Raw genomic sequence first — 55,546 nt, forward strand, 5'->3', positions numbered from 1 at the left:
GCGGCGGGGCTGGCGGCGGCGCTGGGCGCGACCAACGCGCAGATCGAGAATGCGGCAGAGATCGGCATGGAACACAACCTTGGCCTCACCTGCGATCCGATCGGCGGGCTGGTGCAAATTCCCTGCATCGAGCGCAATACGATGGGCGCGATCAAGGCGATCAACGCAGCTTACCTCGCCATGCACGGCGACGGCAGCCATATCGTGAGCCTTGATGCGGTGATCGAGACGATGCGCCAGACGGGCGAGGATATGCGGTCGAAGTACAAGGAGACGGCGCAGGGCGGGCTGGCGGTGAACGTCGTCGCGTGTTGACCGGATGATATACGAACCGTAGATGGTTCGTATATGGGTATTGTGAAGATCGACGAGGGCCTGCACGAGGAAGCGCGGCGGGCGAGCACCGTGATGTGCCGCTCGACCAACGCGCAGGCCGAGTTCTGGATGACCATCGGCATGCTCGCCGAAGCTAATCCGACGCTGACGTTCAACGAGATCGTGCGCGATCAGCTGGTGCGGGCGCGAGCGGGGCTGGCCGAGCGAAGCGCGGCCTGACATGCTCAAGACGCCGGACGAGATCGCGCTGATGCGCGTTTCGGGAGAGCTGCTGGCGCGGGTCTTCGAGATGCTGGACGCGCAGAACCTGGCCGGCATGTCGACGATGGCGGTCAACGATCTGGTCGACCGCTACATCACCCACGACCTTTCCGCACGGCCGGCGAGCAAGGGGCAGTATGGCTTCAAATATGTGCTGAACTGCTCGATCAACGAAGTGGTGTGCCATGGCGTGCCGAGCGTGTCGGACGTGATCGCTGACGGCGACATCGTCAACCTCGACATCACGCTGGAGAAAAACGGCTTCATCGCGGATTCGAGCAAGACCTATATGGTCGGGAATGTCACCCCGGCGGCGAAACGGCTGGTGCAGGTGGCGCAACAGGCGATGTGGAAGGGGATCGCGGCGGTGCGGCCCGGTGCGTATCTTGGCGATATCGGCGCTGCGATCGAGCGGCATGCCAAGAAGCATGGCTATTCGGTGGTGCGCGAATTCTGCGGCCACGGCATCGGGCGCGAGATGCACGAGGAGCCTTCGGTGCTGAACTTCGGGCGGCCGGGCACGGGCATGAAGCTGCGCGAGGGCATGACCTTTACGATCGAGCCGATGATCAACCAGGGCACGCGTAAGGTCACGACGCTGGACGATGGATGGACCGTGGTGACCAACGATCGCAAGTTGTCGGCGCAATGGGAGCATACGGTGGCGGTTACCGCGACGGGGGTCGAGGTGCTGACGCTGCGTCCCAGCGAAAAGCTGATGCTCGCCGCCTAGATCGGCACGGCGGTGGGGTAGAGATAGGCCGGGTCGAACTCGCCGACTTCCTCCAGCGCCGCCAAATCCTGGATCTCGACCCGCCCGGTGCGGAACGTCGCGATGCCGTCCTCACGCAGTTTGCGCAGCGAGCGATTGACGTGGACGGCGGTGAGACCGAGGCATTCCGACAGGTCGATCTGACTGATCGGCAGGTCGTAGCTGCGCTTGTCGGCCATGCCCACGATCTCGAGCCGGAAACGAAGCTCGGCCAGGATGTGCGCGCAGCGGGAGATGGCGGTGCGGCGGCCCAGCGATACCTCCCATTCGCGGTGGATCGCAGCGTCGAGATTGGTGGAGAACCAGTATACGCGCGTGAGGTGGGGGAAGCGTTCGGTGATCTCGGTCAGCTTGGCATGCGGCACCAGCGCCACCTTGCACGGGGTCAGCGTCATAATGCTGTGATCGAGCCGCTTCAGCGTGAAACTGTGCAGGTCGGCAAAGTCGCCAGGAACATGGACCTGCGTGACCTGACGCTGGCCCTCGCTCAAATCCTTGTATCGGCTGATAAGTCCCTTGAGCACCAGCGTGCTGAAGGACAGTTCCTCGCCCGGCTCGACCAGTATCCGCCGGGCGGGATAGTCGCGGATTTCACCTATTGACGCACGAATTGCGGCCACTTCGTCCGCGCCGATCGCATGGCGGGCCTTGAGCCGCATGAGGTGCGCTTCGATCATGGGTTCTCCGGTAAGCGGGGCAATTGAACGGTACTTAGCTCCAAAAACGCGTAAGCCAAAGTTTCGATGCGCCGCCGTAATCAATCGCGATATTCGATTCCCATCACCTCGAATTCCTTCTCGCCCGCCGGCAGCATGACTCGACGCAGATCGCCGACTGCGGCGCCGCGGAGCGCGCGGGCGAGGGGCGCGTTCCAGCCGATCCGGCCCTGGCTCGCGTCCGCTTCGTCGTCGCCGACCAACGTCAGCGCGCGGTGGTTGTCGTCCTCGTCCGCGATGGTGACGCTCGCGCCGAACCAGACGCGGGTCCGGTCGGTCTGCGCCGCGGGATCGACGACCTTGGCCGCCTTCATCCGTCGCGCCAGGAAGCCTAGCCGGCGATCGATTTCGCGAAGCCGCTTGCGGCCATAGATATAGTCGCCGTTTTCGGAGCGGTCGCCATTGCCGGCGGCCCAGGCGATGGTGTCGACCAGCGCCGGCCGCTCGGTGCCGAACAGCCTGTCATATTCGGCCTTGAGCGCCGAATAGCCGGCCGGCGTGATGTAGTTGGGGCGAGGGTCGCTCACAGCCGCTTTCCCATGCTGACAATCGGTTCGACCTCATAGCCGAGCGCGCGCCAGAAACCGGCAACCGCCTCGTTGGAGAGGCGCACCTGCAAGTTGATCTTGACGCAGCCAAGATCGGCAAGCCGCGCTTCGGTGGTGCGAACCAGGTGCGTGCCTATGCCACAGCGACGGGCATTGTGATCCACCGCCAGCTTGTAGAGCCAGCCGCGATGCCCGTCATAGCCGGCCAGGATGGTGCCGGCGACGCGCTCGCCCTCAAGCGCGACGAGGAACAGGTCGCGCTGCATCGCGATCTTTGCCGGGATCGCGATCTCTGGCTGGCTGTGCGGCGCGTCTTCAGGGAAGACGCGCCGCCACAGCGCAGCGACCTGCGCGAAATGGGCATCGTCATAGGAGCGGATGCGGGACATACGCCCGTCTATTAGCCCGGGCGGTTTTTGCCCAGATACCAGCTGAGATGCGCCGGCCCACGCGAACGCGCCCGCTGCGGGTGGAGCAGATCATAGACCACCGCATTCTCGAGCACGCGTTGGACGTAGTTCTTGGTCTCGAAGATCGGGATCGCCTCCACCCACTCAAGCACGTCGACACCCGGCGTGCGTGGATCGCCATTTGCGCGGAGCCATTTGTTCACATTGCCCGGCCCTGCATTGTAGGCGGCGACGGCGAGCGGGTAGCTGCCGCCATAATAGGACAGCATGCGCTGAAAGTAGCTGGAGCCGAGGCGGATATTGTAGTTCGTGTCGCTGTTCAGCGCGGCCATGTTGTAGCTGAGGCCAAGCTTGCCCGACTGTTCGCGTGCGGTGCCGGGCATCAGCTGCATCAGCCCGCGCGCACCGGCGCGGCTGACGGCGTTGCGATCGAACTGGCTTTCCTGCCGCGCGATCGCGTGGATGATGGTGAAGTAGCTTTCCTCGCCCGCCGGCACCGAGACCGACGGATAGCCTGCCACGGTATAGTCGGTGAGGCCGTTGAGCAGCGCACTGCGACCGACCATGACGCCAAGGTCGGGCCGCCCGATGCTGCGCGACAGTTCGGCCGCGAGCAGGTGATCGTCTGGGCTGGTGGCATCGGCAGCGATCTGGCGCAGGAACAGGCCCTGATCCTGCGTCTGGCCGGTGCTGCCGAGATATTGCGCCGCGCGCACGGTTTCGAGGTTGTAGAAAGCAGCACGCGCCGACTGGCTGGCGCTGCGCGGATCCACGGCCGGCGGCGCCTTCAGCGCGCGGCTAGTGCGTTCGGCGGCGAGCTGGCCATAGTAAAGGTCCGAGAAGGCGGCTGCGCGAGCATAATAGCCCTGCGCCGATGCCTGTTGCCCGGCGGCCTCGGCGGCGCGACCCGCCCAATACAGCCCCTTGGACTGCGTGGTCGGCGTGCGGCTGCCGCGCGAATAGCGGTCGAACATCGCGACCGCATCGGCCGGGCGCCGCAGCTTCTGCATTGCCACCGTGCCGGCGAGCCAGACGAGGCTGGTATAGTCGTCGCGGATGCCGAGGCCGAGTTCGGAGACATCGGTGCCGGGCGCAAGCGCATCGTCCACCTGCCGCGCGATATCATAGGCCAGGCTGAACTGCCCGTCCGATTCGGCTGCACGCGCGTTGGTCAGCAGCACCTCGTACCATTTCTCGACATTGCCGGGCAGGGCGGCGAGGGTTCGCGGACGGGCGAGCAGCGAGCGCGCCGAGCCGCTGGCGCCATTGTTGCGGTACCAGACCGCGCGGTCGGCGATGAAGCCCGCGTCACGGCTGCCGATTGCCTCGACCGACGCCGCCTTGGCCGCCGCGTCCACCGCGTTGCTGCGCAGTGCGAGCCGGGCGTCAAACACCGCCCGGTTCTGCGGCGAGGTCAGGTTGAGCTGACGCGCGGCGGTGAGGCGCGAATCCTGCCATAGCAGTGCGTCCATCCGCGCGTCGTGATCGGCCGGGCCGATCACGGCGGCGAAGCGAGTCATCAGCGAGCTTTCGTCGGACGCCCGCAGCGACCCCATGCGCCAGGCGCGGCGCGCCTGTTCCTCAGCTTCCGCGTGGCGTCCGGATGCGGCGAGCGCTTCGGCAAAACGCACGCGGCCTGCTGCGGTGAGCGGCGGAAAGCGGTCGAAATATCGCGTGACGAGTGCTGGCGCTTCGTTGCCCGAGGCCAGCACCGTCTCGGCCGCGGCGCGGCGGCTGGTCTCACCCGGCCAACCTGGATGCGCGAGCATGAAATTGGCATAGTCGGTGAACGGGTAGCGGTCCGACTGTTGCAGCCGCTTCCATTCGGACAGCGCATATTGCAGCGAACTGCTCGCGCTCGCCGCCGGTGGCGCGCGATAGCCATCAAATCCATTCTGCGCGACCTGCGTGGAGACCGCGACACCCGATACGCCGGCGAGCAGAAGCCCGCTTCGAAACACTGAGGCAAGCATGCTGGACATGATACCCATGCGAGTCCTATTGGCCACCCCGAAATTCCGACTTTTTGGGGCAATTCGACACTTATGTTCTCCGGCTCCATCCCCGCGCTCATCACGCCGTTCCGTAACGGTATGTTCGACGAGCAGGCATATCGCGACTTTGTTGAATGGCAGATTGCCGAAGGGTCGTCAGCGCTGGTCCCGGTCGGCACGACGGGCGAAGCCGCGACGCTGACCAAGGACGAGCATTTCGAAGTGGTTCGCGTATGCGCCGATCAAGTGCGTGGGCGCGTGCCGGTGATCGCCGGGACGGGGTCGAACGACACGCAGGTCGCGATCGGCAATGTGCGCGCCGCCCGCGAGGCTGGCGCCGATGCGGTGCTGATGGTGCCGCCTTATTACAACCGCCCCAGCCAGGACGGCATCTTCCGTCATTTCGAAGCGGTTGCTGCGCAGTGCGAACTGCCGATCGTGCTCTATAACGTGCCCGGCCGCACGGTGACCGACATGCAGCCGGAAACGGTGATCCGGATCGCCCAGGCGTTCCCCGGCAAGGTCGTCGCGATCAAGGATGCCACCGGCGACCTGGCGCGTGTGTCGCGGCATCGCGCGGCGCTGCGTTCGGGGTTCGACATGCTTTCGGGCAATGACGACACCGCACTCGCTTTCAATTCGCTGGGCGGGGTAGGGTGCATTTCGGTGACGGCCAATGTCGCGCCGAAACTGTGTGCCATGTTCCAGCGGGCGTGGGCCGAGGGCGACCATGTGCTGGCGCTGGCGCTGCACGACCGGTTGTTCCCGCTGCACAACGCGATGTTCGCCGATGCCTCGCCCGGGCCGGTCAAATATGCGGTGAGCAAGCTGCGGCCGGACATTTCCCCCGAACTGCGCCTGCCGATGACCGAACCGAACGAGATGGCGAAGCGGGCGGTGGATCGGGCGATGGCGAGCGCCGGGATTATCTGACGACGTCCGCTTTCCTTTGCGCGCGGTCGCGCCTACATCGCGGCACCTATGGCCCGCCCGCGTCCCACCGAATTCGACAAGAAGAAAACCGTCGCGGAGAACCGCAAGGCGCGGTTCGAATATTTCATCGAGGATACCTATGAAGCCGGGATCGCGCTTCAGGGGACCGAGGTAAAGGCGCTGCGGTTCGGCGAAGGGTCGATCGCGGAAAGCTATGCCGAGATCCGCGGCGAGCAGGCGTGGCTGGTCAATGCCAACATTCCCGAATTCAGCCACGGCAATCGCTTCAACCACGAACCCAAGCGGCCGCGTAAATTGCTCCTTCATCAACGGCAGATAGAGAAGCTTCATGGCGCCGTAGCGCGCGAGGGGATGACCCTGGTGCCGCTGTCGATCTATTTCAACTCGCGCGGGCGGGCAAAGGTCGAGTTGGCATTGGCGAAGGGCAAGAAGACTCACGACAAACGCGAGTCGATCAAGGAGCGGGACTGGAAGCGTGAACAAGGAAGGCTCCTGCGCGACCGTGGCTGATCGCACCTTCTGGGACCGCATGCGGGCCTGGGCGGACCGCAACATGCCGACGCGCGAGAGCCTGGAGGCAAACCGCTTCCTGCGCCCCGTGGCGCATCGCGTGCTGGCCCCGGAACTGTGGCGCTTTACCCGCCGGTCGGTGCCGCGCGGCGTGGCGCTGGGCATGGTGACCGGGATCATGATCCCCGTGGCGCAAATCTTCTTTTCCGCACTGTTCGCGCTGCCGTTCCGGGCAAATATCCCGACCGCGTCACTGACGACGTTCCTCACCAATCCGCTGACCACGCCGCCGCTCTGGGCCTTTGCCTATTGGATCGGGCGCAAGATCCTGCATTTCGACGCGACGGTGCCGGGTCAGCCGATCACGACGCACGTTGCCAACGACAGCTGGTTAAACTGGATCTGGTCGGAGGCGGGGCCGGCGCTGATCACTGGTCTGGTCACGATTACCATCGTCGCGTCGATCCTGGGCTACATCGTCAGTGCGGTGGGCTGGCGCATGTGGATCGCGCGCAAGTGGAAGAAGCGGGCACACGCGCGGGCGATCAGACCGTAACGCGCGATACCGTCTTGATCGGGCGTATGACAGGCGTAAGACAGCGGCCGTTCAGAGTCGTTGTCCCAGAGGTCCTGCCATGCGTTTATTCATTGCCTCCGTCCTGCTGACGGGTACCGCGATCGCCGGTGCCGCCAGCGCGCTTTCCGCCAAGGAGGCCGCGCCCGCAGCCCCCGCCGACACCGGGTCGAAGCCGCAGCTGGGCGCATTTGGGTTTGACGACAAGGGCATGGACAAGTCGGTCGCGCCCGGCGACGACTTCTATGGCTATGCCAATGGCGCCTGGGCGAAGAACACGCCGATCCCCGCCGACAAGTCGAACTATGGCATGTTCACCGCGCTCGACGATCTGTCCAAGGAGCGGGTGAAGGGCATTCTCGACGCGGTGAAGGGCGATCCTGCCAGCATCGTCGGCCGCGCCTATTCGAGCTATCTCGACACCGCGACGGTCGAGGCGCGCGGGCTGGCGCCGATCCAGCCATGGCTGGGCAAGATCAAGGCGCTGAACGACAAGGCCGGCTATACCGCGCTTATCGTCGAGGGCGTGAAGATGGGCGTTTCGGGGCCCCTTCGCGGCTATGTCGGCCAGGACGACAAGCTGCCGGAAAACTACATCTTCACGATGTCGCAGGGTGGTACCGGCTTGCCCGATCGCGACATGTACCTGGTCGACAACCCCAAGATGATGGCGATCCGCACGGCATATGTCGCGCACCTGGCCAAGCTGCTGCAGCTGGCCGGCGAGCAGAATGCCGGCGCGCGGGCGGCGGCGGTGATGGCGCTGGAGACCGAGATCGCCAAGGTGCAGTGGACGCGCGAGGACAGTTCAGACGCGGCCAAGACCTATAACAAGTACACGCTGGCGCAGACCGCGCAATTCTCGACCCCGACGTTCGACGTTCAGGCGGGCCTGAAGGCACTGAGCCCGAAGATCGACCAGGTGCTGATCAGCCAGCCGACCGCGATCAAGGCGATCGCCGGCATCCTGGACAAGGCGCCGATCGCGGTCCTGAAGGACCAGATGATGCTGCGGAGCCTGGACAGCCTGTCCAGCTATCTGCCCGATGCGATCTCGAACGAGAACTTCGCCTTTTACGGCACGGTGCTTCAGGGCACGCCGCAGCGCGAGGCGCGCTGGAAACAGGCGGTGAGCTTTACCGAAGGCGCGCTTGGCGATGCGGTCGGCAAGGAATATGCCGCCAAGTATTTCCCGCCGGAATACAAGGCGGAAATGAACAAGCTCGTCGCCAACGTGCTCGACGCGATGGGCCGGCGGATCGACGGCTTGCCGTGGATGCAGCCGCAGACCAAGGCGCGCGCCAAGGCGAAGCTCAAGAACTTCACCGTCAAGGTCGGCTATCCCGATCAGTGGCGCGAATATGTGGGCCTGGAGGTCAAGAGCGACGACCTGTTCGGCAACGCCATCCGTTCGAACCAGTTCGACTACCAGTACATGCTGGACAAGCTGGGCGAGCCGGTGCGCAAGTGGGAATGGGGCATGCTGCCCCAGACCGTGAACGCCTATGCCAATTTCGGCATGATGGAAGTGGTGTTCCCGGCCGCGATCCTGCAGCCGCCCTTCTTCGATCCGAAGGCCGACCCTGCAGTGAATTACGGCGGCATCGGCGCGGTGATCGGCCATGAGATCAGCCATCACTTCGACGATCAGGGCGCAAAATATGACGAGAAGGGCGCGCTCGCCGATTGGTGGACCCCCGCCGACGTCGCGGCGTTCGAAGCGGCGAGCAAGAAGCTGGTCGCGCAGTACGATGCCTATGAGGCGCTGCCGGGCGAGCATGTGAAGGGCGAGTTCACGCTGGGTGAGAATATCGGCGACCTGGCGGGTCTCACTATTGCGTATGACGCCTACAAGCACTCGCTGGGCGGCAAGCAGGCGCCGGTGATCGGCGGCTATACCGGCGACCAGCGCTTCTATCTCGGCTGGGCGCAGATCTGGCGGCGGAACTATCGCGAAGCGAACCTCCGCCAGCGGCTGCTGACCGACCCGCATGCGCCCTCGATCCAGCGCGCCTGGGTCGTGCGCAACCTCGATCCGTGGTATGCCGCGTACAAGCCCAAGCCGGGCCAGAAGCTGTATCTCGCTCCGGCGCAGCGCGTGAAGATCTGGTGATCCCAATCCCTCTCCTGTCCGGGGGGGGGCGGAACGCTGCAGGCACAAGAGGGTGAGGGCAGGCGCGTATTCCCGCCGTCCTCGCCCCCAAACCGGTGTTGCCGGAGCGGACCCATCCGCTCCCGGCGTACCAAGCAAATTTCGCCGCTTGACCGCATCCACGCAGCCTCGGAAAGAGGTTCATGGCTTCGCGTCCGGCTCCTGACATCGAGCGCCTTCCGGCGACCGCTCCACTGATCGTGGCCGCGGGCGCGGCGCTGGTTGCGGCTGTGGTCATCCTGTTCGTCGTCGGCTCGATTCCGCTGGCGGCGGGGTTCGGTGCGGCGGCACTGGCGATCGGCGTGGGCAGCTATGCCGCGGCGCGGGCACTGCCGGTCCGCGATGGCGCGGAGCCGGCGATCGACTGGTCGGTCGCGCATGCGCTTGCCTCGATGAGCAGCGACGCGCTCGCGGTGACGGACCGCGCCGGGCGTCTGGTTTGCGCCAATGAGCGGTTCGGCGCGCTGTTTCCAGGCTATCCCGCGCCGCCCAATCTGGTCATTGCCGACTGGGCGGCGGGGCAGCTCGGCACGGCAGGCCGCGCGGCGTGGCGCGACGGCAGCGCGTCGAGCGGCGCGTTCGAGGCGGCGGGAACGAAGCTGACTGCGCACATCATTCGGGTCGGCGACGCGATGCTGGTCTGGCGCTTTGCCGGCGTCGATGCGGTCGACATCGCCAAGCAGGCGCAGTCGCTGGTCGCCGGGCCCTCTGGCGACCGGCTCGGCACGGCGGGGATCATGGTCGCGCTGTTGGGCGCAGACGGCCGTGTGCGTGCCGCCAATCGCGTGCTTCGCCTGCGCGCGATGGGCGACGAGCGGGCGATGATCGAAGGGCGCGATTTCACGCGATTCCTGACGACCGACAATTTCGGGATCGTCCGGTTCGAGCGAGAGGGCAGTTCGGGCACGCCGCTGCGGGTGTTGGAAATCCCGTTCATCGATGGCGAGAGTGCGCCGATGCTGGTCGCCTTGCTCGACGAGGAGCTGACCATCCCCCATCCGGCGATCGGCGACAGCGCGACGGCGCACGTCCGCTCGTTGATCTCGCTGCTGCCGGCCGGCATCGCACTGGTCGGTGGGGACGGCCGCTTCGTCCACATGAACGATGCCTTTGTCCGCGCGGCGCACGTCAATCCTGCCAACCCGCCGCTTTATCCGAGCGACCTGGTGGTACGCGAAGACAAGGGGGCGCTGGCCGACACCATCCGCCGCTTCGCGCAGGGCGCCGCGCATTCGATGGACATGACGGTCCGCTTTGCCGAGGTGCCGGACGAAGGCGTGTCGGTTTCGATCGCCGCCGCGCGCGGGCTGGGCGAGGCGGCGGTGATGCTGTCGCTGCGTGACGCGGGTGAGGAAGGGCGGCTGAAGCGACAGGTAGCGCAGGCGACCAAGATGCAGGCGGTGGGCCAGCTTGCCGGCGGCGTCGCGCATGATTTCAACAACATCCTGACCGCCGTGATCGGGCATTGCGACCTGATGCTGATGCGACATGCGCCAGGCGACAGCGACTATGACGATATCCAGCAGATCCTGCTCAATTCGAACCGGGCGGCTGCGCTGACCCGGCAACTGCTCGCCTTCTCGCGCCAGCAGACGCTGCGGCCGCAGGTGCTTCAGCTGCCCGACGTCGTTTCGGAGGTGTCGAACCTGTTGAAGCGGCTGCTGGGCGAGACGGTGCAGCTGGAAGTCAACCACGGCCGCAATCTGGGTCCGGTGCGCGCCGATCCGGGGCAGCTGGAGCAAGTGGTCGTCAACCTGGCGGTCAATGCCCGCGACGCGATGCTGGCTAAGAATCCCAATGGCGGCGGCACGCTGACGATCGAGACGCTGAGCGTTCCCACGCACGAGGTCCGCGCGATGGACGAGGACGTGCTGCCGGTCGGCGACTATACCGCGCTGCGCGTCAGCGACACCGGAACCGGCATTCCGGCCGAGGTGCTGGCGCATATTTGGGAGCCGTTCTTCACGACCAAGGAGGTAGGGAAGGGCACAGGCCTTGGTCTTTCCACCGTCTATGGCATCATCAAGCAGTCGGGCGGGTATATCTTCGCGGAAAGCCCGAAGGGGCGCGGGGCGGTGTTCACCATCTATCTGCCCGTGCATGCCGCCGCCGAGCCGGCCAAGTTGCCGGCGGCGTCGGCCAAACCGGTGCAGGGGGATCTGTGGGGCAGCGGCACTGTCCTGCTGGTCGAGGACGAAGCCATGGTCCGCGCCGTCGCGGAGCGCGCGCTGGCGCGGCAAGGCTATACCGTGTTGAGCGCCGAGAACGGGGAAGCGGCGCTGGAATTGCTGGCGAAGGCGGACAAACCGGACCTGCTGATTTCCGACGTGGTCATGCCCAGCATGGACGGCCCGACCATGGTCAAGCATGTGCGCAAGCTCTATCCCGACCTGCCGATCCTGTTCATGTCGGGCTATGCCGAGGAGCAGTTGCGCAAATCGATCGACATCGACAACGTCGCCTTTCTACCCAAGCCGTTTTCGGTCCAGCAGCTGGCCGAGGCCGCGCGCGCCATTCTGACCGCGAAATAAGCGCTTGGCGCGTCACGCTTTGTCCGGCACAGAGCGGGCGATGACTTCTCCCCAGCGTATCCTCATTGTCGAGGATGAACCCCTGATCTCGATGATGATCGAGGATTTCCTGGACATCCTGGGCAAGGACGTCGCCGGCACCGCCGACAGCGTGGCGAGCGCGATGCCGATCGTGCAGGCCGGCGGCATCGATGCCGCGATCCTGGACGTCAATCTGTCCGGTGGCGAGAAAAGCTGGCCGATCGCCGATGCGCTGGCGGAGGCAGGCATACCGTTCGTGCTGGCGACCGGCGGCAGCGGCGACATGATTGTCGATGCGCATCAGGGTCGCCCGGTGCTTTCCAAACCGTTTACGATGGACGCGGTCGAGCAGGCGCTGGAAGCGCTCTAGGCGATCCGGTCGGGCACTTCGGCCGCATCCGCTTCGATCGAGGCGGACGGCGCGACCGCCTCCCACGGAAAGATGAACCAGTCTTTGGTCACCGTGCGATCGATTGTGCGCGCGCGATAATCGACGCGCTGGTTCGAGACGATGTTGTCGAGCAGCGTGGCGAAGCGGACCGTGCCAACCGCAGCATCGGCCTGAGCAAGCTTGGCGCGCAACTTGGCGATCGTCGCGCCGCTGTCGTTGATATCGTCGAGAAACAGCAGCCGCTCGCCCGCTCGGGTCCGTGCCGCGAGCGTGCCGAGCGGCGCGTCGGCGAAGTCGTGGACCTGGCTGCTGTGATCGACCGACAGCATCGGAATGCCGGTCGCATGGCTGAGATACACCGCCGGGGCGAGACCCCCGCGCCCGATGCCGATGATGAAGTCAGGCCGCCATGCCGTGTCGTTGCCAAGCGCGGCGGCGATCGTGAGCACGTCAGCGACGAACTGCTCGTGCGGGATGGCGGCGAATTCCGGCATCAGTGCGCCGCCACATAGGCGTCGAGCCGGGCGATGTGCCGGGCTTTTTCGGCATCGTCGAGGAACGAGCCGGTGAAGCTGTTGCGTGCGAGCGTCGCCAGGTCGGCCTTGCCGAGCCCGCGCGCGGTTGCCACCGCGCGGTAGTTGTCGGCGACATAGCCGCCGAAATAGGCCGGGTCATCGGAGTTGATCGTCGCGCGTAGCCCGCTTTCCAGCATGCGGTCGATCGGGTGAGAGGCAAGGTCTGGCACCACGCACAATTTGTGGTTGGAGAGCGGACAGACAGTCAAGGTCATGCCGTCGTCCGCCAGCCGCCGGACCAGCGCGGGATCCTCGAGGCTGCGATTACCATGGTCGAGGCGATCGACGTTCAGCAGATCGAGTGCCTGCCAGACATAGTCAGGCGGTCCTTCCTCACCGGCATGCGCGACCCGCTTGAGCCCCATGCCGCCTGCCGCAGCGAACACGCGTGCGAACTTTTCTGGCGGATGGCCGACTTCGGAACTGTCGAGCCCGACGCCGGCAATACGGTCCAGCCAGGGTTCGGCAGCCTTGAGGGTAGCGAAGGCTGCCGCTTCATCCAGATGGCGCAGGAAGCACAGGATCAGCTTCGAAGTGACGCCGTGCCGCTGCGCCGCGTCATCCATCGCGGCGAGCAAGCCGTCGGCGGCCACCTGAAACGGGATGCCGCGATCGGTATGAGTCTGGGGGTCGAAGAAGATTTCGGCATGGACCACACCATCTGCCGCAGCGCGCGCGAAATAGGCGTCGGCGAGGTCATAGAAATCCTGTTCGACCCGCAGCACGTCGGCCCCGGCGTAATAGATGTTGAGAAAATCCTGAAGGTTTGAAAAGCTGTAGGCGGCGCGCACCGCCTCGACACTGTCGAATGGAATGGCCACGCGGTTGCGCCGCGCCAGTGCGAACATCAATTCCGGCTCGAGGCTGCCTTCGATATGCAGGTGAAGTTCGGCCTTGGGCAGACCGGCGATGAAGGGGGCGAGATCGTTCATCGCGCTAGCATCCCGATTATGCACGATCGGGGCAAGGCTTGCGTGGCCGGGCAAGGCCGATAGGTTGTACATATCGATCGAGGAGCCGTGATGCGTAACCCCTTTCCCTTCCTGCTGCCGCTCGCTGCTGCCGCCTGCGCCGCACAGTCTGCCGGGCCGGCAGCGCAAACGGCCGAAATGGCGCCGTTGCACACGCGCCTGATGACGATGGACACGCATCTCGACACGCCGGTGTGGTTCAGTAATCCGCACTGGAAGTTCGGCGATCGCCACGACTGGCGAACCGATCTGGCGCAAGTCGATCTGGGGCGGATGGAGACCGGCGCGCTGGATGGCGGCATGTTCGTGATCTACACGCGGCAGGGGCCAGTGACGCCGCAGGGATTTGCCGAGGCCAAGGGGTTCGCGTTCAAGCGCTTGGGGGAAATCGAACGCACGATCGGCGCCTATCCCGCTCGGATCAAGCTGGTGACCACCGCTGAGCAGGCGATCGGCGCCGAACGCGCGGGGCAGCGCTTTGCCTTTATCAGCATCGAGAACAGCTATCCGCTGGGCGAGGACCTGTCGCTGCTGCGCGCATTTTACGATCGCGGCGTGCGGATGGCGGGGCCGGTGCACTCCAAGGACAACCAGTTCGCCGACAGCGCGACCGGAGCGGGGACGTGGAAAGGGCTCTCACCGCTGGGCAAGCGCTGGGTCGCCGAGATGAACCGCCTGGGCATGGTGATCGATGGCAGCCATTCGTCCGATGCGGCGTTCGACCAGATGCTGGAACTGAGCACCGCGCCGATCATCCTGTCGCATTCGGGTCCGAAGGCCAAATGGGCGCACAATCGCAACATCGACGACGGCCGCATCCGCCGCCTGGCAGCGAAGGGTGGGGCCGTGTGCATGAACAGCGTGTTCCTGACCAAGATGACCTATACCGACGAGCGCAACCGGTTGGAGGCACTGGTCGAGAAGTTCCCCTCCATGAGCGCGGCGGAACAGGCTGCCGTTACTGCACAGGTTCGCGCGCTCGACCGGCAGGCGCCGGTGCAGGACACGGACTTCGAGAATTTCATGGAGAACCTGCTGTACCTGCTCAAGGTCGCGGGTCCGGATCATGTCTGCATGGGCGCCGACTGGGACGGGGGCGGCGGCGTTCGAGGCTTTGAGGATATCACCGCGCTGCCGCGGGTGACCGAACGGCTGGAGGCTGCGGGCTATTCCGAAGCAGACATCGCGAAGATCTGGTCGGGCAATGTGTTGCGTATTCTGCAATCGGCGCAGGCAGCGCGCAAACTGCGGTGACAGGTTTGCTAACTATGGTTAATGGAACCTGACGAACGGAACGGCGTTCGTCTGGCAGGAGAGAGTATGCCAAAAACAACGACATGGCGGCAGCCGGCGCGAGCCAATGATAAGTTGCCACCCTTTGCAACGTTGCTGATCATCGCCGGCTTTTCCATGATGGCATGGGGCCTCATCATCATGATGCTGTTCAGTTGATCATGGAATTCGTCTTACACTGAGGATTTTCACCTTGGGCTCGAGCATCGAGCCCCTCATTACGCCCTGTCCTTTGGTGGGCGAGGTCGGTTGATCGAGGATTTTCCACACGACCTCCATGCCCTCGATGACTCGGCCGAACGCCGCATAGCCGAGATTGTCGCCCGGCTTTGACGGGTCGGCGTCGAGCGAGGGCTGATCGCCGACGCTGATGGTGAACTCGCCGCGGCCGGTGCCGGGTGCCAGCCGCGCGGTCGAGATCGCGCCGTCGACGTGCTTCACCCCGGTCTTCGTGGTGGGTTCATGCGCGATCGGCGGCAGGATGCGTTTGGGGTCGTTGTCGACGCCGAACTGCACGAAGCCGAATTTGTCCTGCACCTTCACCGAGCGATAGAAGAACGCGCCGTCCAGCCGCTTCTGATCGGCATAGCGCAGGAAGTTGCGCGTGGTGATCGGCGCGCGCTCCGTTTCCAGTTCCAGCACAATGCGGCCGAGCGAGGTCTCGATCGCGACCTTTGCCGTCGCTGTCTTGACGGCCGGTGTCGGCGTGGGGGCCGGTGCGGTCTGCGCGAGCGCGGCGGCGGGGAGGAGCAAGGCGGCGGCGAGCCCGGAATAGCTAAGCAGGGTACGGCGGATCATCATGCCGCCAGTCTGCCCGGCCCGCGCCGCTTTCGTCCACAACAGAATCGCTTGTCTGGCAGTCGCGCGACCCACAACCCATGTTGCCAGCGGCGGCTCCGTCCCCTTAGATGCGGGGCCGCCAACAAGGATTAGAGATGACTGCCACGCACTCCACCCGCATGCTGATCCTCGGTTCCGGTCCGGCTGGCCTCTCCGCCGCCATCTATGGCGCGCGTGCCGGCCTCGCGCCGATCGTGGTGCAGGGCATCCAGCCCGGCGGGCAGCTGATGACGACGACGGACGTCGAGAATTATCCCGGCTTTCGCGAGGTGATCCAGGGGCCGTGGCTGATGGGCGAGATGCAGGCGCAGGCCGAGCATGTCGGGGCGCAGATGCTGTACGACACGATCGTCGAGGTCGATCTGACCAGCCGTCCGTTCCGCATGGTCGGCGATGGCGGCACCGTTTACCTCGGCGACACGCTGGTCATCGCAACCGGGGCGCAGGCCAAGTGGTTGGGCCTCGACAGCGAAGAGGCGATGAAGGGCAAGGGCGCATCGGCCTGTGCCACGTGCGACGGCTTCTTCTATCGCGGCAAGAAGGTGGCGGTGATCGGCGGCGGCAACACCGCGGTCGAGGAAGCGCTGTACCTCACCAACCACAGCCACGACGTGACCCTGATCCACCGCCGCGACACGCTTCGCGCCGAGAAGATCTTGCAGGAGCGGCTGTTCGCCAATCCCAAGATCAAGACGCTGTGGAACAAGGAAGTGGTCGAATTCGTCGGCGGCGGCGATCCCGAGGGGCTGGTCGCGCTGAAGCTGAAGGACACGGTCACGGGCGAGCTTTCGCAGATCGATGTCGAGGGCGGGTTCGTGGCGATCGGGCATCATCCGGCGACCGAACTGTTCCGCGGGCACCTGAAGCTGGACGCCGATGGCTATATCGAGGTCGAGCCGGGCACCCCCAAGACCAACATCCCCGGCGTGTTCGCGTGCGGCGACGTGATGGACAAGACGTACCGCCAGGCGATCACCGCGGCGGGCACGGGCTGCATGGCCGCGCTCGACGCCGAACGCTTCCTGGCCGAGATGGATTTCGAAGCGGTCGCCGAAGCGGCGGAATAGCTACAGCTTCTCCCCCGGCAGTTTCGCCGCCTGTTCGAACCAGGCGGTGAGCTGTGCCGTGGGAAATTCGTCGCCCTCGTGGATATGGAAGTAGCGCGTGTCGCCGCTTTTCGAGGCGACGGGCGGGACGGGGGCGAGCGACTGGCCGCGAAAGAAGGTCAGCTTCACATAGCGGTCGAAGCAGTGGAAGGCGGTGAACCAGCGGCCCGGTTCGACGCCGTAGAAGGGCGTGTTCCACTTCACCGCTTTCTGCACCCCCGGCACGGTCGCGACGATCAGCGCGTCGAGCTGCTGCCCCACGGCCAGCTTCCAGCCCGGCATCGCGGCAACATAGGCCTGAACCGGCGCGTCGCCATCGCCCTTGGCGATTTGCGGGTTGCCGCCCGAAAGCAGGGTTGGCTTGTCGGTCATGGCTGCGGAACGTTGCAAAGGTTGCCCAGCGCGGGCGCGGCGTGAAACGTCGCGAAGGTTGCGACGGGTGTCACCTTTGCGGCGTACTGTGGGACGGTCGTGGGCATGGCGCGCGGTTCCGGCATGAGGCGCGGCAGGCTAGGCCGGATCGGCGGCTGTAGGAAAGTTGTTTTGGTTCGCGCGGAGGCGCAGAGCACGCAGAGCGCGGGTCGTGCCGAGCGGATCGGCTTTCGGCGGCCCGGCGGGCGGCATTGGAGCAGGCGATGACGGTGAAGCGAAAGGTGCTGCGCGGGGTGATCGCGCTCTATGCGCTGGCGGCGGTTGTCGCCTGGGCGATGGCGCTGTGCGGCGCGATGGGCTGGTTCGGCGCGGACGGGCTGGCGGGCATTTGGGCGATCCTGCTGGCGATGCCGTGGAGCTGGGCGATGAGCTGGGTCAGCGGGCCACCGGTCGTGGGGCTGACGATCGTGGCGGCGGGGATGGCGGTGAATGTTGCGGTGCTGGTGCGGGTGGCGCGGTAGTCAGGGCGGTGGTGGTGACGAGAGATAATGGGTTTGCCGTAGCAGCGCGCCACTTCTAGAACCCACGCTTCACGCTAAGGCCGACACCCCGCAGATTTTGGAGTGCCTTCGCTCCAGTAAATACGCCGAACTCGTACGTGCTAATCACTCTGTCAGTGGGTCGGATAGCCCTATGCCGATCCAGCGATATTGCACCGGCGATCGTCGATTGCGATCCTAACATAGCAATTAAATTACGCTTTGCTCCGAGTTGGTCACCCAAAACGAACAGTTCGTCGTCCGGTATGAGTTCACCGCGTCCAATTGCTTCCAAGCCCTCAACCAGCGATACCAGCTCTGCATAGGAAGGGAGGCGGTAGCCCTTTGGCTGAGAATGTATCTTGAGAACCTGAGATACGTTTCTCCTATACTGGTCAGTGATACCTTCAGCAGCGAAAACTGCTCGGTTTTGAACTCTCCATTCTAGAAAAGCGTCACTGTCCTTTATGGTGACGATTCCAGATTCTTCGATAATTTCTAAGCTGTCCGTCCGCCAGTTGGCTGGCGCCGTGCGCTTAGCGCCAGCCCCACTGCCACGACGCTGGGCGGCATTGGCAAAATCAGGGCGAGAGATTGTAGACGGTTCGGCGGGCGCATCTGAAAGCGGTAGCAGCCCCATAGTACGAAGATCGCCCCGTAAGATTGGTTCTGCCTGCGCAGTGCTCGCTGAACCCGACTCAGTATAACCCCAGCTGATGAAGACTTCCTTCATGAAGTCAGTCCATTTTACGGCTAGGCAGCGGGGGTCACCTGCAAGTGCAGCCTTTACAAAGAGAAATTCCATAATTGAGCGATGAGCAAATTTGAAAAGCCCAGTTCCATCTCTGTTCAACAAAGATCTAGTCGTTAGATGATCCCACATAGACTGATCTTCAGAAATTGAAGAAGCAATCGACTGCAGCGTGCGCAAATCTACCCTGTCACGGCCTCCTGCCATTTGTTGAAGGTGGATTAGAACGGCCAATTCAACCGAAACTGCATAAAGAAGTTCCCGGTTGATCCAGTCACTTTCGCGGTCAAGCCACTTGTTGACCATATATTCATACAGGTCGTAGACCTCAGTGTAAGGATGGTTCTCCTTCACTAAGAGGGGCAGCAACTCAAGCAACATTGGCCTTGATGATAGCTCTGAGATGTCCTTTGCTAGTTGATCGGCTCTCGCACGCTGGAAATATGCGAGAGGATTCCACCATGGGAAATGCGATCGAATGAACTTCCGTATCTGGTTTTGGTTGAATGGAGCAATATATAACCGAAATAACTTGTATGATGTGTTTTGACCTGCCATCCGGGGCGTTAGTATTGAAACGCCAGTCTCGTTCGGAATGGCAGCATCGTTAGCGAAAAACTGTGATCTGCAAGTAACAATCACTGATTTGAAACCAGCACATTTTTGCATGATCTCATATAATCTGGCGTTGCCATCCGCCATTGCGGAGGGATCTTCATCAAGGGCATCTATAATTGCGACGGTGGACCCCTTGTTTTTCACCAATTCTAAACGTTTTAGTGCGTCCGGTTGCCCTAAGCTGACAAGAGCAACGTTCACGTCGGGGCGTTTAATTTGCATGTGATGAAAGAAGTTAAGACAAAAACTCGTCTTCCCCATACCGGAGTCTGCTAGGATCAGCTGGTGACGTCTTTTTTCAGAATGGGTGATAAATCTATCGGCAGTGTCAAAGATGCTTTCTCTAACATCGACAACGATCGACGGGTCAATTTCACCTGCTGGATCTACTTGAGAGCAATCCGGGATGACGTATGCTTCAATCGCGGCAGCGATTTCGCTACGGGTAAATTGCGGTGCGCATTCCGCCTGATGCAATTGCTTCTCAAGCTGTTTTGCTGCGCGACTATTCCGCCATTTGTGAAGCGTAAAGCCGATACCAATTATCCCGGCTGGCACTGCTATCAATGCTGCAACAGCGCGTAAAATCCAGGTCGTTTGCACCCAGTCCATCAGTCCCCCCAATTGGTCCGGTGCTAGCCAATACTCACAAAACTATCCATCACCCGCTTTCGACCCGCCGTCTCGAACTTGATCTCCAGCTTATTGCCTTCGATCTCGACAATTTCGCCATAGCCGAACTTCTGGTGGAAGACGCGCATCCCCAAGCTTAGGTCGTCCCGGCCCTTGTTGCCGAGGCTGACGGCGCTGCCTCGGCTTTCGACGACGCGTTTGGGGGCGGTGGTGAAGGACGAGGATGGCGCGGCGGCGCGTTGCCAGCCGGGGCCGCGGCCGGTGCCTCGGCCGACATTGGCGAAGGGGTCGGCATTCTCGCTCCAGTTGGCGCGCCACAGCGATGCGCCGCCGGTCATGGTCGTCTCGGCCTCGATATGCGCGTCGGGCAGCTCGCCGACGAAGCGGCTGGGGATGCTGCTGGTCCACTGGCCATAGATGCGTCGGTTGGCGGCGTGCAGGATGGTGGCGAGGCGGCGGGCGCGGGTAATCGCGACATAGGCGAGGCGGCGTTCCTCCTCGAGCGACGCGAGGCCGCCTTCGTCGAGCGCGCGCTGGCTGGGGAACAGCCCTTCCTCCCAACCGGCGAGGAAGACGGTGTCGAACTCCAGCCCCTTGGCCGCGTGGATGGTCATGATGGTGACCTTGGGCTCGTCGGCGCTGGCGTCATTGTCCATGACGAGGCTGACATGTTCGAGGAACGCGCCGAGGCTGTCATATTCCTCCATCGCGCGGACGAGTTCGCCCAGGTTCTCGAGCCGCCCGGCGGCTTCGGCGGTGCGGTCGGCCTGCCACATCGCGGTATAGCCGCTTTCGTCTAGCAGCTGGCGGGCGAGTTCGGCATGGGGCAGCTGGCTCGCCATGTCGCGCCAGCGGGCGATGTCGCCGACGAAATTGCCGAGCGCGCGGCGGGCCTGGGGCGTCAGCTCGTCGGTGTCGAGGATGCGCGCGCCGGCGGTGAGCAGGGGGATGCCTTCGGCGCGGGCAAGCTGATGGATCTTGGCAATCGCCTTGTCGCCCAGGCCCCGCTTGGGCACGTTGACGATGCGTTCGAAGGCGAGGTCGTCATTGGGCTGGTGGACGAGGCGCAGATAGGCGAGCGCATCGCGGATTTCGGCGCGCTCGTAGAAGCGGAAGCCGCCGACGATGCGATAGGGCAGGCCGATCGCGATGAAGCGATCTTCGAACTCGCGCGTCTGATGCTGCGCGCGGACGAGGATGGCGAAGGCTTCGAGCGATTTACCTTCGCGGATTTGGGCGCTCTCGATCTCTTCGCCGACGCGGCGCGCTTCCTCCGGGCCGTCCCACACGCCGATGACGCGGACCTTTTCGCCCGTGTCGATCTCGGTCCACAATTCCTTGCCGAGGCGGCCGCTATTGTTGGCGATCACCGCGCTGGCGGCGGCGAGGATGTGGGGGGTGGAGCGGTAATTCTGTTCGAGGCGGATGACCTTTGCGCCCGGGAAATCCTTTTCGAACTTCAGGATGTTTTCGACCTGCGCGCCGCGCCAGGAATAGATCGACTGATCGTCGTCGCCGACGCAGCAGATGTTCTTGCGCTCCTGAGCGAGCAGGCGGAGCCAGAGATACTGGACGCTGTTGGTGTCCTGATATTCGTCCACCATGATGTAGCGGAAGCGTTGCTGATACTGTTCCAGCACGTCGCGATGGGTGCGCAGGATGGTGAGCATGTGGAGCAAGAGGTCGCCGAAGTCGCAGGCGTTGAGCGCGCGCAGGCGATCCTGATATTGCTGATAGAGCGACTGGCCCTTGCCATTGGCGAAATGCTCGGCCTCGCCCGCGTCGAGCTGATCGGGGGTGAGCCCCTTGTTCTTCCAACCGTCGATCAGGCCGCCGAGCTGGCGGGCGGGCCAGCGCTTCTCGTCAAGGTCGTTGGCCTGGATGAGCTGCTTCAGGAGGCGCAGCTGATCGTCGGTGTCGAGGATGGTGAAGTTCGACTGGAGGCCGACCAGCTCGGCATGGCGGCGCAGCATCTTGGCGCCGATCGCGTGGAAGGTGCCGAGCCACGGCATCCCCTCGACCGCGTCGCCCACGAGGCCCCGCACACGCTCGCGCATCTCGCGCGCCGCCTTGTTGGTGAAGGTGACGCTCAGGATCTCGGACGGATAGGCGCGGCGGGTCCAGAGGAGGTGAGCGAGGCGCGCGGTGAGCGCGGCGGTCTTGCCCGTGCCCGCGCCGGCGAGAACCAGGACCGGGCCGTCGGTGGTCAGCACAGCCTCGCGCTGCGGCTCGTTCAGGCCGCGGATATAGGGGGGATCGTCGGGCGAGGGGGCAGGCAGGGACATGGCGAACAACTAGGGAACGCGCGTCGCCGGGGCAAGGTTGCGTTGCGCGCGGGATGCGAGTGGGGCAGGAGGGTGGCATGTGGGACAGACTGAAGGGCCGCTTCGACGCGCGGCGGATCGCGCTGCTGATCGCGCTGGCGGGCGTGGCGCTCTATGTCGGGTGGCGCAGCGGCGGGTTCGAGCAGGAACCGCAAGCCAAGCCGTGCGAGCCGGGGCGGCAGGAGATCAAGGACAATGCGGGGAAGGTCATCCAGGTGATCCGCACGACCTGCGGCCCCGACAAGGATTGACGCCGCAAGCCTCTCAACGGAAAAGCGGCCATGTTCCCCTGCGAAAGCAGGGGGCCAGAGCCAAAAGCGTTGCCGCTCGCGACCCTAGGCCCCTGCTTTCGCAGGGGAACATTGCCGCACCACTCGCGTGACGGTGAGATCGAGAGGGGCTTGGATGAGCGAAGACCGGGCACGGCAGCGGCGCGCGCTGTGGGCGAGCTTTGTGGGGACGGGAATCGAGTTCTACGATTTCTATATCTACGCGACCGCCGCAAGCCTGGTGTTCGGGCAGATTTTCTTTCCCAAGACGGATCCGGGTGTCGCGCAGATGGCGGCATTCGCGACGCTGGCGGTGGCGTTCTTTGCCCGGCCGGTGGGTGCGGCGGTGTTCGGCCATTATGGCGACCGTATCGGGCGCAAGGCGACACTGGTCGCATCGCTGCTGACGATGGGCTTGTCGACGACGCTGGTCGCGTTCCTGCCAACCTATGAGACCGCAGGGTGGATCGCGCCGTTCGCGCTGTGCGTATTGCGCTTCGGCCAGGGCTTTGGGCTGGGTGGCGAATGGGGTGGGGCGGCGCTGCTGGCGGTCGAGAATGCGCCGCCGGGGTGGCGCGCGCGGTTCGGCAGCGCGCCGCAGATGGGCGCGCCTGCAGGGTTCATCGCGGCGAACGGCCTGTTCCTGCTGCTGGGCGTGCTGATGACGCCGGAACAGTTCGCGGACTGGGGCTGGCGCGTGCCGTTCATCCTGTCCGCAGCGCTCGTCGCCGTCGGCTTGTGGGTGCGGCTGAAACTGGGCGAGACGCCCGAGTTCAAGGCCAGCCTGGCCGAAGCGCCGCCGCCCAAGGTGCCGCTGGGCGACGTGCTGCGCCATCACAGCGGCGCGCTGCTGGGCGGGACGATCGGGGCGGTGTGCTGCTTTGCGGTCTATTATATCGCCACCGCGTTCCTGCTGGGGTGGGGGACCAAGTCGCTCGGCTATTCGATGCGCGACTTCCTTGGCGTGCAGTTGATCGCGATCCTGTTCATGGCGGCGGGCATCTATCTGGCGGCCTGGCTGGCGGATGCGAAGTTCGATCCGCGCCGAGTGCTGGCGGGCGGCTGCGTGCTGGTCGCGGCGAGCGGCTTTGCGATCGCGCCGCTGATGGGTGCGGGACTGGCGGGCGTGTTCGCGTTCCTGGCGCTGCTCCTGTTCGCGATGGGGTTCGTCTACGGCCCGCTGGGCGCATGGCTGCCGGGCCTGTTCCCACCGCGCGTGCGCTATACCGGCGCGTCGATGACCTTCAACATTGCGGGCGTGATCGGCGGCGGGCTGACACCGCTGATAGCACAGGCACTGGCGCTGCAAGGTGGTCTTGCGCCGGTCGGCTGGTATTTGAGCGCGGCCGGGCTGCTGAGCTTGGTCGCATTGCTGGCGCTGCGCGAAAAGGATTGAGTTGCGTGCGGCAACAACTGTCGCAATACAGGCCGCATAATTCGTTTGACTTGAGTTTACGCCTTCTTCAGTTCGTTTGCTAAGGGGCTGAATCAGGGGCGTAAATGGGTGCGCGAGTATCCATCGACTGGGACGACGTGTTCATGGCGGCGGCGCTTGAGCCGGCGTTGTGGATGGAGTCGTTGGACCGGATGGCGCGCGAAACCGGGGCCTCGCACGGTCAGCTGATCGGCATCGGCGGCGCGCGCGACTTGCCGTTCAACCTCATCACCAACTCCGACGGATGGCGCTTTCAGGAGTTGATCGACGCCGGCGGCTATCTGGCCGACGTCAATTATCGTGTCGCCGCGAATGAGGATCAGCTCGCGCGCGGCTATTATGATCCGATCATCTGCGAGGCTCACTATGACCGCGCGATCGAAAGACTGAAGTCGCCCGTCTACATGGAGTTTTGCGCGGAGATCGACATCCCGCATGGCTGCCAGACGAACCTGGTGCTGGACGGGATGGGACTGATCGGGCTCGCCACGCTGCGCAAGGCGGGCGAAGGGCGCACAACGCCCGAGCAGTTGCGGGTATTCGCCGCAGCGGCCGCCGCCGCCCGGCGTGCGGTGCGGCTGCAGGAGCGGCTGGAGGGACAGCAGGGCAAGCTGCTCGCCGGCGCGTTCGACGCACTCGCCATGACCGCTTTCGTGATCGATTCGCGCGGCCGCCTGCTGGCGCATAGCCAGGGCGCCGAAGCATTGTTGACGGCGGGCGACGTGCATCTGCGCGATGGCATGATCGAGGCGCGCGGCACGCCCTATCCGCTCAGCCGGGCAGTGGCCGCGCTGGTGGCCGATGGCGGCACGTCGCACGTTCAGCTGCGGCTGGATTTGTGCGGCGGGCGTCCATCGGTATTCCTGGAGGGTTTCAGATTGCCGGTGCGGTCGTGGTCGTTCGGCCGCGTGCCACATGCGATCCTGGTCGCCAAGCAGACGCACCGCGACCGGGCCGGCGTGATGGCGTTCCTGAGCGCAATCTATGGCCTGACCAGCGCCGAAGCGGACATCGCGATCCGGCTGTACGAGGGAAGGCCGCGGGGCGACATCGCCGCCGAACGCGCCGTTACCGCCGAAACGCTGCGTGGCCAGATCAAGTCGCTCTATTCGAAGATCGGCGCAGACGGCGAAGCAGCGCTGATCCGCACGCTGGCCGCGATCATGGCATAGCGGTTCCGGCCGCGAGGACGGCGGATCGCGCTTTCGACATATCTGGATGTGGTCGGGGAGAGAGGATTCGAACCTCCGGCCCCTGCCTCCCGAAGGCAGTGCTCTACCAGGCTGAGCTACTCCCCGACGGAGTGCCGATCCCTGTGACGCCCCGGGTTGGGCGGATCGGCTTTCGCTTGGAGGCGCGCCTATAGCCAGCCGTTTCGCGGCGCGCAAGCGGGGCTGTGAAAGCTTTTTTCAGTGCGGCCGCGCGTCGAGCATCGCCTCGACCGACGTGAACTTTTCACGCGGCGCGCCGTCGCGGGCAGCGGCGATCTCGGCCGCTTCGATCTGTTGCCAGTCGCGGAACGTAACCACGTCCACGCTCCGCGATTGGAGCAGCGCGTCCAACCCCGCGCGGCCCGCCTTGCCGCTGCCCGGCGACATGTCCTCCGCGATCTTATCGACGATCGCGAACCCGTCGGGCCGGTTGGTGCCGATCGTTCCGGTCGGGCCGCGTCGCGCCCAGCCGACAGCATACAGCCCGGGTAGCACCCGTCCGTCGGCATTGGCGAAACGGCCCGCACGGTCATCATAGGGGACGCCTTCGATCGGCGGCGTGCGATAGCCGATGCAGGATACGACCAGGCTGGCCGGTATCGCGTACGTTTCGCCCGTGCCGACTGCCGCGCCGTGATCGTCGAGTGCCGTCCGCTCGACGATCACGCGTTCGACCCGGCCATCGCCCTCGATCGCGACCGGCATCGCGAAGAAATCGAAGACGATCTGCACTGGCCGTTCGACGTGCGCGGCGGCGAAGTTGCGCAGATGGGCGATAGCCTTGCGCAGCCCGGGTTCGAGCATCGCGTCATCGGCCGCAGGGGGCAGGTCCGCCGGATCGACCATCGGGGCTGCGCGCTGCAGCTGCCCGAGCTCGCCCAGTTCCTTGGGCGTCATGTGGATCTGATGCGGCCCGCGCCGGCCGAGCAGCGTGATCGTGTTCACGCGGCTTGTTTCCAGCGCTGCGAGCGCATGGGCGACAATGTCGCTGCTTGCGAATTCGGCCTGGCTCTTGGCCAGCACGCGCGCGACATCGAGCGCGACATTGCCATTGCCGATAACGACCGCGCCGGGGCCATCGAGCGGCGGGTTGAGGGCGGCATGATCGGGGTGCCCGTTATACCAGCCGACGAACGCCGCGCTGCCGGTGACACCCGGCAGATCGGCACCAGGAATTTCCAGCGGCTGATCGCGCGGCGCGCCGGTCGCGAGGACCACGGCATCGTAGAGGTCGAGCAATTCGGCGACCGAAATGTGCTGGCCGATCGTCACATTGCCGACGAAGCGGACATTCTCAGTCAGCGCGGTCGCTTCATAGCGGCGCGAAACGTGCTTGATCGCCTGATGATCCGGCGCGACCCCGCTGCGGATCAAGCCGAACGGGACGGGCAGGCGGTCGATGATATCGACCCGCACGTCGTCGCCGAACTGCTTCTGGGCTGCTTCGGCCGTATAATAGCCTGCCGGCCCCGACCCGATCACCGCGATATGCCGCATTGAGGATCCTCTCGCGCTTGGCCGATCATATTCGGCCTTCTCGTTTTCGGACAGCCTAGCGCGGTTGTGCCGCGGGGCAAGCACTCGACGCGCGGTTGCGGCTGCGGCAAGGGGCCCGGCGTGAACTTGCTCGAGATCCTGGCCGCCACGCTGGTCCTCATCAACATCGCGTTGGTCGCGCGGCGCAGCGTATGGAACTATCCATTCGGTATCGTCGCGGTGACGCTCTATGGCTTCGTGTTCCTGGAGGCGCGACTGTACAGCGACATGCTGTTGCAAGGCTTCTTCCTGGTGCTCAACCTGTATGGCTGGGCGAACTGGCGCGCGTCACGCGCGCAGGCCGGGGAGGTGGTCGTGCTGCGGCTGAATTGGCGCGCGCGGGTGGCGTCGCTGGCCGCGATCTGCATCGCCACGGCTGCGTGGGGATGGTTGATGCATCGCCTGACCGACGCTGCGGCGCCCTGGTGGGATGCGAGCGTAGCGATCGCCAGCGTCGCGGCGCAGTTGCTGCTGGCACGTCGGTATGTCGAGAATTGGGCGCTGTGGATAATCGTCGATCTTATCGCCGTGCCGCTATATGCGACGCGCGGACTCTGGCTGACGTCGGGTATCTATGTCGTGCTGCTCGGCCTGTCGATCTGGGGAGCGATCGACTGGCAGCGCGCAAGGCCGCGATAGGGGGCGTCTCTGAATGAAGGTTCGCACGATCTGTCTTCACGGCCCCGAAAGCACGGGAAAGTCGACCATCGCGCATCGACTTGCCGCGCATCTGGATTGCGAGTTGGTCGAGGAATATGGCCGCGAATATGCCGAAGCGCGCGGCACCGACTTTACCATGCGCGATTTGCTGGAGATCGCGAAAACGCATGATGCGGGGGTGCGCACGATGCTGGCGGCGGGGCTGGAGCCGCTCGTCCTCGACACCGATCCGCTGATGACGGCGGTGTGGGCCGACATGCTGTTCGGCGAGCGCGACCCGTGGTTCGACGAGTGGCAGGGCATGGCCGACCTGTATCTGTTGTTCGACATCGACTTGCCGTGGGTGGCCGACGGTACGCGACTGTTCGGTTCGCCGGACGCACGGCAACGCTTTTTCGACCTGTCCAAAGCCGTGCTGGAGCAGCGCGGCGTACGATGGGCGCTGGTCAGCGGGACCGGTGAGGCGCGTTGGGAAAGCGTGCTACGGGCGATCGAAGGCTGACACGAAAAGGGCCCGCACCGCGTCGCGGCACGAGCCCTGTCCGATCAGCGATCGAGCCGCCTTATTGCGACGGCGCGAGGCCGGTGTTGAGCACCCAGCCGACGTTGTCGTTCTCGTCCGCGACTTCCCACCACAGGCCATTTTTGTTGCCGGTGGGATAGACGATGCCGCCAGCGGGCACCGTGCGGATGACCTTTGCGGCGGCCGCGGCGGCGACACGCATGGCGACCGGCCGCTGCGCCGTGAAGGTCTTGGTGGGCGCGGCTTGCGCCGTGCCGGCGTCGCCCGGGCGGACCAGGCCCAGTTCCTCGACCAGCTTGGTATAAGCCTGAATGAAGGACAGGGTGACGATGCGACCGATCTCGGTATTGTCGTAGCCGCCACCGACCGCGCCCAGGCCGCCGCCGAAGATCCCGACTGCGCCGCCGCCGCCGAACGACAGGTTGCTCTTGGCGGCATAGCCTTCGGTCGTCGCGATCGTCTCGGTCGTGCGAACATTGGTGATCGAGAGGACGGTGTTCGCCTCCATCTTCTTGCTGCGGATGCCGCCGACCAGCCCGCCTAAGCGACCCCCGACCAAGCCGCCGATCGCCGCACCCGCGCCGCCGCCGCTGACATTGCTGTTCGCGCCCTGAAGCTCGGCGACGAGTACGTAGTCGGCGGCCTTGATCTGGCCCTGACCCACGTTCGAGCCGCGCTGAAGCCCCAGATTGCCGCCGATTGCGCGCTCCCGCTCGGCCGCCTGCAGGCCGCTGCCGCGATCGACCAGGTTGAAGCAGCCCGAACGCTGGACCAGCACCTTCAGCAGCTTTTGCGGAGCCGCCAGCGAATATTGCGTCCAGGGGCGGGGATCGTCACCATCGACAACGGACAGCGTGCCCAGCTTGCGCGTGCAGCGCGGCACGTCGGTCATCGTCGCTTCCTGCAGTCTTTGGCCGCTGCTCGGTTTGGCAAGGCGCTGGGCCTGAACCGGAGCTGCAAGACATGCCGACATTGCGGCCGCGGCAACCAGATTTCGTACGATGCGCATGGTGACTGATCCTCCCTTGTCGGGGTGCGAACCCCTGCTCCCGACCGCTCATCCGCGCAACGCAGACGTCGCGGTCATCCGACACACACTGACAATGAAAGGCCTGCGCCTTCCCCCTGGCTAGCCCATATCAGAGGCGCAGGGCGCGCGTCATGCAAAAAACATGGATCAGGGGGCGACCTTGACCCGGCCGGTCTTGCCGCCGCGCAGCGTCCAGAGATCGCCGAAATCCTCATGCGCCAGCTCAGCCGGACGCGTGCCGCCGAGCTGCTCCACGATGTCGGGCACGGTGTTGCTATGGCCGACGATCAGGACTGGACGCGTCGCCGCCTTTGCCCGAGCGACGATGCCGGACGTGTCGCGCGGATCGTAGGTTTCGACTGGAATGCCGCGCCGGGTGGCGAGGGGCGCGGCGGTCTGCCGCGTTCGCCGGTAGTCGGTGACATAGATCGTCGCGATGCGTTTGCCCGCGAGCAGCTTGCCCAGCCGCTCCGCGCGCGCCTTGCCCGCCGGCAGCAGATCGGGATCGCGCTCACCCGCCGGTGTATCATAGTGCCGGGTGACGTAGATCGGCTGGTCCTTCGCCAGCGCGGGGAGGGCGGTGAGACTGGCGAGCAGCAGGAGCAGGATGCGCATCGCCGGATCAGGACGCAACACGGCCCGAAGATCAAGCGGTTTCGGCGGTATCGGCGAGCGCGGCCAGCCGCAGCGCGTTCGCCGTCGCTGCGCCGCTGGTAGTGTTGTCGAAGATGACCCAGCGTTCCAACGCGGCCTTGGGGATCCGTTCGAGCCAGTCCGTCAGCGTCGCATCGTCATAGGAAGAGCGGTAGATCCGGGGCGAGCCGTGCAGGCGGAGATAGGCGAGATCCGGGCGGCCGCCGGGATGGGCGGCCGCCGGTATGGATGACGGGTCGGCAGCCACGCGCGCGGCGCTGTGTTCGGCAAGCATGGCATCGACGGACGGGCCGAACCAGCTGGCATGGCGCGGCTCCCACACGCTGGGCGCGCCGACGACTTCGGCAAACCTGCGCAGGAAGTCGGTGGCGACTCGCCGGTCGAACTCGAACTTCGGCGGCAGCTGGACCAGGATCGGCCCGCGCTTGTCGCCAAGCCCAGCGGTTTCCTCGGCAAAGCGAGCAAGCTGCGCTTCGCAATCGACCAGGCGCGCTTCATGCGTGATCGCCCTTGGCAGCTTGACCGAGAAGCGGAAGTCGGCCGGAACGCTCGCCGCCCAGCGTTCATAGGTGGCGCGGCGATGCGGGCGATAGAAGCTGGAATTGATCTCGGCACAGGCAAGGCGTCCGGCATAACGCGCGAGGTTGCTCGCGCCCGGCGGGAAGCTGTCGCGAACGTCACGCGGAAGTGCCCAGGCGGCGGTGCCGATGCGGAGCGTCATCACCGAACAACGGGAGGACTGGCAGGGGGTTCCTGCGCCTGCTAAGCGCGCGCGATCATGGCAACCGACCTTTCCCGCATCCGCAATTTTTCGATCATCGCGCATATCGATCATGGCAAGTCGACGCTGGCCGATCGCCTCATCCAGCGCACCGGCGGCCTGACCGCACGCGAGATGTCCGAGCAGGTGCTCGACAATATGGACATCGAGAAGGAGCGCGGCATCACCATCAAGGCGCAAACCGTACGCCTCGATTGGAAGGGGCCGGACGGCAACGATTATGTCCTGAACCTGATGGACACGCCAGGCCATGTCGATTTCGCCTATGAAGTGAGCCGGAGCCTCGCGGCGTGCGAGGGCGCGCTGCTGGTCGTCGATGCGGCGCAGGGGGTCGAGGCGCAGACGCTGGCGAACGTCTATCAATCGATCGAGCATGATCACGAGATCGTGCCGGTCATCAACAAGATCGATCTTCCGAGCGCCGAGCCGGAGAAGGTGCGTCACGAGATCGAGGAAGTGATCGGCATCGACGCATCGGGCGCGGTGCTGGCTTCGGCCAAGTCGGGCATCGGCATCGACGAAATCCTGAACGCGGTGGTCGAGCGGATCCCGGCGCCCAAGGGCGACGCAACCGCGCCATTGAAGGCGATGCTGGTCGACAGCTGGTATGACCCGTATCTCGGCGTCGTGATTCTGGTCCGCGTGATCGACGGCACGCTGAAAAAAGGCCAGCAGATCAAGTTCATGGCTGCGGGTACGACGCATCTGGTCGATCGCGTCGGCGCGTTCCGACCCAAGATCGAGCAGCTGCCCGACCTTGGGCCGGGTGAGATCGGCTTCATTACCGCGCAGATCAAGGAAGTGGCGCAGGCCCGCGTCGGCGACACGCTGACCGACGCCAAGCGACCGGCCGCCGAAGCGCTGCCGGGGTTCAAGGAAGTTCAGTCGGTCGTGTTCTGCGGCCTGTTCCCGGTCGATGCCAACGACTTCGAGAAGCTGCGGGAGAGCATTTCGAAGCTGCGGCTCAATGACGCCAGCTTCTCGTTCGAGATGGAAACCTCCGCCGCGCTCGGCTTCGGCTTCCGCTGCGGGTTCCTCGGCCTGCTGCATCTGGAGATCATCCAGGAGCGGCTGATGCGCGAATATGACCTCGACCTCATCACCACCGCGCCGTCGGTCGTCTATCAGATCGAGCTGACGCATGGCGGCGGGCATATCGAGCTGCACAATCCCGCCGACATGCCCGAACCGAACAAGATCGAGAGCATTGCCGAGCCGTGGATCCAGGCGGTGATCTATGTGCCCGACGAGTATCTCGGCTCGATCCTGAAGCTTTGTCAGGACCGGCGCGGCATCCAGAAGAACCTGACCTATGTCGGCGGCCGCGCGCAGGCGACCTATGAACTGCCGCTCAACGAAGTGGTGTTCGACTTCTATGATCGGCTGAAGTCGCTGTCGAAGGGCTATGCCAGCTTCGATTATGAGCAGATCGGCTATCGCGAAGGCGACCTGGTGAAGATGGGCATCCTGGTCAACGAAGAGCCGGTCGATGCGCTCAGCATGATCGTCCACCGCGCATCGGCCGAAACACGCGGGCGCGGCATGGTCGAGCGGCTGAAGGAGCTGATCCCCCGCCATCTGTTCAAGATCCCGATTCAGGCGGCGATCGGCGGCAAGGTGATCGCGCGCGAGACGATCAGCGCGATGCGCAAGGACGTGACCGCCAAATGCTATGGCGGCGATGCGACCCGCAAGCGCAAGCTGCTGGAAAAGCAAAAGAAGGGTAAGGCCAAGATGCGTGAATACGGATCGGTCAGCATTCCGCAGGAAGCCTTTATCGCCGCGCTCCGCATGGGCGACGCCGACTAAGACGGGTCGGGTTCGTCGCCTGCGTAAGGCGCACGAGCCAGTCGCAACTAGGCGCGTCGTCCACTGCCTGCCTCCAGGAGCGCCCGGCTACACCACGGCGCTCCAATCGCCGTGCCCGACAAAATGTTGGGCCTTTACCGCCCCTTAATCCTGATCGCTCTACCCTGTCGGCAAAGGGGAGACCGCCTTGCGCATTCTGATCGTGGATGACGAGCCGGGAATGCAGCAGTCCTATCGCCATTGCTTCGAGCGTGGGCGGGACGGGGCGGCGCTCGATGCGATGGCGGCAGAGCTGTTTGGCGGCGACTTCCAGCCGGACGTGGACGCCGATCCCGCATTCAGGCCGACCTATTGCGCCCAGGGCGCAGAGGCGGTGGCTGCAGTAAGGGCCTCGCTTCACCACGGCGATCGCTATGCCGTCGCGTTCATCGATGTCCGTATGCCGCCGGGCATCGATGGGCGAGAGACGGCGAAACAAATCCGCGAACTGGACCCGGAGATCAACCTGGTCATCGTGACCGGCTATTCCGATTTCTCGCCGATCGAGATCAGCCGCGTTGCTGGGCCGGCGGACAAGATCTTCTATATCGCCAAGCCGTTTCAGGCCGAGGAGGTGGTCCAGACCGCAACGGCGCTGACCAGGCGGTGGGCGATGGACCGCGAACTGGCCGCAACGATGGCGTTGCTTGAGGCGCAGAAGGCAGAACTCGCCGCCAATGAGAGCAAGGCCACCTACCTTGCCATGCATGACAGCCTGACCGATGCGCCCAACCGGCTGGCCTTCATGCGAGCGCTGACCGAGCATGTGCGCGGGGCCGACTGCTTTGCCATGGCGATGATGGATCTCGACCGGTTCAAGCTCGTCAACGACAGTTTCGGCCATGTCGCAGGGGACGAACTGATCCGCATGGTATGCCGCATCGTCCAGCAATGCATGAGCGACGGCTTCGTCGCTCGATTGGGCGGCGATGAGTTCGCAATGCTGATCAAGGTGAGTGGGGCGGGGGAGGCGGTCGCGGCGCTGGAAAAGCTGCTGCACTGCTGTGCCACCACCTTCACTGTGTTCGGCCATAGCGTGCAGGGGTCGGCATCGGCGGGCCTTGTCGTCTGCGAACCGGGCCTGCGGCACGATCCGATCGATGTGATGCGCCGCGCCGATCTGGCGCTGAACGAGGCCAAGCGGGCAGGGCGCGGCACCGTAAGGCTGTTCGATGAAAGCATGGACACGGCGATCCGCTTTCGCGGCCGCGTCGAGAGCGGGTTGAGCCAGGCGATCGACAATGGCGAGCTCAGGCTGGTCTATCAGCCGATCGTCGCACGCGACCAGCTGGAGGTCATCGCGTTCGAGGCGCTGCTACGCTGGAAGAGTCCGGACTTCGGCGACGTTCAGCCGAGCCAGTTCATTCCGATCGCCGAGGAAACCGACCTGATCCACGAACTGGGTGATTGGGTGCTGGACGCGGCGCTTGCCGTGCTGGCGCGTTGGCCAGGTCAGTACGTGTCGGTGAACTTCTCACCCCGCCAGTTTCGCCGTCACAATTTCGTCGGGCATATCATGGAGCGCGTCCAGCGCGCAGGTGTCGCGCCCAACCGGTTGCAGATCGAAATCACCGAGACGGCCCTGTTCGACGATGCCGAGCGCGCCGCCGATACGCTGTATCGCCTGCGCCAGATGGGTTTTCGCATTGCGCTGGACGATTTCGGAACGGGCTATTCCAGCTTCTACAACATCCGCACGTTCGCACTGGATTGCCTGAAGATCGACCGCAGTTTCATCGACGGCATGGGCCGCGAGCGGGAGAGCGCTGCCATCGTTCATTCGATCATCAACCTCGGCCGTGCACTGGGCCTTGAAGTGGTGGCCGAGGGGGTCGAGACGGCGGCTCAGCTTCAGGCGCTTCGCGTTGCGGGATGCAGCCACTATCAAGGCTATTACCTCGCCCGCCCGCTCGAGCATGACCTGGCGGCCGAGGTAGCGGGCGAGCGGTACCTAGCCCCCGACGCCGATCTTGTGCCGACGGCGGACGGCACGCACGGCCGATGAGGCGCGTGACCAATCTGCGTAGCCTGTTCCAGGCTTCGCTCGGTGCGAAGCTGATCGCCATCATGACGGCGAGCGTTCTGCTGCCGGCCGCGGCGATGGCGCTTTCGCTATCGCTAGTCCCGGCACCTTCAACGCTGCACCTGGTGGCAATGGGGCTTGCATTGCTGCTGGCGAGCGCGGCGGCGTTGAGTTGGGCGGCCATGCGGTTCGTGCTGCGGCCGATCAACCGCCTGGAACGGCACATGGGTGTGGTTCGCCGCTCGGGACACTCCGCTCCCTTCGTCGACATGTCACGAGACGACGAGATCGGGCGACTGGTCGGCAGCTTCAACGCGATGCTCGCGCAGCTCAAGGACCTGCGCGAACGGGTGGAGGGTCAGTCGTTCAAGCTTGGCCAGTCCGAACAAGCGATTGCCGTAATGCACAATGTCCGCAATGCGCTGAACCCCATCAGCACCGTCTTGAGTCAGGGCGTGCCCAACTCGGCGCTGACCGATCGCAGCCTGCTCAACCGTACGATCGCCGAGCTGGCCGATGGCAGCTTGCCGGCTGTCCGGCGCGAAAAGCTCGCCGCTTTCCTCGCCGCAGCGATCGAAAGCGAGGCACAGGCGCACGAGAAGCGTCAGGCACGGCTGGAAATCTGTCGTGATGCGCTGAACAACGTGCTCGAGATTATCGGCCAACAGCAAGCCGATGCGCAGGCCCGCCCCGCGCTGGTGCCGTGCGACGTGACCGAGATCGTCGCGCGCAACGCCACCATCGCGCGCTATTCCGGAACAGCCTCGCTCGCCTTCCATTTCCCGTCCAAACCTCACTGGGTCATGGCAAATCGCGTGTTGCTGAGCCAGGTCGTCGGCAACCTGTTCGCCAACGCGGCAGAGGCCATCGCCGCCAGCGGGCGGGGCGGCGGCAGCATTGCGGTCCTGATCCACGAGCGCGGCGGCATGATCGAAGTGGTCGTGCGCGACGATGGCGAGGGGTTCGATCCGGCTATGGCGCCCAGGCTGTTCCACCGCGGCTTTTCCACGCGCGCGCACAAGTCGGGCGGATTGGGCCTGCACTGGTGCGCGAATACGATGCAGTCGATGGGAGGGGCATTGGCGCTGAGGAGCGACGGCCGCGGGCACGGCACGCGAGCGATCCTGTCGCTCCAAGCCGCGGCGATCCTGCCGATCGAGGCAGCAGCCTGAGAAATTTGCGATTAGCGGGCTTCGGATCAGCCGATCCGGCGAGTGGGGTTGATGTCGTCGCTGCGGCGCAAGTGCGGGGCGATCAGGTTGCGTGAGCGAAAGAAGGCTTGGGACTGCGCATCGAGCGTATCGAAGTTGCCGATCACCCGGCGGCACCGGTCGCTGCGACACTGGCAGATCATGTGCCAGTTCGATTGCGCCAGTGCAGTCGAATAATCCCAGCTGATCTCGTCGCCGCAATAGATATCGCGAAGTGCGACAAGCACGGCGCCGTCATCGGTGAACCGCAAGCCCGCATTCGGGTCGCAGCTGTGATTGATCGAGTGGCGGAGGCGGACCGGGAAGGGACGCGCACGGTGGACCGCAGCGCCGACGCCGCGCATTGCGTGATCCTGGATAATGCCTGGCACCTGGCCGGGTGGGAAGTCGTGACGCGTGAAGCGAACCAGTTCGGCGCCGGCGGCAAAGCGGCATCTTGCGTAGACGCCCCAACCCAGATGGCTTTCACGCAGGGCGAACAGATTGCGATTGTGGCGATAGCGGTCGAACCGGGACAGGCCATTTTGAACGTGGCGGAACGCGGCCGCCGGGTTGCTCGTGCCGACGCTTGCGACCAGCCAGATTGCGGCGCTACCCGCCAGATGTGCGGCGACCACGAGCGCGCCACTCACCATGTCGCGGCCAAGCACGGCAAACAGCGCAAAAAGGCTGGCGGCCGCCCAGAGCCCCCATGGCGAGGGCAATTCGCGGCCCGGGTCGCGCCGCAAGCTCGTCAAGGTCAACCAGAAGCCGAGTGAAGATGCCCCCGCGACGAGCAACGGCGCGGCCGTGGCGCCTGGCCACGCCACCGCCATCGTCAGCGCCAAGATTGATCCCGCGATGCACGTCGCCTCAACGCGATTCGGTGCCACCCAGCCTGATCGGCGCCACGAGATCAGTGCGATGACGGCGCAGCACAGGGCAGACAGCAGCAAGACGGGGCCTGCCGGCGGACCGGATGCGGTCGCCAGGCCGGTCAGCGCCGCTACGCCGCTCATAAGGCTCCAGATCAGCCAGGATGCGCGGCTGGGCCGAATACGCGCGCGCAGCAAATTGCGCAGATAGGCGGCGTAGCCGGTAACGGCGCAGCCTATCGCGATCACTATCCAGATTTCGGTCACCGCGCCGCTCCACGCCACCGCCGAGACATTTACCCTGATCGAATCTGCCCGTCAAAGGCCGGGTTGCCGCTTGCGGAACCTGGTGAACGCCCCGCTGCTGCCTACACCGACGGGTCAGCGCCGCTCGGCATCTCGCCGCTTCACGCTGGCGTCGCCAGCAAGGCGAAGCTTACGCCAATGCTGCTTTCTGCGGTACACCGCGCCACTGATCGCCCCCGCAATTAGCATGACCGCGATGAGGCTGTAAGCGATCCATTCGCGGGGTTCCAAATCAAGCACGCCTGCACTCCGAAAAAACAGCCCGACCGATCGGCGGGGAATATGCGCGATCAGATACCTGTGATGCGCCCGATGATCAATTCCGCGGCGCGACTGTAGCGCATAAAGCAGCGGCGACGTGCGACGATCCGCGCCACATGCGACGCGGCGCGGCGGTCAGACCTGCCCCGCGTTGCACCCACGGGACACGCCGTGGCGCTGTTCGTTCAACAGGCAATCTGCGCTGGGTACAAAAAAACGCGCGGCCCCGTGGGGAACGCGCGCTTCGCCTCCGAAGAGACAGCCCGGACACGACGGTCAGCTTACGCCTTACGCCGGGGTCCGGGCTAGAAGCGGATTACCAGGGGCGAAGCGTTTCGCCGTAGGTCTCGCCGAGCAGAAATGCGAACATCGATATTCTCCCGTTACACGCAACGGCGTGTGCGATATGGTTAACAGAGCTTTAACCATAAATCAAGAGACGTTCGAGCCAGCCTGCTTTCGGCGGGGTTCGTCGGGTTCGTCCTTAAGAATTCCTTCAAGTCTGATGGTTATCCGGAGCATCATGTCCGACCATGTCGACATCACCGGCACTCCCCAGCCGTTCGGCGCCCGACCCCTGTCGCTCGCCCGGCCGACGCGCGACTTCGATGTGCCGATCCGGATCCGCGGCAAGCAGAGGGGCGTCGCGGGCTTGTCGGATTCAGGCATCGGTCCGCGCGGCTTTCCCGGCGTGTGGCGGTCGCTCGCGATGTGCGAGATCATCAACTTCCAGTCGCTGCGCCGCCACCTTGGCCGCCCGCGCGCGGATACGCTGGTCCAAGATATCGCGAACCGGATCGCCGAACGCGATCCCGATATCCGTTTGTCGGTCGCCGGTCGCGCGCTGCTCGAACTGAATTACGAGACCCAGTCGATCGAGGAATCAACTGCGATCGTCCAAGGTCTGTCCCGCGCCTTTTCCCGCGCGCTCGACCTGGATGGCGAACGGCATCTGGTGCAGCTGCGCTGGGGCATCGCGGCAGTGCCCGCCGGCGAGGACGATGAAGTTCGGCTGACCGAGGCCGCCGAGCTTGCGCTGGAGCAGGCGCGCTCAGAAAGCCGCGTCGTGACGCTGGATCTGTCCGATGCGAATTCGGCACTCGATCGCGCCAGCCTGATGCGCGAGCTGCCGCATGCCATCGCGTCGGGTCAGCTGTTCCTGCAATACCAGCCAAAGGTGAACGTTCGCCGCCAGGAAATCGCCGGTGCCGAAGCGCTGGTGCGCTGGCGCCATCCGATGCGTGGCCTGATCCTGCCGGGCGACTTCATCTCGGCAGCCGAGGAATGCGGCGAGATCGCGGGGCTGACGCTATGGACCATGCGTCAGGTCATTGCCGATCAGCAGGTGATGCAGGCGCATGGTCACGACCTGCCGGTCTTCATCAACATTTCGGGCGTGCTGCTTGCGGACGATGCCTTCGTCGCCGAGGCGTGCCTCATCGTCAAGGAATCGCAGGCCAAGATCGGCTTCGAGATCACCGAGACCGCCGTCATCCGCGACCCCGATAGCGCCATCGCGCATCTTCAGCGATTTTCCGAAATTGGTATACCGCTGGCCATCGACGACTATGGCGCGGGACTATCCTCGCTGGCCTATCTCAAGCAGCTTCCCGCGGCCGAGCTGAAGATCGACAAGATGTTCGTCATGCAGCTCACGTCCAGCAACCGCGATCCGCTGATCGTCCGATCGACCATCGACTTGGCGCATGCCCTAGAGATGGAAGTGACGGCAGAAGGTGTCGAGACGCCTGCCGCGCTTGCGCTGCTGAGCGTCATGGGGTGCGACATGGTGCAAGGGTATCTGATCAGCCGCCCCGTGGCGCTCGATGCATTCATCCGCTTTCTGGATGATGAAGGGCACAAAGCCGTCGCCGCGCTGCGACCGAGCTTCGTTCGCCCGGACGGGTTCTGGCGAAAGACCAGCTGATGTTGCGCACCCTGCTGTTGGCGGCGTTGCTGTTGGTCAGCGCGCCGGCGCTGGCGCAGCAACAAGCGGCCGACCGGCTGATTGCGGATGCAAAGGCCGCGATGATGGCTGAACCCAGCCGCGCGCTGACGGTCGCGGCGCAGGCCGAACGGCGCGCCACGCTGATCGCCGACCCGAACGCGCGCGCGACTGGAATGGCCACGGCGCTTTGGCTGCAGAGCGAAGCCTTGCTTCGCCTGCGTGATGCGAAGGCGGCGCAACCCCGCATTACCCGGGCGTTGCGCATGATTGCCGGCGGCAACGCGCCACCCAAATTGCGGGGCGACTTGCTGATGGCAAGGTCCGGCGTGCAGCAGGCACAGTCGCGGCCCGCCGAAGCGATGGCTTCGCTGCAAGAAGCGTTCAACATCTTCGGTGCTGCAGGCGAACGGCGCAGCCAATCGCTCGCGCTGCAGATGATCGCCGCGCTCTATACCGAAGCCAACGACTATGTAAGTGCGGAGAAGTATTTCAAGCAGGCCGCCGAAGTATATGAAGGCGACCCGCAACTACTGCTGTTTCTTTACAACAATCGCGGTGCGGCTCTGCTCCAGCTGGAGCGTCCGGCCGATGCGATGGGTCAGTTCCGGTTGGCCCTGGATGTGGCCCGGAAGCTCGGTAGCGACACCTTGCTGCCGCCGATCTATGCGAATTTGGCTCGCTCCCTGCTCGAGCTCGGCAGACCCAGCCAAGCCGATGCGATGATCGACAGCGGGTTGCGGAGTGCCGCGCGCGCCGGGCAGGATGCGCCCGCGCGACTGTTGGCGATCCGTGCCGAAATCGCGCTGCAGCGCGGGCAGCTGGACACAGCGAGGCGGCTGATCGAGCGCAGCTTTGCAGGCGTCGATTTGTCGAACACGCCGATCGCGTTCCGCGACGCGCACCTGACCGCCTATCAGATTTACAAGAGGCTGGGCGAGGATAGCCTGGCTCTGCCTCACCTTGAACGCACTCGCGCCATGGGCCTGGAAACGGCGGCGCTGGCAACGTCAACCAGCACCGCGCTGATGGCGGCCCGGTTCGACTATGCAAATCAGGAATTGCGCATCGCCAACCTGAAAGCGGAGGAACTGCGCAAGGCAGCCGAATTCCAGCGGACGATCTTTTATGGCCTGGCCGGCGCGACCCTGGTCGTCATCACGCTGCTGAGCATCGGCCTGTTCACTATCCGTCGCAGCCGCAACCAGGTGCGCGCGGCCAACACCGAACTCAACCAGACCAACGTTGCGCTTGAAAAGGCGTTGAAGGCCAAGACCGAGTTCCTGGCAACCACCAGCCATGAAATCCGCACGCCGTTGAACGGGATCCTTGGTATGACGCAGATCATGCTGCGCGATCCGGCGGTGTCAGCGACGACGCGCGATCGCCTGGGCATCGTGCACGGTGCAGGCATGACGATGCGCGCGCTCGTCGACGACATCCTTGACGTCGCCAAGATGGAGACCGGCAACCTCTCCGTCGATCTGGCACCGACGGACCTTCACCATATGCTGCGTGACGTAACGCGGATGTGGGAGGAGCAGGCCAAGGCCAAGGATGTGGACTTTCAACTGGACATCGCCGACGCGCCGCGGTGGATCGAGACGGACAGCGGGCGGCTGCGGCAGATGCTGTTCAACCTGCTGTCGAACGCGGTCAAGTTCACCGAGCAGGGGTCAGTCGGCTTGCGTGCCGCCGCGGCGGGCGAGCGGTTGCTGATCGAGATTTCCGATACCGGCATCGGCATCCCGGCCGACAAGCACGAGGAGATCTTCGAATCGTTCAAGCAGGCGGATTCGGGCACGACGCGCAAGTTCGGCGGCACGGGGCTGGGGCTTGCCATCGTCCGCAACCTTGGCCGCGCGCTGGACGGCGAGGTGCGGGTCCATAGCGTGGAAGGCGAGGGGACGACATTTACCGTGAGCCTGCCGATCCGCCTGGCCGAACCGCCGGCCGGAACGGGGGCAGTGGCCGATCATCGCGAGACGATCGTGGTGCTCGACAAGAACCCGATTGCCCGCGGGATGTTGCGTGCGTTGTTCGCACCGAAGTTCGCGGCAGTGGAGTTTGCCGCGACGGCTGATGAGGCGATCGAGCGCCTGCCTTCTGAAGGCAGCGCATTGTTGCTGTGCGACGAAATCACGCTCAAGGCTGCTGACGAGGAGGTGATGGAGGCGCTCAACCAATTGGTGGCCAGGGCAAAGGCGGCCGGCGCGCGCACGGCGGTGCTTTGGAGCAAGCCGGACGAAGCGATCCTGACGCAACTGCGCGCCACCGCGGTGGACATCATCGTCGCCAAGCCGATTGCCGGACCCGCGTTGATCGATGCGCTCATGCCCGGAGGGCGGGAAAATGATGGTCACGAACGTGACGGCAAGCTTGTATCCGAAGCGGCTTAGGGCGATATCACACATATGACTTCGCTGCTTACCCATCCCATGGCGCCGACGCTGGCATGAACATCCTGTTTATCGAGGATGATCCGATGAATCGTCGGGTCGTTCGCGACATGCTTGACGTGGCCGGCGCTTCGATGGCCGAGGCGGAACATGCCGAGGCTGGCCTGAAGCGGATCGAGGAAGAGGAATTCGACGTCATCCTGGTCGATCTGCGGATGCCCGGCATGGATGGGATCGAAGCGATCGAGCACATCCGCGCCCGGGACGATCACAAGGCCGAACTGCCGATCGTGGTGGTGACCGCGGACACGGCGATCGACCTGCGCGAGCGTTGCCTGAAGGCCGGTGCGGACGAAGTGTTGTTCAAGCCGGTGGCGATGGACGACCTGTTCGACACGATCGGCCGCGTGCTGGCGCAGCGCAGTGGCGACGGGATGCTGATCTAGTAGCCTGCGTGGCGGCGCGGCGGACCGCCGTGCGCATCAATAGGTTTGTACCGGCGAGTGGATCCAGCGAAATTCCCGGAACCACTTGGTGATGATGTACTTGGTTCCCTTCACCACCGGTGACCCTTCGTGCAGCGTTGCGGGGTTGGGCGCGCCATCGGGCTTCATGTTGTTCCAGGCGAGGAGCATGCCCCGTTTGGGTGCGACGCGGATGCCGGCCTGCGGGAACCAGGTGGCGCCGCCTTCCTCGACCTCGTTCAGGTAGATCATCGCCGTCCACGTACGCTGACCGCCTGAAGCCTTCATCGCTGCCCAATATTCCTGATTTTCGCTGAACCAGTCGTAATGCGGACGAAATTGCTGGCCGGGCGCGTAGCGCTGTCCCTGCATCGTCTCACCATGTTCGGGCGGCACGCCGATCAGATTTGCCATGCGTTCGTCGATCGGCTGAACCTGCGGCGACCAGCGGTCGAGGTCGCAGCTTTCGCTGGTGCGGAATTCAGGGTCCTGCGACGGGGCGAGCAAGGTCGAAGGCCGGCGATTGGCGTCGATCAACCGCATCAGCAGGTCGCATTCCGCGTCGCTTAGAAAGCCGGGATAATAATAGATCTGCGCGGCATCCACCTTGGCCTTGCGCACCGCCGGATTGGCTTCGAGCCGCGTCGCGACCTGTCGCGACAGCCGTGCTCGCGCAAGCGATCCGCTGGTCTGGTTCTGCTTTTTGGCGAAGATGTTCAGCATGCCGCGCAATGTGCCGCGCAGGTGCCAAAATACAAGCGTCGCGGAACGCAAAGAGGCCCGACCGTTGCCGGCCGGGCCTCCCTTGCGTGACATCGAGGATGCCTACCAGAAGATATCGTATTCGACGTCGATCACCTCGCCCGTGTCGATATCGACCAGCAGCGCGTCGTTGTAATAGCGCACCCAGCGATACGGCCCATAAGCCGGCGGCAGGCGATAGTAGAAGGGATCGTTGATCCAGTAATTGGACGAAAACAGCATCGATCCCAGGGTCAGGCCGATCGAGAAACGCCGATAGCCGTAATTCCATCCCGACGGCGCATAATAGCGCGGCAGGCGATAGATGTGACGGTTGGCCTGACGATAGCCGTTCCAGTTATAGCGGCGATCCTGGCGCCAGTTGCGGCTCCAGTCGCGGTCGCCACGACGATATTGTTGTTGCCCGCTGTAGCGCCGCTGTCCGTCATACTGGCGCTGTCCATCGTAACGTCGCTGGCCATCGTAGCGCCGCTGGCCGTCATCGCGGCGCTGACCATCATACTGCCGCTGTGCGCCGGCGCGTGGCTGGCCGTCATAACGCTGCCCGCCATCGGCCTGCCGCTGGCTCCAGTCGCGGCGCGGCTGTGGCTGCTGGACCTGTTGCTGCGGGACCTGCTGCTGTGGCGCACGGGACTGGCGCTGCTGACGGTCGCCGCCGTTCCACTGCCGCTGGCGATCGCCGCCCCATTGACGCTGCTGCGGCGCAGCCGGGGTCTGTGGCTGAGGCGCCTGGTACTGGCGCTGTGGACGTTCGCCGCCGCCCGCCTGGCGCTGCTGGCGCTCGCCGCCGCCCCATTGCCGCTGCTGGCGCTGGCCGTCAGCCGGACGCGCTTCGCCGCCGCGCCCGCGCCATTGGCCACGCTCCTGCGCAGTCGCTGCCACCGGGCTCAAGATGGTCGCACCGATCAGTGCGCCCAGAATGAACTTCTTCATCGTTGTCCTCCGCTCCCGGCAGAGCGCCGGCGTTCAGAATATCCCGTCAATGCACCGATTCGGCTGACCCATCTCTGAACTCTGCTGACAGCATTGCGAAAGGATTCAGGATGTTGCGGCGGCAGGTCCGGCGTCCGTGTCAGCGCCATCGTCCTCGCCCCGCGCCATTCGCGCGGCGCGCCCGACCGCCTCGACCAGGCGGGGATAGATTCCGCAGCGGCACAGGTTGGTGATCGCGCCGGCGATGTCCTCTTCCGAAGGGTTGCGGTTCCTGCGCAACAATGCCGCCGCCGCCATGACCATCCCTGGAATGCAGTAGCCGCATTGCACGACATTCGCGGCCAGAAAGGCGCGCTGGACGGGATGGTCGTTGTTGGCCGAAAGCCCTTCGATCGTCGTGACGAATGTCCCCTCGATCGATCCGATGCTCACCTGGCAGGACCGCACGGCTGCCCCGTCAATGTCGACCGTGCACGCCCCGCAATCCCCGCTGCCGCAGCCATATTTGGTTCCGGTCAGATTGGACGCTTCGCGCAATGCCCAGAGCAGCGGCGTGCGGGGGTCGAGCTGATATTCGACCGGCTGGTTGTTGACGGTGAACCGGGTCATGCGGCCGGCGCGGATTGCAGCAAGGCACTGCGCAGCATCGTGCAGACGATCTCGTCACGCTGGTTGAACATGACGTGGCGGAACGTGACGATACCTTGGCCCGGGCGCGACCTGGATGGCCGCAGTTCGACCACCTCCGTCTCGGCGCGCAGCGTGTCGCCGATGAAGACGGGCTTGGGCATGCGCACTTCGTCATAGCCGAGATTGGCGATCAGCGTGCCGAGCGTGGTGTCGCCGACCGAGATGCCGACCAGCAGCGCGAAGGTGAAGGTTCCATTGACGAGGATGCGGCCGAATTCGCTGGCGCCGGCGGCCTCGGCATCGAGATGCAGCGGTTGCGGATTGTGCGTCAGCGTCGAGATCAGCAGATTGTCCGTCTCGGTTACCGTCCGTCGCAGGTCGTGAGCGATCCGATCGCCCACCTGCCACGCGTCGAAATATCGTCCGGCCATCGCCTGTTCTCCCGCTATGCCGGGTGCAATAACGGCTGGACGGCGCGTGTCAGCCCCTTCACTCGCGCCAACTGCGGTCGGTGCGATCCACCAGTCGCACCATGGCGGCGAAGTCCGCCGCGCCAGCGCCGCCCGGCACCTGAGCCATGTGCAGGTCGCGCTGATGCACCGCGACGACTTCATCGGCGACGAGCAGTGGCGTGCCCATGCTGGCGGTCGCCACCTGGATCTCGCAGGCACGCTGCAGCGACCAGTGCTTGATGAACGCCTCGGGCAACGTGCGTCCCATGACCAGGATGCCGTGGTTGCGCAGCAGCATGACGCGCTTGTCGCCCAGGTTCATGAGCAGCCGTTCGCCCTCCTCGTCGCGCACCGTCACGCCCTCGAAATCGTGATAGGCGATCTGACCGGCGAAGTTGCAGGCGTAGAAGTTGGTGGGGCGCAGCCCGCCTTCCACGCTGCTGACCGCCATGCCCGCCGTCGTGTGCGTGTGCATGATGCAATGCGCATCGGGCAAATGGCGGTGGAACAGCGCGTGCTGGACGAAGCCGGCGCGATTAACGGGGTAGGGGCTGTCGTCCAGCTTGTTGCCGTCGATGTCGATCTTGACGAGGTTCGACGCCTTCACCTCGCTGAAGTGCAGGCCGAAGGGGTTGATCAGGAACGCGCCATCCTCCCCCGGCACCTTCAGCGTGATGTGGTTGTAGATCATCTCGGACCAGCCGAGCATGTCGAATACGCGATAGCAGGCGGCGAGCTGCTGACGCGCCTCCCACTCGGCTTCGCTGATCTGCGGTTTGTCGGCGGCGGCAGTCGCCATATGGCCTCTCCTTGTTTTTCCGCATGATGGCATGTACGGGGGGCGCAGTCATCTGGGGAGTAGCCAGCCGTCGATCGCGACGGGCCTTTGCGTCAACATACTTGGTCGAGAGACCATGGCGCGAAGGGAGCGGTGTACAGCCGCTCGGGCGAGACCAATGGCGCCATGCTTTCCGCTCCTGGCCGGGCGGGAGGGCGTGGTGTCGTTGAGTCGATCGTCGCCCGGCCCGGAGACTTTTCGTGGAAGCGTTCCTAACATCGACCGCCGTGGTCGCGCTGGCCGAGATCGGCGACAAGACGCAGTTGCTCGCCATCCTGCTCGCTACGCGTTTCAAGCGGCCGGGACCCATCGTACTCGGTATTCTGGTCGCGACGCTCGCCAATCACTTCCTGGCGGCGCTGGTGGGGCAGCAGGTTGCCTCACTGCTGGAAGGCAAGTGGTTCCGTTATCTGATCGCGGCTTCGTTTGTCGCGATGGGGTTCTGGACGCTGATCCCTGACAAGATCGCCGATCTTGAGGACAAGCCGGCGCGGTTCGGCGCATTCCTATCGACCAGCATCGCCTTCTTCCTGGTCGAAATGGGCGACAAGACTCAGGTGGCAACCGTGGCGCTGGGTGCCCGGTTCGCAGAGGTCGGCTGGGTTACCGCAGGCACGACGCTGGGCATGATGCTTGCCAATGTGCCGGCGGTGCTGCTGGGCAACGAATTGATCAAGCGGGTGCCGCTGAGCAAGGTCCGCTTTGCAGCGGCGCTGTTGTTCCTTGCCATCGGCATCTGGCTGCTCGCGCAGACGATGATGGGGCGCTAGGCTGGCGGGATGGGCGAGCAACGCTGTTACCTTGGCATCGAAACTGGCGGCACCAAGCTGCTGGCGCGGCTGGTGCATGGCGCGAGCGTGATTGCGGAGGATCGCTGGCCGACGACGACACCGGACGCGGCGCTGACGGCGATCACCGATCTTGTCGGCGAGCACCGTGTGGATGGTATCGGCATCGCGGGGTTCGGACCGATTGTCGTCGATCCTGCCGCCGCCAATTATGGAGAGGTGCTGGCGACGCCCAAGCCGGGCTGGGCCGGCGCGAACCTGCGCGCCGCGCTCAGCGAGCGCCTGAATGCGCCGGCGGCGGTCGATACGGACGTGAACCTGGCTGCGCTGGCCGAGCAGGATCGTGGTGCAGGGAAGGGCTTTGCGAGCGTCGCCTATGTCACCGTGGGGACCGGCGTGGGGGCTGGTCTCGCGCTTGCCGGGCGGACACTGTCCGGCGCGCTGCATCCTGAGATGGGGCATGTGCCCGTGCTGCGCCTGCCCGGCGATACCTCGCCGAGCGGATGCCCGTTCCACGCCAATTGTGTCGAGGGGCTGGCGGCGGGGCCGGGGGTTCAGGCCCGTTTGCAGGGGCGCAGGCTTGAGGACTCTCCGGCCGATTTCGCCGCGATGGCCGATTATATCGGTCAGCTGTTCGCCACGATCGTGCTCGCCTGGTCGCCGCACCGCATCGTCGCCGGCGGCGGGGTGTTGAGCGTGCCGGGCCTGCGCGATGCGGCGGCGGCGCGGATGGGTGTAGCGCTGGGCGGCTATGGCGTGGGCGATGCCGCCGGTCAGCCGGGCTTCGTGGCGGCACCGATGTTCGAGAACGCCGGCCTGGACGGCGCGCTGATCCTGGCACGTCGCGCGACCTGATAACCGCATCCCGACGAAAGCCGGGGTCTTGTGCGGCTCCGTCCGCTTTCGCCCGAAATCCCGGCTTTCGCCGGGATGACGGACTTGGCCTCAAGCCGCCTTGCGCCGCTCCGCCATCTCCTCGTTCAGCATCTCCGCCAGCAGGAAGGCCAGTTCCAGGCTCTGGCCCGCGTTCAACCGGGGATCGCAATGGGTGTGATAACGATCGGCCAGGTCATGCTCGCTCACCGAGATCATGCCACCGGTGCATTCGGTGACGTTCTGCCCGGTCATTTCGGCATGGATGCCGCCGGCATGGGTGCCCTCGGCACGGTGAACGGCGAAGAAGCCGCGCACTTCCGACAAGATGCGGTCGAACGGCCGCGTCTTGTAGCCGTTCGCCGCCTTGACGACGTTCCCGTGCATCGGGTCGCAACTCCACACCACCGGATGTCCTTCGCGCTTCGCGGCGCGGACGAGCTTGGGCAGGCCGTCCTCGATCTTGTCATGGCCATAGCGGGTGATCAGCGTGATGCGGCCGGGCGTGCGCGTGGGGTTCAGCGTGTCGAGCAGGCGCAGCATCGCGTCGGGCTCGAGGCTGGGGCCGCACTTCATGCCGATCGGGTTGCCGATGCCGCGCAGGAACTCGACGTGGGCCGATCCCTCGAACCGCGTGCGGTCGCCGATCCACAACATGTGTGCGCTCGTGTCGTACCAGTCGCCAGTCAGCGAATCCTGCCGGGTCAAAGCCTGCTCATAGGGCAGCAGCAGCGCTTCATGGCTGGTGTAGAAGTCGGTCGCCTTGAGTTGCGGCACGCTGTCCGCGTCGATGCCGCACGCCTGCATGAAGTCGAGCGCTTCGCCGATCCGGTCGGCCACGCCGGCGAACTTGTCCGCCCACGGACTCTTGCCCATGAAGTCGAGCGTCCATTTGTGGACCTGATGCAGGTTCGCATAACCGCCGCTGGCAAAGGCGCGCAGCAGGTTCAGCGTTGCGGCCGACTGGCTATAGGCGCGCAGCATCCGCTGTGGATCGGGGATGCGCGATTCTGCGGTGAACGCAATGTCATTGATGATGTCGCCGCGATAGCTGGGCAGCTCGACGCCATCGATCGTCTCGGTTCCCGCCGAACGCGGCTTTGCGAACTGACCGGCCATGCGCCCGACCTTCACCGTCGGCAGTTTCGACGCGAAGGTCAGGACGACCGCCATCTGCAGGATGACGCGAAAGGTATCGCGGATGTTGTTGGCGCTGTGTTCGGCGAAGGATTCGGCGCAGTCGCCGCCCTGCAGCAGGAACGCCTCGCCCCGGGCGACCTTGGCGAGTTCCTGCGTCAGCGCACGCGCTTCGCCGGCAAATACCAGCGGGGGGAAGCTGGCAAGCGTATCGGTCGCAGCGGTCAATGCACTCGCATCGGGGTAATCGGGCATCTGGACGGCGGTGGCGTTCATCCAGCTTGCAGGTGACCAGTCCATGCCTTGCTCCAGATTGCGGACATGGACATACCAGTCCTGATGATGCGCGATGCCGTTGGCGGCGATCTGGTTGAGGACGGCGGGATTGGCGCGCTTGCCATCCTCCTCCCACCCCTGAACGGTGGAACCTGGCGTGTCGAACCAGGCGCCGAACGCCGCGCGGGAAAGCGCACGTTCTTCGCGAAAGCGGCGGATTTTGGAGCCAGCAAGCGTCGTCATGGCGGCGGCAGTTACCCGTGCTGGGTAAAGTACGCAAGCCTATTTATCCCGGCGGGGTAAATGCGCCGTGTAATTGGCGATCGCTTTCGCCGGCTGTTCATCGTTCCTACATTTGATCGGTTCGATGCCGACGGGTGAAGGAGTTGCCATGTTCCGCCTAGCCATGCTTGCCATCTTGACGACCAGCGCGCCGGTGCTGGCGCAGGAGGCGGGCGCGCCATCGGGTACGCCGCAGCGGGTGCGCAGCGTGTTGCTGTATGGCGACGAGCAATGCCCCAAGCCGCAGAACGCCGACGAGATCGTAGTCTGCGCCAATGGCGGCGACTCGCCCTATCGGATTCCCAAAAATTTGCGCGAGCGGCCAGTTACGCCGGCGAGCACCAGTTGGGTGCGTCGGGCCGAACTGGTCGACGAGGTCAACCGCGTCGGCGTGCCGGGCAGTTGCACCCCGGTGGGCGCCTTCGGACAGAGCGGATGCACCGTGCAGATGATCCAGCGCTGGGCTGCCGAAAAGAAGGCGCAGAAGGACAAGGACGCGCTCGTTCCCTGAGCGACTGGCGTCTTGACTGCTAGTCGAGGCCGGCGTCGATGGAATCGATGATGCGGCCGCCGGCCATGAACACCGCGGCCGAGCAGGCGGCAAAGAGCAGCCAGCCGCCGATGCCTGGATATTGCTCGAGATAGCGCACACCGCGCTCCACGGCGCCCACGCCGAGCGCGTAGATCACCATGAATGCCTCGAACTTGGTCTTGATCGTGAAGAGTCGCTTCAGACGGTCGAGCATGAAAATGTTAACGCAAGACCCGGGCCAGCGCCGGAAATCCGCCAGTTTTCGTCGAGGATCATGGTTACCTGTCAATTAACTCGACAAGTTCGAGCGCCTCCAGCAGCGCCGCGCGCGCCAGGCCGATCCGCCCCAGCAGCGCCGCGTCAGCGATGTCCGTCTGTGCAATTCGCTCTGGCCAATATTCGGTTACGATCGACGCGATGCGATCCAGCCGAGTTGCATCGACCAGAAAGCGCGGATCGATTGTCGCGGGGTCGGCAACCACGCGCAGGCGCAAGCATGCAGGCCCCCCGCCATTGGCCATCGATTCCCGCACATCGACCAGTTCCAGCTTTCGGATCGGGCCGTTGCCGGCGACATGCGATTCCAGCCAGCGCCATACCGCCGGCGTCTCGCGCGCTTCGGTCGGAAGGATCAGCGCGCTTTCGCCAGTGGGCAGCGTGACCAGCTGGGCGTTGAACAAGTAGGAGCGGATCGCGTCGGCAAGGCTGACTTGCGCAGCCGGCACTTCGACGATCTCGACCTGCGGCATCGCCTGCCGCAACTCGGCATAGAAGCGGTCCTTGTCGGCGAAGGCCTGTTCGTGCGCGAACAGGATACAGCCGTTTGCGACCGCAACGACATCGTTGTGAAAGGCGCCGGCCGCGATCGCCCCTTCGGACTGTTGGACGAACAAGGTGCGCGCGGGATCAAGCCCATGGCGGCGCGCGACCGTTTCGCTTGCCTGACGATGCTGGCGAGCGGGGAAGGGGCCGCCGCTCACGCCATAGACGAATATCTCGACGCCTGGCGCACCGTGATCGGGCGCGAGCCGCATGTGATTGGCCGCGCCCTCGTCGCCGAATGGTGCCGGCACGGGGCCGTGCACCCGGAAGGCATCATGGGCGAAGGCCAGCTTAAGCTGGGCCAGCGTGTGCGGCCATTCATGGCTGCGATGCGGCATGGTGACGAGGTTGGCGACGGTGAGGTGGCAGCGCCCATCCACTGTGTCGGGCGCAGGGGAGACGGTGGCGGCGTTGGCGGCCCACATCGCTGACGCGGAAAGCGCCTGCGCCTGAAGATGCGGCGGTGCGTCGGCATAACTGGTCGCCAGGCTGTCGAGCCAACGATGGTCGGGTCGCGGGTGCGGCAACAGGATGCCCTGCGTAAGTCCGAGTGCGAGGTTCGCCCGCATCTTGGCAATACCCTGCAGCGCGGCGGCACGCGGCGCGGAAACTGCCCCGCTGTTGCGCGTTGCCGCCAGATTGCCGGGGCTGAGCCCCGCATAATTATGGCTTGGTCCGATCAGCCCGTCGAAATTGATCTCAACGCGGGGCATGACGGATCTCAGCCCCCGGTTCGATGTCGAGCGCCGCGGCTGACCTGCGGTCGATCGACACGCCCTCGTCGCCCGATCCCAGCCGCGCATGGCAGGCGCGGAAGTCGGCAAGGCGGCCGCAGGCGACGATGACGGGCTCGCCGCCGTCCGCGATGGTTGTCACCCGGTCGGTACGCGATCCGCGAACGGTCAGTACTTGATCGGTGCGCGCGGTCATCGTCGGGCCGCCATCGAAAATGTCGATGTAATTCTCGAACGCGAACCCCTCATGCTCGAGCATGCGCATCGCCGCACGGCCAGAGGGGTGGGGCAGACCGACGACTGCGCGTGCCGTTTCGCTCAACATCGCGGTGTAGATCGGATGCTTGGGCATCAGGTCGGCGATGAACTGGTTGCCGTGGATTGCGTTGAATTCGTCCGCCTGCTGGAAGTTCATGCCGAAGAAGCGTCCGGCCACCCCGTCCCAGAAGGGCGAACCGCCCGCTTCGTCGATTACCCCGCGCAGTTCGGCGAGGATACGGTCGGCAAAGCGAGCGCGGTGCATGGCGATGAAAAGGTAACGACTGCGCGCGAGCAGGAGGCCGAGGCCGCCGGCGCGCTCGCCCGGATGGAGGAACAGGCCGCCGACTTCGGTCGCGCCTTCCAGATCGTTGACGAGGCTCAGGATCTCGGCGCGAAAGGTGCGGCCCAGCGCCTCGCTGTGCTTGGTAACGGTCCCGATGCGATAGCTGTAGAACGGCCAGCGTTGCCCGACCTGGGTGAAAATCTGGCAGGTGCCGCGAACTTCTCCCGTCTCTGTATTCTCGAGCACCAGCACGAACAGCTCGTCGGTGAGGCTGTCATCGGTCCGAGCAAAGGCTTGCGCGCTGCGTTCGATCTTCGCTTTCAGCGCTGGCTTCTCCGGTGGCAGGTTGGTGAAGCCGCCGCCGGTCAGCTTGGCCATCTCGTACAGCGGCTGAAGATCCTCTTCGCGGGCGGGACGGATGATAAAGGTCATAGGGTGCCCCGTTCGGCGATGCGAAGGATGGTGAGGGCCGACAGCGCCGCGCGTTCGGCGAGGCTCTCGGGAATCAGAAATTCGTCGGCGCTGTGGATCGCGCCGCCGCGAACGCCCATCGTGTCGACCACCGGGACGCCGCAGGCCGCGATATTGTTGCCGTCGCACACGCCGCCAGTCGTGCGCCATGCGATTGCCAGGTCGAGGTCGGCACCGGCTTGCTTGACTAGGCCGAACAGCCGTTCGGCCGCCGGGTCGAGCGGCTTTGGTGGGCGGTTGAAGCTGCCATGGACGTGGATGCGGACGTCATGTTCGGCCTGAACTTGCGCGACCGCAGCGTCGAGCGCGGCCAGTGCGCGGATAATCGCATCGGGCGAGGCGGGGCGGAAATTGACGCGCAGCACGGCGCGGTCGGGCACGACATTGTTCGGTCCGCCGCCGTCGATCCGCGCGGGGTTGACCGCCAGCCCGTCGCTCTTTGCCGCCGCCAATCGCACCGCGAGATCGGCTGCAGCGACAATTGCGTTCCGGCCGTCCTGCGGATTGCGCCCGGCATGGGCGCTGCGGCCATGCACGGTGATCGAGAAATTTCCCGTGCCGCCTCGTGCGCCAGCCAGCGTACCGTCGGGCAGTGCCGGTTCGTAGGTCAGCGCCGCGACCTTGCCGCATGCAGCCTGCGCGATCAGCGAGGCTGAGGACAGCGAGCCGGTTTCCTCGTCGCTGTTCAAGATCACGTCGTAGCCGAACGTCGCCGCCGCGGGGCTCGCCTCGACCGCCTGCAAGGCGGCGAGCATGACCGCGATCCCCCCCTTCATGTCGGCGGCGCCGGGCGCGTTCAGCGTGCCATCGGGCAGCCATGTCGCGGCCTGAAACGGGTGATCGGCTGCAAAGACGGTGTCCATGTGGCCGGTGAACAGCATTCGTACCGGCGCATCCGGCCGGACGCACAAGTGGAGATGTTGACCGTGCGCAATCGGCTGAACCTGTCCCTGTCCGTCGACTGCATCCACCGGTGCAGCATCGACCAGCGCGAGGTCGCCGGGCAGGGTTGAAAAGGCGTCGGCGAGCAGGCCCGCCATCGTCGCCAGTCCGCCCAGGTTGCGCGTGCCGCTGTTGATCGCGACCCAACGTTCGACCTGATCCAGCATCGGTGCCGCACGGACATGTTCGACGGCAGCGAGTTCGGTTGCGCTAAGCCCCATACAGCAAGGTGTATCGGGCGAAACGGCGCTGGTGAACCCCCTCGACCGATAAAAGTAACAGATGATACGGACTAGAAGTCGATCAGGAGCGAGGCCCGGCTGATCGTATCGGTGGTCTTGCGCCGCTCGGGCGGTGCGCTTTCATAGTTCACGGCATAGGACATCTGCGCAGAGAGCGGCCCGAACAGCCGCGCGCGCAACGCGGTCTTGCCGGTAATCGTGCTGTTCGCCTGCTGCACATAGGCCGAGGCGTCCTGGCTTAACGTGATGCCGCGCGAGAGCTTCCAGTCGATGTCCAGCTTGCCGCGCGCGGCCAACTGGCTTTCAGTCGGCGCATCGGTGAAGACGGTGTGGCGGAACGCCGGACCCAGTTCGACATCGATCTTCAGCGCGGCGGTCTTGATCGCGGTATAGCCGGCCCCTGCGGAAACCGAGGCGCGTGCATCGAAGCCGGCGAACCGGTCGCTCTCGAACAGCGCCGCGCCATAGACATAAGCGCGGTCGTCGATCTTCAGATTGGGTTCGTAGGCGGCGAGGTAGCGCTCGCGCGTCGTGACGCCGAGGCTCTCCTGATAATCGGCATGAACGCGCAGCTTGTGGCGCCAATCCAGCCCTTCGCGCTTCAGATCGACGACGCCGGTAAGCCCGATATTCTCGGTATTGCCGGTGCTGACATAGCCGCCGAATTCGGCCCGACCCTTGACCAGGTCGAGGAAGCGCGCCTCGCGGATGCGGCGTTCAGCCTCCTGCTTGCGCGCCTGCTTCCATGCCTTCGCCGCACTTTCGAAATCGGCGGCGCGCTCCTTGTCGGCCGCCTTGGCATATTTGACGATGGCATTCACCGCGCCTTCGTCGCCCGCCTTCATTGCCGCGTCGAGCATGGCTCGCACTTCGATCGATTTTTCCACCGAAGGCGGTGGCGGCGGTGGAAGTGCTGGCGGCACCTCCTCCTGGGGAACGGGCTCGACCAGCGGGATCGGCGCGATCGCGATCTGGGGGAGCGTGTCGGCCTGCGCGGGGATAACGGCAAGCAGCGGCGCGGCGAGGAGGAGCATCGTCTGTCGCATGGTGAACCCGTTAACCGTGCAATGCGGCAAAATCGAGAAGCTGTCTTACTGGTCGATGCCGAGCGGCCCCGCAAAGATCGCCAGCAGCTTTGCGTAGAGCTCGCGCTTGAACGGCACGATCACGTTCGGCAGCTCGGCGGGGGCGATCCATCGCCAGGCACGGAACTCCGGCTCGGCGGTGGCAATGTCGATCGCCTCGTCACCCGCGGTGAGGCGGAACAGGAACCAGCGTTGACGCTGGCCGCGCCATTTGCCTTTCCACACCTTGCCGACCAGATCGTCGGGCAGATCATATTCCAGCTCGTCCGGCGCCTGCGCGATCAACTCGACATGCTCGCGCCGCACGCCGGTTTCCTCCCACAGCTCGCGATAGGCGGCGTCGAGCGGGTCTTCGCCGGGATCGATGCCGCCCTGTGGCATCTGCCACGCTTCCAGCACGTTATCGAGCCGCTGGCCGACAAAGACCTGACCCTGCGCATTGAGCAACATGACGCCGGCACAGGGGCGATAGGGCAGGTGAGCGTATTGGCTCATGCGTTCGCTCCGGCCGCTGCCTGCGCCATGACGCGGTTGGCTTCCGCCTCGACCAGCACGTCCTTGAAAGCGGCCAGCATGCCGGCAACGTCGCCCTGGCTGGAGGGGATGCCTTTACGCAGCGTGATGAAGCCGTGAATGTTGCCCTGAGCCTCGCGAAAGACGACCGGCACGCCGGCGGCGATCAGCGCGCCGGCATAGGCGCGGCCCTGATCGCGGATCGGATCGAGGCTGGCCGTGACGATCACCGCCGGCGGCAGGTTGGCCAGCGATGCCGCGCGCATGGGTGAGCAGCGCGGGTGCGCGGTATCGGCACCGAAGCATTCGGCGAACCACGCCATGGCCCGCTCGGTCAGCACATGCCCTTCGGCAAACTGCTTGAGCGAGGGATAGTCGGTGCCGAGGTCGACAGCCGGATAGATGAGCAGTTGCGCAATCACCGGCACCGCAGCGGGCGCGTCCCGCAGGTCGATCGTGGCAACTGCAGCCAGCTGACCGCCCGCGCTGTCGCCGGCAAGCGCGAGCGATGTGACCTTGCGCCCAAGTTCGGGCGGGTTGGCGGCCACCCAGCGTATCGCAGCTTCGCAATCGTCGGACGCCGCGGGCCATTTATGTTCGGGCGACAAGCGGTAATCGATCGAGATTACAGGCAGGTCGAGCTGTCGCGCCATTTCGGCCGCGATGCTGGCATGCGTCTCGATATCGCCGATCACGAAGCCGCCGCCGTGGAAGAACATGACGGCCGGGCCTGGCTCCCGGCTGGCGCGCGCATCGAACAGTCGGGCGCACAACGGGCCGGCCGGGCCGGGTAGCTCCAGATCGCGCACATCGCCGAGCTCGCCGACCGGCAGATCGACCAGGTCCTTCATCGCGCTATATTGCGCCCGATAGGCTGCGGGCTGGGGCGGCCACTCGGGCTGAGGCATGGCGGCGATCATGTCGAGCAAGGCGCGCACGTCGGGGCGGACGAAGGGGTCGGTCAAGGCATCGTCTCCATACGGCTATCGCCTTCATGTAGGCGAGGTTTCGAAGTGGCGTCCACCGGGCAGGCGAACCTGAGCTTGGCCGTAACGAAAGAAGTTTTTCGCTGTGCGGCGCGCAACGAA

At 64.8% G+C, this 55,546-nt stretch carries 55 protein-coding genes, 1 tRNA gene and 1 riboswitch; of the genes, 27 read left to right on the forward strand and 29 right to left on the reverse strand.

All coding sequences use genetic code 11. The features are described from left to right. From BFL28_RS07385 to map, 3 genes are all read left to right on the forward strand, one after another. On the forward strand, window positions 1–315 hold a 315-nt coding region (locus tag BFL28_RS07385; protein ID WP_173655702.1), incomplete at its 5' end, for an L-serine ammonia-lyase, iron-sulfur-dependent, subunit alpha. Window positions 316–348: 33 nt separating this feature from the next. Continuing rightward, window positions 349–555: a ParD-like family protein gene (locus BFL28_RS07390; protein WP_069319947.1), complete on the forward strand. Its 207-nt coding sequence runs from the start codon at window positions 349–351 to the stop codon at window positions 553–555. A gap of 1 nt (window position 556) precedes the next feature. Then, the gene (gene map / locus BFL28_RS07395; RefSeq protein ID WP_069319948.1) at window positions 557–1,330 is read left to right on the forward strand and encodes a type I methionyl aminopeptidase; all 774 of its coding nucleotides are present in this window, start codon (window positions 557–559) and stop codon (window positions 1,328–1,330) included. On the opposite strand, the gene BFL28_RS07400 is transcribed toward map, so the two are convergent. The 4 genes from BFL28_RS07400 to BFL28_RS07415 all read right to left on the reverse strand — a co-directional run bounded on the left by BFL28_RS07400 (window position 1,327) and on the right by BFL28_RS07415 (window position 5,016). Continuing rightward, window positions 1,327–2,046, reverse strand: a complete 720-nt coding sequence (locus tag BFL28_RS07400; RefSeq protein ID WP_069319949.1) for a Crp/Fnr family transcriptional regulator — start codon at window positions 2,044–2,046, stop codon at window positions 1,327–1,329. The genes map and BFL28_RS07400 overlap by 4 nt on opposite strands. Window positions 2,047–2,126: 80 nt before the next feature. Continuing rightward, the gene (gene greB, locus BFL28_RS07405; protein WP_069319950.1) at window positions 2,127–2,612 is read right to left on the reverse strand and encodes a transcription elongation factor GreB; all 486 of its coding nucleotides are present in this window, start codon (window positions 2,610–2,612) and stop codon (window positions 2,127–2,129) included. Next, window positions 2,609–3,022, reverse strand: coding sequence for a GNAT family acetyltransferase (locus tag BFL28_RS07410; RefSeq protein ID WP_069319951.1), 414 nt, complete (start codon window positions 3,020–3,022; stop codon window positions 2,609–2,611). Before BFL28_RS07410 ends, greB begins: the two co-directional genes overlap by 4 nt. A gap of 11 nt (window positions 3,023–3,033) precedes the next feature. After that, on the reverse strand, window positions 3,034–5,016 hold the full coding sequence (locus BFL28_RS07415; RefSeq protein WP_069320002.1) for a lytic transglycosylase domain-containing protein: 1,983 nt from the start codon (window positions 5,014–5,016) through the stop codon (window positions 3,034–3,036). Window positions 5,017–5,088: 72 nt separating this feature from the next. Between BFL28_RS07415 and dapA the strand changes: the two genes are divergently transcribed. From dapA to BFL28_RS07445, 6 genes are all read left to right on the forward strand, one after another. Then, window positions 5,089–5,970, forward strand: coding sequence for a 4-hydroxy-tetrahydrodipicolinate synthase (gene dapA / locus BFL28_RS07420; protein WP_069319952.1), 882 nt, complete (start codon window positions 5,089–5,091; stop codon window positions 5,968–5,970). A gap of 48 nt (window positions 5,971–6,018) precedes the next feature. Then, window positions 6,019–6,501: an SsrA-binding protein SmpB gene (smpB, locus tag BFL28_RS07425; protein ID WP_069319953.1), complete on the forward strand. Its 483-nt coding sequence runs from the start codon at window positions 6,019–6,021 to the stop codon at window positions 6,499–6,501. A 19-nt stretch (window positions 6,502–6,520) separates the two neighbouring features. Continuing rightward, window positions 6,521–7,057 (forward strand): DUF2062 domain-containing protein, encoded by a 537-nt coding sequence (locus BFL28_RS07430; RefSeq protein ID WP_069320003.1) that lies wholly within the window; start codon window positions 6,521–6,523, stop codon window positions 7,055–7,057. Window positions 7,058–7,136: 79 nt separating this feature from the next. Continuing rightward, the gene (locus BFL28_RS07435; RefSeq protein ID WP_069319954.1) at window positions 7,137–9,188 is read left to right on the forward strand and encodes a M13 family metallopeptidase; all 2,052 of its coding nucleotides are present in this window, start codon (window positions 7,137–7,139) and stop codon (window positions 9,186–9,188) included. Window positions 9,189–9,370: 182 nt separating this feature from the next. Beyond that, window positions 9,371–11,758 (forward strand): response regulator, encoded by a 2,388-nt coding sequence (locus tag BFL28_RS07440; RefSeq protein ID WP_069319955.1) that lies wholly within the window; start codon window positions 9,371–9,373, stop codon window positions 11,756–11,758. A 40-nt stretch (window positions 11,759–11,798) separates the two neighbouring features. Beyond that, window positions 11,799–12,149: a response regulator gene (locus BFL28_RS07445; protein WP_069319956.1), complete on the forward strand. Its 351-nt coding sequence runs from the start codon at window positions 11,799–11,801 to the stop codon at window positions 12,147–12,149. Here BFL28_RS07445 and BFL28_RS07450 read toward each other — a convergent pair. Together BFL28_RS07450 and BFL28_RS07455 are read right to left on the reverse strand one after the other, a co-directional pair. Continuing rightward, entirely contained in the window at window positions 12,146–12,664 is a 519-nt protein-coding gene (locus BFL28_RS07450; RefSeq protein WP_069319957.1) for a phosphoribosyltransferase, read from the reverse strand. The genes BFL28_RS07445 and BFL28_RS07450 overlap by 4 nt on opposite strands. Continuing rightward, complete coding sequence (locus BFL28_RS07455) at window positions 12,664–13,677, reverse strand: adenosine deaminase (protein ID WP_069320004.1); 1,014 nt, start codon at window positions 13,675–13,677, stop codon at window positions 12,664–12,666. The genes BFL28_RS07450 and BFL28_RS07455 overlap by 1 nt, the downstream gene beginning before the upstream one ends. Window positions 13,678–13,767: 90 nt before the next feature. Here BFL28_RS07455 and BFL28_RS07460 point away from each other — a divergent pair, with 90 nt between their 5' ends. After that, complete coding sequence (locus tag BFL28_RS07460; protein ID WP_069319958.1) at window positions 13,768–14,970, forward strand: dipeptidase; 1,203 nt, start codon at window positions 13,768–13,770, stop codon at window positions 14,968–14,970. A gap of 21 nt (window positions 14,971–14,991) precedes the next feature. Next, window positions 14,992–15,168 carry a hypothetical protein gene (locus BFL28_RS20885; protein WP_158011635.1) on the forward strand — a complete coding sequence of 59 codons (177 nt, stop codon included), beginning with the start codon at window positions 14,992–14,994 and terminating at the stop codon, window positions 15,166–15,168. Here BFL28_RS20885 and BFL28_RS07465 read toward each other — a convergent pair whose 3' ends face one another. Then, window positions 15,169–15,807, reverse strand: coding sequence for a peptidylprolyl isomerase (locus BFL28_RS07465; RefSeq protein ID WP_069320005.1), 639 nt, complete (start codon window positions 15,805–15,807; stop codon window positions 15,169–15,171). Window positions 15,808–15,944: 137 nt separating this feature from the next. Here BFL28_RS07465 and trxB point away from each other — a divergent pair, with 137 nt between their 5' ends. Beyond that, on the forward strand, window positions 15,945–16,916 hold the full coding sequence (gene trxB, locus BFL28_RS07470; RefSeq protein ID WP_079247007.1) for a thioredoxin-disulfide reductase: 972 nt from the start codon (window positions 15,945–15,947) through the stop codon (window positions 16,914–16,916). Here trxB and BFL28_RS07475 read toward each other — a convergent pair whose 3' ends face one another. Then, window positions 16,917–17,327: a DUF1801 domain-containing protein gene (locus tag BFL28_RS07475; protein ID WP_069319960.1), complete on the reverse strand. Its 411-nt coding sequence runs from the start codon at window positions 17,325–17,327 to the stop codon at window positions 16,917–16,919. A 263-nt stretch (window positions 17,328–17,590) separates the two neighbouring features. On the opposite strand from BFL28_RS07475, the gene BFL28_RS07480 reads away from it, so the two are divergent. Beyond that, complete coding sequence (locus BFL28_RS07480) at window positions 17,591–17,848, forward strand: hypothetical protein (protein WP_131818617.1); 258 nt, start codon at window positions 17,591–17,593, stop codon at window positions 17,846–17,848. A 55-nt stretch (window positions 17,849–17,903) separates the two neighbouring features. On the opposite strand, the gene BFL28_RS20730 is transcribed toward BFL28_RS07480, so the two are convergent. Beyond that, a complete protein-coding gene (locus BFL28_RS20730; RefSeq protein ID WP_131818618.1) occupies window positions 17,904–19,847 on the reverse strand; it encodes an NACHT domain-containing protein in 1,944 nt (647 codons plus the stop codon). A 23-nt stretch (window positions 19,848–19,870) separates the two neighbouring features. Continuing rightward, a complete protein-coding gene (locus tag BFL28_RS07485; protein ID WP_069319962.1) occupies window positions 19,871–22,153 on the reverse strand; it encodes an ATP-dependent helicase in 2,283 nt (760 codons plus the stop codon). 77 nt (window positions 22,154–22,230) lie between these two features. On the opposite strand from BFL28_RS07485, the gene BFL28_RS07490 reads away from it, so the two are divergent. From BFL28_RS07490 to BFL28_RS07500, 3 genes are all read left to right on the forward strand, one after another. After that, a complete protein-coding gene (locus BFL28_RS07490) occupies window positions 22,231–22,443 on the forward strand; it encodes a hypothetical protein (protein WP_069319963.1) in 213 nt (70 codons plus the stop codon). 154 nt (window positions 22,444–22,597) lie between these two features. Next, a complete protein-coding gene (locus tag BFL28_RS07495) occupies window positions 22,598–23,857 on the forward strand; it encodes an MFS transporter (RefSeq protein WP_069319964.1) in 1,260 nt (419 codons plus the stop codon). A 104-nt stretch (window positions 23,858–23,961) separates the two neighbouring features. Then, window positions 23,962–25,068 carry a helix-turn-helix transcriptional regulator gene (locus BFL28_RS07500; RefSeq protein WP_069319965.1) on the forward strand — a complete coding sequence of 369 codons (1,107 nt, stop codon included), beginning with the start codon at window positions 23,962–23,964 and terminating at the stop codon, window positions 25,066–25,068. Window positions 25,069–25,117: 49 nt separating this feature from the next. Here the strand turns inward: BFL28_RS07500 and BFL28_RS07505 are convergent. Beyond that, window positions 25,118–25,194, reverse strand: a tRNA-Pro gene (locus tag BFL28_RS07505). A gap of 111 nt (window positions 25,195–25,305) precedes the next feature. Beyond that, complete coding sequence (locus BFL28_RS07510; RefSeq protein ID WP_069319966.1) at window positions 25,306–26,604, reverse strand: FAD-dependent oxidoreductase; 1,299 nt, start codon at window positions 26,602–26,604, stop codon at window positions 25,306–25,308. A gap of 120 nt (window positions 26,605–26,724) precedes the next feature. Between BFL28_RS07510 and pnuC the strand changes: the two genes are divergently transcribed. Together pnuC and BFL28_RS07520 are read left to right on the forward strand one after the other, a co-directional pair. Continuing rightward, window positions 26,725–27,282 (forward strand): nicotinamide riboside transporter PnuC, encoded by a 558-nt coding sequence (gene pnuC, locus BFL28_RS07515; protein WP_069320006.1) that lies wholly within the window; start codon window positions 26,725–26,727, stop codon window positions 27,280–27,282. 13 nt (window positions 27,283–27,295) lie between these two features. Then, window positions 27,296–27,805, forward strand: a complete 510-nt coding sequence (locus BFL28_RS07520) for an AAA family ATPase (RefSeq protein ID WP_069319967.1) — start codon at window positions 27,296–27,298, stop codon at window positions 27,803–27,805. 61 nt (window positions 27,806–27,866) lie between these two features. Here BFL28_RS07520 and BFL28_RS07525 read toward each other — a convergent pair whose 3' ends face one another. The 3 genes from BFL28_RS07525 to BFL28_RS07535 form a co-directional block, all read right to left on the reverse strand. Continuing rightward, a complete protein-coding gene (locus BFL28_RS07525; protein WP_241527263.1) occupies window positions 27,867–28,829 on the reverse strand; it encodes a CsgG/HfaB family protein in 963 nt (320 codons plus the stop codon). Window positions 28,830–29,003: 174 nt separating this feature from the next. Next, on the reverse strand, window positions 29,004–29,471 hold the full coding sequence (locus tag BFL28_RS07530; RefSeq protein WP_069319969.1) for a SixA phosphatase family protein: 468 nt from the start codon (window positions 29,469–29,471) through the stop codon (window positions 29,004–29,006). A gap of 31 nt (window positions 29,472–29,502) precedes the next feature. After that, window positions 29,503–30,231 (reverse strand): DUF72 domain-containing protein, encoded by a 729-nt coding sequence (locus tag BFL28_RS07535; RefSeq protein WP_069319970.1) that lies wholly within the window; start codon window positions 30,229–30,231, stop codon window positions 29,503–29,505. A 57-nt stretch (window positions 30,232–30,288) separates the two neighbouring features. Between BFL28_RS07535 and lepA the strand changes: the two genes are divergently transcribed. From lepA to BFL28_RS07550, 3 genes are all read left to right on the forward strand, one after another. After that, a complete protein-coding gene (lepA, locus tag BFL28_RS07540; protein ID WP_069319971.1) occupies window positions 30,289–32,100 on the forward strand; it encodes a translation elongation factor 4 in 1,812 nt (603 codons plus the stop codon). Window positions 32,101–32,287: 187 nt separating this feature from the next. Next, a complete protein-coding gene (locus BFL28_RS07545; protein WP_069319972.1) occupies window positions 32,288–34,144 on the forward strand; it encodes a putative bifunctional diguanylate cyclase/phosphodiesterase in 1,857 nt (618 codons plus the stop codon). 5 nt (window positions 34,145–34,149) lie between these two features. Next, the gene (locus BFL28_RS07550) at window positions 34,150–35,334 is read left to right on the forward strand and encodes a sensor histidine kinase (protein WP_241527260.1); all 1,185 of its coding nucleotides are present in this window, start codon (window positions 34,150–34,152) and stop codon (window positions 35,332–35,334) included. 26 nt (window positions 35,335–35,360) lie between these two features. Here the strand turns inward: BFL28_RS07550 and BFL28_RS07555 are convergent, their stop codons facing one another. Then, window positions 35,361–36,494, reverse strand: coding sequence for an SET domain-containing protein-lysine N-methyltransferase (locus BFL28_RS07555; protein ID WP_069320007.1), 1,134 nt, complete (start codon window positions 36,492–36,494; stop codon window positions 35,361–35,363). A gap of 805 nt (window positions 36,495–37,299) precedes the next feature. Here BFL28_RS07555 and BFL28_RS07560 point away from each other — a divergent pair. The 3 genes from BFL28_RS07560 to BFL28_RS07570 are packed head-to-tail and all read left to right on the forward strand — an operon-like array spanning window position 37,300 to window position 41,584. Then, a complete protein-coding gene (locus BFL28_RS07560; RefSeq protein ID WP_241527261.1) occupies window positions 37,300–38,721 on the forward strand; it encodes a GGDEF domain-containing phosphodiesterase in 1,422 nt (473 codons plus the stop codon). Continuing rightward, complete coding sequence (locus BFL28_RS07565) at window positions 38,721–41,138, forward strand: sensor histidine kinase (RefSeq protein ID WP_069319974.1); 2,418 nt, start codon at window positions 38,721–38,723, stop codon at window positions 41,136–41,138. The genes BFL28_RS07560 and BFL28_RS07565 overlap by 1 nt, the downstream gene beginning before the upstream one ends. Window positions 41,139–41,194: 56 nt before the next feature. Beyond that, on the forward strand, window positions 41,195–41,584 hold the full coding sequence (locus BFL28_RS07570; protein WP_069319975.1) for a response regulator: 390 nt from the start codon (window positions 41,195–41,197) through the stop codon (window positions 41,582–41,584). Window positions 41,585–41,620: 36 nt separating this feature from the next. Here BFL28_RS07570 and BFL28_RS07575 read toward each other — a convergent pair whose 3' ends face one another. The 5 genes from BFL28_RS07575 to BFL28_RS07595 form a co-directional block, all read right to left on the reverse strand. Next, a complete protein-coding gene (locus BFL28_RS07575) occupies window positions 41,621–42,325 on the reverse strand; it encodes a 2OG-Fe(II) oxygenase (RefSeq protein WP_069319976.1) in 705 nt (234 codons plus the stop codon). A 102-nt stretch (window positions 42,326–42,427) separates the two neighbouring features. After that, on the reverse strand, window positions 42,428–43,297 hold the full coding sequence (locus tag BFL28_RS07580; RefSeq protein ID WP_069319977.1) for an RcnB family protein: 870 nt from the start codon (window positions 43,295–43,297) through the stop codon (window positions 42,428–42,430). A gap of 105 nt (window positions 43,298–43,402) precedes the next feature. Next, entirely contained in the window at window positions 43,403–43,906 is a 504-nt protein-coding gene (locus tag BFL28_RS07585) for a (2Fe-2S)-binding protein (RefSeq protein WP_069319978.1), read from the reverse strand. Beyond that, window positions 43,903–44,358 carry a MaoC family dehydratase gene (locus BFL28_RS07590; protein WP_069319979.1) on the reverse strand — a complete coding sequence of 152 codons (456 nt, stop codon included), beginning with the start codon at window positions 44,356–44,358 and terminating at the stop codon, window positions 43,903–43,905. The genes BFL28_RS07585 and BFL28_RS07590 overlap by 4 nt, the downstream gene beginning before the upstream one ends. A gap of 58 nt (window positions 44,359–44,416) precedes the next feature. Then, window positions 44,417–45,178, reverse strand: a complete 762-nt coding sequence (locus tag BFL28_RS07595) for a class II aldolase/adducin family protein (protein WP_069319980.1) — start codon at window positions 45,176–45,178, stop codon at window positions 44,417–44,419. A gap of 30 nt (window positions 45,179–45,208) precedes the next feature. After that, window positions 45,209–45,401: riboswitch (yybP-ykoY riboswitch) on the forward strand. Between the two features lie 16 nt (window positions 45,402–45,417). Here BFL28_RS07595 and BFL28_RS07600 point away from each other — a divergent pair. Further along, the gene (locus BFL28_RS07600; RefSeq protein ID WP_069319981.1) at window positions 45,418–45,987 is read left to right on the forward strand and encodes a TMEM165/GDT1 family protein; all 570 of its coding nucleotides are present in this window, start codon (window positions 45,418–45,420) and stop codon (window positions 45,985–45,987) included. Between the two features lie 9 nt (window positions 45,988–45,996). Further along, window positions 45,997–46,860, forward strand: a complete 864-nt coding sequence (locus tag BFL28_RS07605) for an ROK family protein (RefSeq protein ID WP_069319982.1) — start codon at window positions 45,997–45,999, stop codon at window positions 46,858–46,860. Window positions 46,861–46,950: 90 nt separating this feature from the next. On the opposite strand, the gene BFL28_RS07610 is transcribed toward BFL28_RS07605, so the two are convergent. Then, entirely contained in the window at window positions 46,951–48,315 is a 1,365-nt protein-coding gene (locus BFL28_RS07610; RefSeq protein WP_173655705.1) for a class II 3-deoxy-7-phosphoheptulonate synthase, read from the reverse strand. A gap of 367 nt (window positions 48,316–48,682) precedes the next feature. Between BFL28_RS07610 and BFL28_RS07615 the strand changes: the two genes are divergently transcribed. Further along, window positions 48,683–49,084 (forward strand): hypothetical protein, encoded by a 402-nt coding sequence (locus tag BFL28_RS07615; RefSeq protein ID WP_069319984.1) that lies wholly within the window; start codon window positions 48,683–48,685, stop codon window positions 49,082–49,084. Window positions 49,085–49,103: 19 nt separating this feature from the next. On the opposite strand, the gene BFL28_RS07620 is transcribed toward BFL28_RS07615, so the two are convergent. From BFL28_RS07620 to BFL28_RS07650, 7 genes are all read right to left on the reverse strand, one after another. Continuing rightward, window positions 49,104–49,319 (reverse strand): hypothetical protein, encoded by a 216-nt coding sequence (locus tag BFL28_RS07620; RefSeq protein WP_069319985.1) that lies wholly within the window; start codon window positions 49,317–49,319, stop codon window positions 49,104–49,106. 64 nt (window positions 49,320–49,383) lie between these two features. Beyond that, window positions 49,384–50,640, reverse strand: a complete 1,257-nt coding sequence (locus BFL28_RS07625) for an N-succinylarginine dihydrolase (RefSeq protein ID WP_069319986.1) — start codon at window positions 50,638–50,640, stop codon at window positions 49,384–49,386. Further along, a complete protein-coding gene (locus tag BFL28_RS07630) occupies window positions 50,627–51,637 on the reverse strand; it encodes an arginine N-succinyltransferase (RefSeq protein ID WP_069319987.1) in 1,011 nt (336 codons plus the stop codon). The genes BFL28_RS07625 and BFL28_RS07630 overlap by 14 nt, the downstream gene beginning before the upstream one ends. After that, complete coding sequence (locus BFL28_RS07635) at window positions 51,634–52,839, reverse strand: hydrolase (protein WP_069319988.1); 1,206 nt, start codon at window positions 52,837–52,839, stop codon at window positions 51,634–51,636. Before BFL28_RS07635 ends, BFL28_RS07630 begins: the two co-directional genes overlap by 4 nt. A gap of 71 nt (window positions 52,840–52,910) precedes the next feature. Beyond that, window positions 52,911–53,906, reverse strand: a complete 996-nt coding sequence (locus BFL28_RS07640) for a DUF481 domain-containing protein (RefSeq protein ID WP_069319989.1) — start codon at window positions 53,904–53,906, stop codon at window positions 52,911–52,913. 45 nt (window positions 53,907–53,951) lie between these two features. After that, window positions 53,952–54,440, reverse strand: a complete 489-nt coding sequence (locus BFL28_RS07645; RefSeq protein WP_069319990.1) for an RNA pyrophosphohydrolase — start codon at window positions 54,438–54,440, stop codon at window positions 53,952–53,954. Beyond that, window positions 54,437–55,423: an alpha/beta hydrolase gene (locus tag BFL28_RS07650; protein ID WP_069319991.1), complete on the reverse strand. Its 987-nt coding sequence runs from the start codon at window positions 55,421–55,423 to the stop codon at window positions 54,437–54,439. Before BFL28_RS07650 ends, BFL28_RS07645 begins: the two co-directional genes overlap by 4 nt. Between the last annotated feature and the right edge of the window lie 123 nt (window positions 55,424–55,546).

Origin of the sequence: Sphingomonas turrisvirgatae (assembly GCF_001721295.1) — a bacterium.
GTDB classification, from domain to species: domain Bacteria; phylum Pseudomonadota; class Alphaproteobacteria; order Sphingomonadales; family Sphingomonadaceae; genus Sphingomonas; species Sphingomonas turrisvirgatae.

Coding starts and splice junctions, on each gene's coding strand:
- BFL28_RS07495 (WP_069319964.1), top strand. CDS start 22,598: ATGAGCGAAGACCGGGCACGGCAGCGGCGCGCGCTGTGGGCGAGCTTT.
- BFL28_RS07630 (WP_069319987.1), bottom strand. CDS start 51,637: ATGACCTTTATCATCCGTCCCGCCCGCGAAGAGGATCTTCAGCCGCTG.
- BFL28_RS07580 (WP_069319977.1), bottom strand. CDS start 43,297: ATGAAGAAGTTCATTCTGGGCGCACTGATCGGTGCGACCATCTTGAGC.
- BFL28_RS07565 (WP_069319974.1), top strand. CDS start 38,721: ATGTTGCGCACCCTGCTGTTGGCGGCGTTGCTGTTGGTCAGCGCGCCG.
- BFL28_RS07415 (WP_069320002.1), bottom strand. CDS start 5,016: ATGCTTGCCTCAGTGTTTCGAAGCGGGCTTCTGCTCGCCGGCGTATCG.
- BFL28_RS07485 (WP_069319962.1), bottom strand. CDS start 22,153: ATGTCCCTGCCTGCCCCCTCGCCCGACGATCCCCCCTATATCCGCGGC.
- BFL28_RS07620 (WP_069319985.1), bottom strand. CDS start 49,319: ATGCTCGACCGTCTGAAGCGACTCTTCACGATCAAGACCAAGTTCGAG.
- BFL28_RS07465 (WP_069320005.1), bottom strand. CDS start 15,807: ATGATCCGCCGTACCCTGCTTAGCTATTCCGGGCTCGCCGCCGCCTTG.
- BFL28_RS07530 (WP_069319969.1), bottom strand. CDS start 29,471: ATGCGCATCCTGCTCCTGCTGCTCGCCAGTCTCACCGCCCTCCCCGCG.
- BFL28_RS07570 (WP_069319975.1), top strand. CDS start 41,195: ATGAACATCCTGTTTATCGAGGATGATCCGATGAATCGTCGGGTCGTT.
- trxB (WP_079247007.1), top strand. CDS start 15,945: ATGACTGCCACGCACTCCACCCGCATGCTGATCCTCGGTTCCGGTCCG.
- BFL28_RS07490 (WP_069319963.1), top strand. CDS start 22,231: ATGTGGGACAGACTGAAGGGCCGCTTCGACGCGCGGCGGATCGCGCTG.
- BFL28_RS07595 (WP_069319980.1), bottom strand. CDS start 45,178: ATGGCGACTGCCGCCGCCGACAAACCGCAGATCAGCGAAGCCGAGTGG.
- BFL28_RS07480 (WP_131818617.1), top strand. CDS start 17,591: ATGACGGTGAAGCGAAAGGTGCTGCGCGGGGTGATCGCGCTCTATGCG.
- BFL28_RS07520 (WP_069319967.1), top strand. CDS start 27,296: ATGAAGGTTCGCACGATCTGTCTTCACGGCCCCGAAAGCACGGGAAAG.
- BFL28_RS07410 (WP_069319951.1), bottom strand. CDS start 3,022: ATGTCCCGCATCCGCTCCTATGACGATGCCCATTTCGCGCAGGTCGCT.
- BFL28_RS07645 (WP_069319990.1), bottom strand. CDS start 54,440: ATGAGCCAATACGCTCACCTGCCCTATCGCCCCTGTGCCGGCGTCATG.
- BFL28_RS07390 (WP_069319947.1), top strand. CDS start 349: ATGGGTATTGTGAAGATCGACGAGGGCCTGCACGAGGAAGCGCGGCGG.
- BFL28_RS07615 (WP_069319984.1), top strand. CDS start 48,683: ATGTTCCGCCTAGCCATGCTTGCCATCTTGACGACCAGCGCGCCGGTG.
- BFL28_RS07605 (WP_069319982.1), top strand. CDS start 45,997: ATGGGCGAGCAACGCTGTTACCTTGGCATCGAAACTGGCGGCACCAAG.
- BFL28_RS07440 (WP_069319955.1), top strand. CDS start 9,371: ATGGCTTCGCGTCCGGCTCCTGACATCGAGCGCCTTCCGGCGACCGCT.
- smpB (WP_069319953.1), top strand. CDS start 6,019: ATGGCCCGCCCGCGTCCCACCGAATTCGACAAGAAGAAAACCGTCGCG.
- BFL28_RS07640 (WP_069319989.1), bottom strand. CDS start 53,906: ATGCGACAGACGATGCTCCTCCTCGCCGCGCCGCTGCTTGCCGTTATC.
- lepA (WP_069319971.1), top strand. CDS start 30,289: ATGGCAACCGACCTTTCCCGCATCCGCAATTTTTCGATCATCGCGCAT.
- BFL28_RS07575 (WP_069319976.1), bottom strand. CDS start 42,325: ATGCTGAACATCTTCGCCAAAAAGCAGAACCAGACCAGCGGATCGCTT.
- BFL28_RS07430 (WP_069320003.1), top strand. CDS start 6,521: ATGCGGGCCTGGGCGGACCGCAACATGCCGACGCGCGAGAGCCTGGAG.
- dapA (WP_069319952.1), top strand. CDS start 5,089: ATGTTCTCCGGCTCCATCCCCGCGCTCATCACGCCGTTCCGTAACGGT.
- BFL28_RS07460 (WP_069319958.1), top strand. CDS start 13,768: ATGCGTAACCCCTTTCCCTTCCTGCTGCCGCTCGCTGCTGCCGCCTGC.
- BFL28_RS07510 (WP_069319966.1), bottom strand. CDS start 26,604: ATGCGGCATATCGCGGTGATCGGGTCGGGGCCGGCAGGCTATTATACG.
- BFL28_RS07625 (WP_069319986.1), bottom strand. CDS start 50,640: ATGCCCCGCGTTGAGATCAATTTCGACGGGCTGATCGGACCAAGCCAT.
- BFL28_RS07635 (WP_069319988.1), bottom strand. CDS start 52,839: ATGGGGCTTAGCGCAACCGAACTCGCTGCCGTCGAACATGTCCGTGCG.
- BFL28_RS07455 (WP_069320004.1), bottom strand. CDS start 13,677: ATGAACGATCTCGCCCCCTTCATCGCCGGTCTGCCCAAGGCCGAACTT.
- BFL28_RS07400 (WP_069319949.1), bottom strand. CDS start 2,046: ATGATCGAAGCGCACCTCATGCGGCTCAAGGCCCGCCATGCGATCGGC.
- BFL28_RS07450 (WP_069319957.1), bottom strand. CDS start 12,664: ATGCCGGAATTCGCCGCCATCCCGCACGAGCAGTTCGTCGCTGACGTG.
- BFL28_RS20885 (WP_158011635.1), top strand. CDS start 14,992: ATGGAACCTGACGAACGGAACGGCGTTCGTCTGGCAGGAGAGAGTATG.
- BFL28_RS07610 (WP_173655705.1), bottom strand. CDS start 48,315: ATGGACTGGTCACCTGCAAGCTGGATGAACGCCACCGCCGTCCAGATG.
- BFL28_RS07445 (WP_069319956.1), top strand. CDS start 11,799: ATGACTTCTCCCCAGCGTATCCTCATTGTCGAGGATGAACCCCTGATC.
- BFL28_RS07590 (WP_069319979.1), bottom strand. CDS start 44,358: ATGGCCGGACGATATTTCGACGCGTGGCAGGTGGGCGATCGGATCGCT.
- BFL28_RS07535 (WP_069319970.1), bottom strand. CDS start 30,231: ATGACGCTCCGCATCGGCACCGCCGCCTGGGCACTTCCGCGTGACGTT.
- BFL28_RS07475 (WP_069319960.1), bottom strand. CDS start 17,327: ATGACCGACAAGCCAACCCTGCTTTCGGGCGGCAACCCGCAAATCGCC.
- BFL28_RS20730 (WP_131818618.1), bottom strand. CDS start 19,847: ATGGACTGGGTGCAAACGACCTGGATTTTACGCGCTGTTGCAGCATTG.
- BFL28_RS07500 (WP_069319965.1), top strand. CDS start 23,962: ATGGGTGCGCGAGTATCCATCGACTGGGACGACGTGTTCATGGCGGCG.
- BFL28_RS07435 (WP_069319954.1), top strand. CDS start 7,137: ATGCGTTTATTCATTGCCTCCGTCCTGCTGACGGGTACCGCGATCGCC.
- BFL28_RS07585 (WP_069319978.1), bottom strand. CDS start 43,906: ATGACCCGGTTCACCGTCAACAACCAGCCGGTCGAATATCAGCTCGAC.
- BFL28_RS07560 (WP_241527261.1), top strand. CDS start 37,300: ATGGTTATCCGGAGCATCATGTCCGACCATGTCGACATCACCGGCACT.
- map (WP_069319948.1), top strand. CDS start 557: ATGCTCAAGACGCCGGACGAGATCGCGCTGATGCGCGTTTCGGGAGAG.